The 57,671-nt window shown below is 42.6% G+C and carries 42 protein-coding genes and 1 tRNA gene (1 of these 43 running past the window's edge); 26 read left to right on the top strand and 17 right to left on the bottom strand.

Annotated features, from left to right (window positions below; genetic code table 11):
- The 7 genes in view from F9Y84_RS15705 to F9Y84_RS15675 are tightly spaced (at most 14 nt apart) and all read right to left on the bottom strand, a layout consistent with a single transcriptional unit that may run on beyond the window.
- A protein-coding gene (locus F9Y84_RS15705; protein ID WP_147389138.1) for a poly-gamma-glutamate synthase PgsB crosses the window boundary here: on the bottom strand, positions 1-2,288 show its 5' portion. It extends 1,777 nt beyond the left edge of the window; 2,288 of the gene's 4,065 nt are visible here — the first part of the coding sequence; it begins with the start codon at positions 2,286-2,288; the stop codon falls past the left edge of the window.
- Entirely contained in the window at positions 2,278-6,501 is a 4,224-nt protein-coding gene (locus F9Y84_RS15700; RefSeq protein WP_147389137.1) for a hypothetical protein, read from the bottom strand. The genes F9Y84_RS15705 and F9Y84_RS15700 overlap by 11 nt, the downstream gene beginning before the upstream one ends.
- A complete protein-coding gene (locus F9Y84_RS15695; protein ID WP_147389136.1) occupies positions 6,480-7,229 on the bottom strand; it encodes a hypothetical protein in 750 nt (249 codons plus the stop codon). Before F9Y84_RS15695 ends, F9Y84_RS15700 begins: the two co-directional genes overlap by 22 nt.
- Complete coding sequence (locus tag F9Y84_RS15690; protein WP_147389135.1) at positions 7,216-9,471, bottom strand: hypothetical protein; 2,256 nt, start codon at positions 9,469-9,471, stop codon at positions 7,216-7,218. Before F9Y84_RS15690 ends, F9Y84_RS15695 begins: the two co-directional genes overlap by 14 nt.
- On the bottom strand, positions 9,458-12,562 hold the full coding sequence (locus F9Y84_RS15685) for a poly-gamma-glutamate biosynthesis protein PgsC/CapC (RefSeq protein ID WP_147389134.1): 3,105 nt from the start codon (positions 12,560-12,562) through the stop codon (positions 9,458-9,460). The genes F9Y84_RS15690 and F9Y84_RS15685 overlap by 14 nt, the downstream gene beginning before the upstream one ends.
- Positions 12,562-14,541 carry a CHASE2 domain-containing protein gene (locus F9Y84_RS15680; protein ID WP_147389133.1) on the bottom strand — a complete coding sequence of 660 codons (1,980 nt, stop codon included), beginning with the start codon at positions 14,539-14,541 and terminating at the stop codon, positions 12,562-12,564. Before F9Y84_RS15680 ends, F9Y84_RS15685 begins: the two co-directional genes overlap by 1 nt.
- 14 nt (positions 14,542-14,555) lie before the next feature.
- Complete coding sequence (locus F9Y84_RS15675) at positions 14,556-16,760, bottom strand: CapA family protein (protein WP_147389132.1); 2,205 nt, start codon at positions 16,758-16,760, stop codon at positions 14,556-14,558.
- A 288-nt stretch (positions 16,761-17,048) separates the two neighbouring features.
- Between F9Y84_RS15675 and tyrR the strand changes: the two genes are divergently transcribed.
- A complete protein-coding gene (tyrR, locus tag F9Y84_RS15670; protein ID WP_125252202.1) occupies positions 17,049-18,605 on the top strand; it encodes a transcriptional regulator TyrR in 1,557 nt (518 codons plus the stop codon).
- Between the two features lie 51 nt (positions 18,606-18,656).
- On the opposite strand, the gene F9Y84_RS15665 is transcribed toward tyrR, so the two are convergent.
- On the bottom strand, positions 18,657-19,148 hold the full coding sequence (locus tag F9Y84_RS15665) for a hypothetical protein (RefSeq protein WP_147389131.1): 492 nt from the start codon (positions 19,146-19,148) through the stop codon (positions 18,657-18,659).
- Positions 19,149-19,394: 246 nt separating this feature from the next.
- Between F9Y84_RS15665 and F9Y84_RS15660 the strand changes: the two genes are divergently transcribed.
- Entirely contained in the window at positions 19,395-19,928 is a 534-nt protein-coding gene (locus F9Y84_RS15660; RefSeq protein ID WP_125252200.1) for an acyl-CoA thioesterase, read from the top strand.
- Positions 19,929-20,012: 84 nt separating this feature from the next.
- On the opposite strand, the gene F9Y84_RS15655 is transcribed toward F9Y84_RS15660, so the two are convergent.
- Complete coding sequence (locus F9Y84_RS15655; protein ID WP_125252199.1) at positions 20,013-20,663, bottom strand: OmpW/AlkL family protein; 651 nt, start codon at positions 20,661-20,663, stop codon at positions 20,013-20,015.
- A gap of 260 nt (positions 20,664-20,923) precedes the next feature.
- Here F9Y84_RS15655 and dapE point away from each other — a divergent pair, with 260 nt between their 5' ends.
- The 3 genes from dapE (at position 20,924) to F9Y84_RS15640 (ending at position 23,615) form a co-directional block, all read left to right on the top strand.
- Entirely contained in the window at positions 20,924-22,105 is a 1,182-nt protein-coding gene (dapE, locus tag F9Y84_RS15650; protein WP_147389130.1) for a succinyl-diaminopimelate desuccinylase, read from the top strand.
- Positions 22,106-22,257: 152 nt separating this feature from the next.
- Positions 22,258-22,704, top strand: coding sequence for an Hsp20 family protein (locus tag F9Y84_RS15645; protein WP_128732051.1), 447 nt, complete (start codon positions 22,258-22,260; stop codon positions 22,702-22,704).
- Positions 22,705-22,946: 242 nt separating this feature from the next.
- The gene (locus tag F9Y84_RS15640) at positions 22,947-23,615 is read left to right on the top strand and encodes a hypothetical protein (RefSeq protein ID WP_147389129.1); all 669 of its coding nucleotides are present in this window, start codon (positions 22,947-22,949) and stop codon (positions 23,613-23,615) included.
- A 52-nt stretch (positions 23,616-23,667) separates the two neighbouring features.
- Here F9Y84_RS15640 and F9Y84_RS15635 read toward each other — a convergent pair whose 3' ends face one another.
- From F9Y84_RS15635 to F9Y84_RS15625, 3 genes are read right to left on the bottom strand one after another with little or no spacing between them, the layout of a single operon-like run.
- The gene (locus tag F9Y84_RS15635) at positions 23,668-24,183 is read right to left on the bottom strand and encodes a hypothetical protein (RefSeq protein ID WP_147389128.1); all 516 of its coding nucleotides are present in this window, start codon (positions 24,181-24,183) and stop codon (positions 23,668-23,670) included.
- Positions 24,180-25,358 carry a peptidyl-prolyl cis-trans isomerase gene (locus F9Y84_RS15630; protein WP_147389127.1) on the bottom strand — a complete coding sequence of 393 codons (1,179 nt, stop codon included), beginning with the start codon at positions 25,356-25,358 and terminating at the stop codon, positions 24,180-24,182. The genes F9Y84_RS15635 and F9Y84_RS15630 overlap by 4 nt, the downstream gene beginning before the upstream one ends.
- On the bottom strand, positions 25,358-26,368 hold the full coding sequence (locus F9Y84_RS15625; protein WP_147389126.1) for a phospholipase C/P1 nuclease family protein: 1,011 nt from the start codon (positions 26,366-26,368) through the stop codon (positions 25,358-25,360). The genes F9Y84_RS15630 and F9Y84_RS15625 overlap by 1 nt, the downstream gene beginning before the upstream one ends.
- A gap of 206 nt (positions 26,369-26,574) precedes the next feature.
- Here F9Y84_RS15625 and F9Y84_RS15620 point away from each other — a divergent pair, with 206 nt between their 5' ends.
- On the top strand, positions 26,575-27,390 hold the full coding sequence (locus F9Y84_RS15620; RefSeq protein ID WP_125252192.1) for a MipA/OmpV family protein: 816 nt from the start codon (positions 26,575-26,577) through the stop codon (positions 27,388-27,390).
- Positions 27,380-27,778 (top strand): DUF3019 domain-containing protein, encoded by a 399-nt coding sequence (locus tag F9Y84_RS15615; protein ID WP_125252191.1) that lies wholly within the window; start codon positions 27,380-27,382, stop codon positions 27,776-27,778. The genes F9Y84_RS15620 and F9Y84_RS15615 overlap by 11 nt, the downstream gene beginning before the upstream one ends.
- 125 nt (positions 27,779-27,903) lie before the next feature.
- Here the strand turns inward: F9Y84_RS15615 and F9Y84_RS15610 are convergent, their stop codons facing one another.
- From F9Y84_RS15610 to F9Y84_RS15590, 5 genes are all read right to left on the bottom strand, one after another.
- On the bottom strand, positions 27,904-29,466 hold the full coding sequence (locus F9Y84_RS15610; protein WP_147389125.1) for a cryptochrome/photolyase family protein: 1,563 nt from the start codon (positions 29,464-29,466) through the stop codon (positions 27,904-27,906).
- Positions 29,467-29,468: 2 nt separating this feature from the next.
- Positions 29,469-30,770 carry a DASH family cryptochrome gene (locus tag F9Y84_RS15605; RefSeq protein ID WP_147389124.1) on the bottom strand — a complete coding sequence of 434 codons (1,302 nt, stop codon included), beginning with the start codon at positions 30,768-30,770 and terminating at the stop codon, positions 29,469-29,471.
- Positions 30,771-31,007: 237 nt separating this feature from the next.
- Complete coding sequence (locus F9Y84_RS15600; RefSeq protein WP_147389123.1) at positions 31,008-31,517, bottom strand: hypothetical protein; 510 nt, start codon at positions 31,515-31,517, stop codon at positions 31,008-31,010.
- 125 nt (positions 31,518-31,642) lie between these two features.
- Positions 31,643-32,113: a globin family protein gene (locus tag F9Y84_RS15595; RefSeq protein WP_125252187.1), complete on the bottom strand. Its 471-nt coding sequence runs from the start codon at positions 32,111-32,113 to the stop codon at positions 31,643-31,645.
- A 457-nt stretch (positions 32,114-32,570) separates the two neighbouring features.
- Complete coding sequence (locus F9Y84_RS15590; protein WP_147389122.1) at positions 32,571-33,350, bottom strand: delta-class carbonic anhydrase; 780 nt, start codon at positions 33,348-33,350, stop codon at positions 32,571-32,573.
- A gap of 358 nt (positions 33,351-33,708) precedes the next feature.
- Between F9Y84_RS15590 and F9Y84_RS15585 the strand changes: the two genes are divergently transcribed.
- From F9Y84_RS15585 to F9Y84_RS15495, 19 genes are all read left to right on the top strand, one after another.
- Positions 33,709-33,785: transfer RNA gene (locus F9Y84_RS15585), tRNA-Met, on the top strand.
- Between the two features lie 268 nt (positions 33,786-34,053).
- Positions 34,054-34,509 carry a ribosome maturation factor RimP gene (gene rimP / locus F9Y84_RS15580; RefSeq protein WP_099642059.1) on the top strand — a complete coding sequence of 152 codons (456 nt, stop codon included), beginning with the start codon at positions 34,054-34,056 and terminating at the stop codon, positions 34,507-34,509.
- A gap of 39 nt (positions 34,510-34,548) precedes the next feature.
- Positions 34,549-36,048, top strand: a complete 1,500-nt coding sequence (nusA, locus tag F9Y84_RS15575; protein WP_125252185.1) for a transcription termination factor NusA — start codon at positions 34,549-34,551, stop codon at positions 36,046-36,048.
- Between the two features lie 25 nt (positions 36,049-36,073).
- Positions 36,074-38,758: a translation initiation factor IF-2 gene (gene infB / locus F9Y84_RS15570; protein ID WP_125252184.1), complete on the top strand. Its 2,685-nt coding sequence runs from the start codon at positions 36,074-36,076 to the stop codon at positions 38,756-38,758.
- Between the two features lie 82 nt (positions 38,759-38,840).
- Positions 38,841-39,245, top strand: coding sequence for a 30S ribosome-binding factor RbfA (gene rbfA, locus F9Y84_RS15565; RefSeq protein ID WP_128732041.1), 405 nt, complete (start codon positions 38,841-38,843; stop codon positions 39,243-39,245).
- Entirely contained in the window at positions 39,245-40,189 is a 945-nt protein-coding gene (gene truB / locus F9Y84_RS15560) for a tRNA pseudouridine(55) synthase TruB (RefSeq protein WP_128732040.1), read from the top strand. The genes rbfA and truB overlap by 1 nt, the downstream gene beginning before the upstream one ends.
- Positions 40,190-40,297: 108 nt before the next feature.
- Positions 40,298-40,567, top strand: a complete 270-nt coding sequence (gene rpsO / locus F9Y84_RS15555; RefSeq protein WP_125252181.1) for a 30S ribosomal protein S15 — start codon at positions 40,298-40,300, stop codon at positions 40,565-40,567.
- A 224-nt stretch (positions 40,568-40,791) separates the two neighbouring features.
- Complete coding sequence (pnp, locus tag F9Y84_RS15550; RefSeq protein ID WP_147389121.1) at positions 40,792-42,918, top strand: polyribonucleotide nucleotidyltransferase; 2,127 nt, start codon at positions 40,792-40,794, stop codon at positions 42,916-42,918.
- A gap of 611 nt (positions 42,919-43,529) precedes the next feature.
- Positions 43,530-44,417: a lipoprotein NlpI gene (gene nlpI, locus F9Y84_RS15545; protein WP_147390931.1), complete on the top strand. Its 888-nt coding sequence runs from the start codon at positions 43,530-43,532 to the stop codon at positions 44,415-44,417.
- A complete protein-coding gene (locus F9Y84_RS15540) occupies positions 44,395-45,522 on the top strand; it encodes a hypothetical protein (RefSeq protein ID WP_128732070.1) in 1,128 nt (375 codons plus the stop codon). The genes nlpI and F9Y84_RS15540 overlap by 23 nt, the downstream gene beginning before the upstream one ends.
- A gap of 203 nt (positions 45,523-45,725) precedes the next feature.
- Positions 45,726-48,518 (top strand): monovalent cation/H+ antiporter subunit A, encoded by a 2,793-nt coding sequence (locus F9Y84_RS15535; RefSeq protein ID WP_125252177.1) that lies wholly within the window; start codon positions 45,726-45,728, stop codon positions 48,516-48,518.
- Positions 48,518-48,859: a Na+/H+ antiporter subunit C gene (locus F9Y84_RS15530; protein WP_125252176.1), complete on the top strand. Its 342-nt coding sequence runs from the start codon at positions 48,518-48,520 to the stop codon at positions 48,857-48,859. The genes F9Y84_RS15535 and F9Y84_RS15530 overlap by 1 nt, the downstream gene beginning before the upstream one ends.
- Complete coding sequence (locus F9Y84_RS15525) at positions 48,856-50,370, top strand: monovalent cation/H+ antiporter subunit D (RefSeq protein ID WP_147390930.1); 1,515 nt, start codon at positions 48,856-48,858, stop codon at positions 50,368-50,370. Before F9Y84_RS15530 ends, F9Y84_RS15525 begins: the two co-directional genes overlap by 4 nt.
- Positions 50,371-50,907 carry a Na+/H+ antiporter subunit E gene (locus F9Y84_RS15520; protein ID WP_125252174.1) on the top strand — a complete coding sequence of 179 codons (537 nt, stop codon included), beginning with the start codon at positions 50,371-50,373 and terminating at the stop codon, positions 50,905-50,907. It begins immediately after the preceding gene.
- A complete protein-coding gene (locus F9Y84_RS15515; RefSeq protein WP_010370838.1) occupies positions 50,901-51,170 on the top strand; it encodes a K+/H+ antiporter subunit F in 270 nt (89 codons plus the stop codon). Before F9Y84_RS15520 ends, F9Y84_RS15515 begins: the two co-directional genes overlap by 7 nt.
- A gap of 13 nt (positions 51,171-51,183) precedes the next feature.
- Positions 51,184-51,510 carry a Na+/H+ antiporter subunit G gene (locus F9Y84_RS15510; RefSeq protein ID WP_147390929.1) on the top strand — a complete coding sequence of 109 codons (327 nt, stop codon included), beginning with the start codon at positions 51,184-51,186 and terminating at the stop codon, positions 51,508-51,510.
- Positions 51,511-51,964: 454 nt separating this feature from the next.
- On the top strand, positions 51,965-54,079 hold the full coding sequence (locus F9Y84_RS15505; RefSeq protein ID WP_147390928.1) for a methyl-accepting chemotaxis protein: 2,115 nt from the start codon (positions 51,965-51,967) through the stop codon (positions 54,077-54,079).
- A gap of 101 nt (positions 54,080-54,180) precedes the next feature.
- Positions 54,181-56,103: a DNA topoisomerase III gene (locus F9Y84_RS15500; protein WP_147390927.1), complete on the top strand. Its 1,923-nt coding sequence runs from the start codon at positions 54,181-54,183 to the stop codon at positions 56,101-56,103.
- Positions 56,104-56,180: 77 nt separating this feature from the next.
- Positions 56,181-57,038 (top strand): tetratricopeptide repeat protein, encoded by an 858-nt coding sequence (locus tag F9Y84_RS15495; protein ID WP_125252170.1) that lies wholly within the window; start codon positions 56,181-56,183, stop codon positions 57,036-57,038.
- Positions 57,039-57,671: the final 633 nt, after the last annotated feature.

Below are 57,671 nucleotides of genomic sequence, written 5' to 3'. Positions count from 1 at the left end.
GTTTTACTGACAACTTTAAGCGCCATACTGCTAAAAAGTGCCGATTTAAGGCGTTCTGTACCTGATTTTCCTCGAGTACCCCAGCCACCGATTGATACCGGAATATGTCTTCTATTACGCTTGATTTTTTGGCTTGCGACAATGTGTCGCGTCCAAAAATAGCTGATAAATGCCAGCACAAAAAATACCAGTTGAGAGATGCTATTTTGGTAAATGGCATCCATGTATTCTTTGAAACTACTCCATATTGTCAGAAAAACAGAGGTGATATTGGTTCGATTGTAGAGACGGTGAATGTCTTTAGGAACTGGAAACTGTGTCTCAGCTATATCTCCATAGCCAGTAAATTGCATGGTAAATCCCAATTGCTCGAGTGTTTCGAGGTACTTCTGCTGTTCAAGCTCATTACCTTTACGCAGTTGATCAAATTCAGAAAACTGCCATGAAATGACCCAATAAGCTTTGAGACGTTGCCACAGTGTTGGCGGCGGTAAGACCGATAGAATGCCATCTGGCGTGTAAGTTTTAGCGGCCTGTTTGTGATGATCGTTAATCAGTACGCTGAGCATAAAGTCTAACAGTGGTAAGTGAGGGCGACTCGATTGCTCTGTGATATTAAATAAAAGCTCTCCAGGCACTTTGGTTTCACTGATTTCAGCAGTGGTACAACTAGGTACATGAACATAGACACTGGGGTTTTTGGCCTTGGTATGTGAGTGGCTTTGCCTTTTATCTGTGCTTGGGTGTCTGATCTCATGAAGAATACGCCACAATCGACGCACCTGCTTATAACCCTGTTGGATCCGCCATCCGGTTTTTGTGCGGTTGGCGTTGAGACTCTGGCCATGTTGAGCGAGATAAGAAAGCGCCCGACCTAATTCATCCTGGGAGCAGGTAATTAATGTATCGCTTTGCTCATTCGCTTCAAGAGAAGCGTTGAGCTGAGCAACTAGCGCCTGATGGTAAAAGCTACTCAATTGCTCCCTAGCTCTTGTGATATACCGACACACTGCGATATTTTCTTCAGAGGCTAAACAAGCGTTGAGCGTGTCTATAAAGCGCTTAAAGCAAGCTTGTGGTTCTGACTCACCAAGCTGCATATTCAGCATGATCCTCGCACTTTGCTCAAGAGCCAAACGCTTTAAGGGTAATGGTTGCTTACTCATTAACGTTCGCTGCCACCAGTCAAATGAAAAATCATCCTGACAGAACCTATCAGCAGACAGCTGCTTGATTAGTGTAAATCGCACTGCGTTTTCAGTTTCTTGCTCGAACCGCTCCGTCAATAGTGACTTTGCAAACGTGTGAGGGTAAAACTCCACATACTCAATAGTGACCTGACGCACTCGAGGTAATACGTGTTTGCTCAGTGCTGTGAGAATCTTTAGGTCTTGCTCAGTGAGGGTGCTCTGGCTCACAAGTATTTTTGCAAAGGTACTTACTATGTAGAGTAATTCAGCATCGATTTTTGACGGAGAGTCGACTTCGTTGGCTTCGGCTAACATTGACCACATATATGCACGGCTAAATGTTGGGCGCTGATGAATGAGTAGTTCAAGAATGTCAACGACGGCTTGATAGGGCATGTTGTCAGCTTCAAGAAACTCAATGAGCTTGGCTATCAGCTCACCATCTAATTCAGGGTCGCCCTCTAGCTTGTTGAGCGTCGCGACCATATTTACCAACGCTCGGATTAAGCCGTGGCGAATATGCTGATTTTGGCTGTTGGCTAATAAGGTTAAACAAAATGGTTGTAAATCTAATCGCTGCCAAGCGCTTTCTAGGTTTGTCTGGTGCGTTTGTAGATAACGGTTTGTCAGCGTTCCAAGCTTGGCGATTAGAAACTTAATTTGTTGCCCCATTGTCGCTACTTTATGCTCATAACGAGCCACGACAGCACCTTCATCAAACCAACGTGAAAATGCTTTTTTATCTTGTACTAGCATTGACTTAGTGGCACCCAGCTCTTTGGCATACGCTAAAATGTGGAGGGCTTTTTCCGCTGCAAATTCGGATTTAGCGATCCTTTGTACAAAGCTGGTATGGGAGACATCTAGCTGCAATATTTGCTCGTGTAGTGTCTCAATCTTATGCCTCAAAAAGGCAATGGATTGCAGGACGAGCCAATCGGTTTCATCTTCGCTTTCGGGACGATTATAGAGTAGCTCCCATGCACATAATTCATCAATTAAAGCATTATACTTATGTTGATACAAATTAAGCCAAAACTGTTCAGTTTCGGCAAAAAATAAGGACTCTAATTGATTTTTTAACACATTACTGGTCATGTAAATCTTGCTCTAATAAATGGCCTAGCTGCAACGACTCAAAGACGATTTCATCATGCGCGTATGGCGCGAATCCGGTTTGTTGTAGATTGCCTAAATGGACTTGAAAACCAATTTGGTGAGTGTTGTTAAACCAATCTTGTGTCCACGTAAGGCTGAGCCAGCCTGCGGTATGTGTGCTAAAGTCAAAACCCGTTTGCCAACCTACCTGGGTCAAGTACTGCCAAGTCGGGTTTGGACGGTGTTGATCCGCAAATACGTATCTTGATGTCAGACCTAAACGGAAAATATGACCTTCATGATATTGATTCCAATTAATTGAAAGTAACATATTATCAAAGGTTTGCCAGTCTTGATTAGATGTCAAAGTCGCACTGGAGTCAATATAACTATCGACCCAAGGTTGATAGCGTAGCCCTGCATGTGCTTGCCAACCGTGCCGGTGGTTGTTGCGGTAGAAGGTATACATATCAGGGCTAATTTGCGCATCGGCTATAAACTCATCTTTGTTGATACTGGTGTAAGTATAGAAAGGCTGCCACCACCAAATGCTTCTAAATCCCGAGTTATAGCGATGTATTTGTCCCAGTTTGCTAGATAAACGAGATGTGAGGTGATTGTCGCTTAACGCTGTGGAGTTTTGCCAGCGATTACGTAATTGAACCTCAGCAAACCAATTAGTGTACTGCGATAGCCAGTCATATTTGCCATTGATTGAAAATGTATCTTGATGATGATTATCTAAGGTATAAAACGTGTCCAGTCGATACCAACTATTTTCCTCTTTAAGTCTCAGCGAAAGGCCGAGATCTAAGGTGATGCGGTTGGGGGTTGGTTCTGTTGTTTGGACGATGTCGTCACTATCAAATACTAAAAATCCAGCGATACCCATTTGGCTTTCATCCATTTCGAGGTGAGGATTTTGGTATGGCGTAAGCATCGCGTTAAGATCAGGGCGCACTTGTGTATTGAGATGTACATCCGGTGTTGGAGTTAAGTTTACGCGTGATAGTGTGGGACTTAAAGACCAAACTGACATCCGCACGAGTGCAGCGGCACCTGTCGCGGTGAGGCTTACTTGCCCCGCAGGGTGGAAGTAATTGGCCTCCTTTCTCGTTCCATTTTCCATGCTTTCGATTCTTATTAAGCTATCTTGCGAAAGCGTTGCAGTGACAGGCGTATGTTTATCTGAGCGATAAAAAATTTGGCGAGTATCTAATTCAATATCATGCCAGCGGCCTCCACTGTAATACTGGGGAGTGATCCCGACCATCTGCCCAGAGATTGGGTTTAGCCAGCGTAATTGTATGTGACTCGCTCTGGCTTCATCCGGTTTAATACCATGAGTAAAAGTCTCACCGGCCTGTAACGTTAAAACAGTGCCAGAGCCATGGCCAATAAGTTCAACTTGGGCGGGTGGTGTACTGACTTGCATCGCATCGGAAAAGCGCAATGTGATGCGAGTTTGCAAGTGTTGATACTGTGTAAAGTCAATGGTCAGTAGCTCATTTGCACGAAGCTGTAACCCTGAAAGCGGGGTTTGTGTGAGATGGGCTGTGATTTGATCTGCATAACTTTTTGCTAAGTCGGCTTCAGTGCTAACTTTTTGAGTCCCAAGGTAACTTGTATATTGCTGGACTGGACGCCACTGCCCATAGCGCAGCAGGCGAGCATATAATGCTTGATGCGTAATATTGTCAGTTAAGCTTGTGTGTAAGCGCTGTAGCGCTGAGTGATATTGCTCATTGTTCAGCGTTTGTTGGCTTAAATGGTATAGGGCGTTTACCGCGACTTCTATTACTGAAAATTCAGTACTGACAATGGATTGAGCATCACTGATAAGTTTCACGGCTTGGTTATCGGCAGGGGTTGCTGCCGCTAGTGGTGGTGTTATCTGAATATCAAGGAAAAGTTCACTATTGCTAAATAAGTGGATACTTTCTCCCGCCGCTAAGTTTATCTGCTGTCGTGTGGCAATAGACAAGCGAGTATTGTCAGACTGTAACTGCATATTAGCAGGAATATCGGCATAGACAGGCAGTAGATTTATTGCTTTATCCTGCTGGTAATATAGCCATTGCGTATTTTTATATTGTTGCCCCTGAAATGCTGTGCGTGCGCTTACTTTCAAAGTAAGGGGAGTATTTGCTGTTAACTGTAACGCTTCACCTCGATCTACACGATATAATTGCGTTGGTTTGTCTATGGTATGGGCAAGGTGCTGACCATGATGACTTAAACTATATTGCGGTGAACTAATCTGATTAGATTGAAGTGTAGCTAGCAGCTGAACTTGATATTGTGCCAATAACATTGTCTGGCTCATCCACAGCGCTTCTTGATGCGCGCCAGATTGTATCAAGTAATCTAATTCAATGTTGTCACATTGATACTCAGTGATATAGGGGCTATACCCCGCACATAGCCCAGCTGCTTGTATATAATCTGTTGCTTCCACGTAGTGTGTCAGTAATGTATTAGCAGCATATTTCCTTAGCATGTCTGAATTGCTCAGTAGCAGTGACTTTAATAGTAACTCAGCATTTCCAGTGCGCGCCAATTGGTTCAACACATCAATATTAAGCTGCCATGCGAGCAGGGTAACTTGTTCGTTATAGCCATTAAGAAAGGGTTTAACTTTAGCCAATGTCTGTATCGGTAATGTGCTCGCCTGCATGCGCAGCTCAATAAGTGATTTGGTCGCATGAAACTGTGCAGCGCTAGTTAGCCCCAGATTTAGCTTTGGTGGTCTCAGAGTTGTCAAAGAGAGATTGTAACTGTTAGCTCTATTGTTCCTGTTATGCGTCAATAATCGACTGATAAACTCACTACTACGTAAGCCTTCTTGAGTCATCGCGTTAAACTTAGGAAATGGTTGTAGTCTATTTACCGCAAGTGCAACATCACGCTTTAGTATGCTTCCTTGAACGGTTATGAATGTTGAAGCCGGATGGATAGGGAGCGTTAAGCGTTGAAAATGCGCACTTGGTGAAAGGTGTAGTCTGTACTGGTCATGCTCTGTGTGTAATAGCAACTGTTGTTGCTGCGTTGCACGAACAAAGACGGTGACGGCATTGTCGATGATAGGGATGTCATCAAGATGATAAGTGAGCGTACTTGAGGATTGCGTATAGGCAATATGTTGACTTCCAGTGACCACTTTAACATCATCGGTTACGCTACGACTACCCAACGTGACGGCGACGTTCGCTGCTTGGGTGGTGAGTTTGTTTGGGCTACTTGGGGAGACAAAGCTGAGTGAAGAGGTAATACCCCGCAGGGCTTGCTTTCTCGCAATTGTTAGCACTGAGTCAGTAGCTGCTGTCTCAACATCGGTTCGGTCATTGCTAAAATACAAGCGCTGAAGTTGACTATCTAATTGTTGGCTCCAGTACGGATTAAAAAGAGTCTCTAGTTGTTTTTGCCCGGCATTGTCATCAAATATCCCACGGTGCATTTGCACTACATTGAGGTAGACAGGTACAGAGCTTGTTATAGTTAAGTAGCTGCCTTGTGGTACTGCGACATAGTCTTGGTTAACTAGTCCTGCTTTTGGTTGTAAGTACTCAGCTGCATGTAGATCTGAAACAGAAATACGACTAATCACTTTACCATTAACCTTCACAGTCACGATACCGTTTTGGATTACTTCATGGAGATCCTTTCGCACTGTTATTTTTAACTTTTTAGCTTGCGTAAAAAAGACCGTGGTTTTGTCGGTTGGTGCAAGGTGGTACCACCTCTGCGTACTCTGAGCGATTTGCAATACCTTAGTATCTAGACCTGGCAATGCTAAGGCGCGCCTAAAGGGATCGCGATGACGATGTACATTACCTTGCCAAAGAGCCAATAATTGTGCTTGCTGGCCATGATAAGTCACCTCAATTAAACGATGTTGCCGAGCACTGCCAAGTTGACATCGCTGTTCCACACACAACCACTGTGTTTTATCAATTTGACGCAGAAGCTTTGGTGTTTCGCCTATCCTAAATTGAAAGTTGTCAAGCGCCGCAGGCTTGATCACGAGCCAAGCGTGGGCGGGCAGGGCTAGCCATTGACTTTGCTGTGGCTCAAAATGACGCTGAGCACTTGCTTGAAGGTGTGCCATACGTTGCAAGTCTATCCACTGTACACCAGTTTGCACAGCAACTTCTCCTGCGAAGGTGAGCTTGGCAAAGAGCAGTAAAGTGATTAGATAAGTGATCGCACGCATGAATTAAATTGCTCTAGCTGTTGATTATTTTTAGTTAATTGCTTTCTTATTTGATAGCTTAGTTCAATATGGATAAAGCTATATTTGGGCAGATCTAGTTGATGTAAAATATTTTTTGTACCACCGAGCTCTTTAACCTCTTGCGGATATACCATCACGCGATAACCTTCTTTGGCTAAACAGGTCTTTAAGTTCCATAGCGCGGCATTATTCTGTTTTCCTTGGCTGAGTATAATGTCACTGCTTCGACCGGCATCAGTTTTACGTTTCTTTTTACTAAATCCATGAATTTGAAATATCTTTGCGTCTTTGGAGGCTAACATGAAAGCAACAATAGCGGCACTGTGTAAGTTATTGTGCTGTTTTGCATAATCCATTGATTGTTGAGTGTCATCACGGTCGTATCTATGTTTGGTATTCGCCAGTAGCAATTGGCACGTGCTTTCAAATAGAGACTGCCCGATGACTAGAGTATGTTTATCATGAAAACGGTGTGGTACAGATACAACACATGGCAGACGTTGTGGTGCGTAATAAAGTTCACCGTGCTGCTCACCGCTTTGCTTTGGCATTAAGTGAAACTGTTCACCTGACTGCACCAGCTGCCACCCATTGAGCGCTTTAGGCTGAATAAGCCACTGCTGCATCGTGGTACTATTTGGCACGGCCGCGCTTGCAGGCAAAATATATAAAAAACAGATCAAAAAATAAATATTAATGTGTTTCATGCTGCCACCAATTTAGTGTTGCGTTTGGATGGAGGTACGCCTCTATCACACTTATCCAAACATCATCAGAGAAGGAAAGTGCCAGTGTGTGCGGCGCCTTTACATCATTGAACAAAGGCAAAGTTATACTTGGGTACTCTACTAATTCACTGTATTCGGGATTAAAAAACAATCTGCTTGCATCATTACCTGAATGTAAAACATAGTGTTTATTGGTAATAGTGTATTCAGTGCTAGGCATAGAAAGTTTGGTGCTATCTAGTGTGGTTTTCACTCTAATTTCTTCTCTAAAACCCGTGCTAAATACTTTGATGATAACAGCCGAAGGCTGAGTATCAGCATCACCAATAGCAAGTCTTAGCGGGTCTGATTTATCGACCTTATACACTCTTACCTTGCGTAGTGTGCGAGGAGATCCTTTATTGATGTAGAGTGCTTGTATTGAGCTGTCTTGCCGTTCAAGCTTTAGCGTTTGTAAAGGCGCTTCAAATAGCTTAGGTTTACTTGTTTGTTTCACAATGACGCTGGTGGGGTAGCCGGTTGTATCCGCCAGAGTATAGAGCTCTGAGTGTGTTACTGCTCGATATTCAAATTCTTTATTAGGTACATCGGTGTCAAAGTACGTTTGTTGTATTGGCACCAAGACAATATCCGAAACCGGCAAAATATGGTCTAGATTTTTTGTCGCGTATTGTGGCAAGGGGCTTGGGATCTCGGGAGGTGCTTCAAATAAACGCACCGCGGTGATCTGCTCGTGAGAATGAAAGAGGTAATGATTGTCTGCTTTTTGACTAAACCACGCATCAACCCCTTGATAAGCCGTGTCGGTCGGATTGCAAATGGTTTCGCAGCGGTGTCTTACATAATTGAAGCTAGAGCTACGAGTTTGTAATTTCACCATGGCATTGTCTGCTTCTACCCTAATTTTATTCACTTTGTTAGGAAGAGTTAAATAGCGCTTCTCTTCTTGTGTGATAGGTAAGCGCTCTGTTGACTGCGTGATCAGTCGGTCGTATAAAGACAGTGTTACCGCTGCGTTAAATGTGTATTTTCCCACCTCTTTGTCATTATGTAACAGGTAAAGAGTGATCTGTGTCCCCGCTGGGGCACGCCAGTCAAGAGCAATCTCACTGTTTGGGGTGACATAATAGTACACTGGTAAATCAGCTCGCAGGTCATAATAATAGCTGTGTAGCAAAGGTATTGGGTCGACGTCATTACTAAATACACGTACATTCGTTGGCGCATTGGCGCTGATTGTTACCAGCCCCGTGGGCAAATTGCTGAGCTTTAATTTACCTGATGTGGTGAGTGTTGGGTGGAGCTGGCTGGGCGCGCTTATTTGGCTTAAGTCATGCCACTCTAATTCAAGTTTTGCGTCTTCAAAACTGTCTACTGTGTATGCTTCCCCTTCAAAAACCCGAAAGCTCAATTTCATCTTTTCGGATACGTGTAAGTTATCTAGATTCTGCTGCGCAGAGAAATCATGGTTGAGTACGTTGTAGGGGAGCGACTCATAGAGCAAGTCTGCACGAAAGTCGATATTCGGCACCCCTTGTGGAGCTAGCTTTTGCCAATCCAGCATAATGGAATTATACCTTTCTTCATTGGTTAGCGCATTTTCACCAATGGTATGGTAATTAGTCATGCGTTCTCGCCACTCTGTTGGCCTTTTCAACCATGCTTTTGCAGGATCAGTTATGCTATTGCTAGTTTGGGCATGGACGCGAACCACCACGCCCTTTAGTTGTGGATCCTCTGGAATTAATTTGAGCGTAACGCGACTGGCTTGCTGTAACTCTTCCTTATTGAGGTAAAAAGATTGCCCTGATGATACCGCCAAGGCTTCTCTATTTTCTATGAGCTGTTTAATTTGTTGCTCTGCATCATTTGCAGCGACCTTAGCTGCATGATGGTAAACCCCATGATAAACCAAGGAATTTCGGGCATCCAACAAGCGATATTCGATAGCATAATTTACCGGTGTATCATCACTTGGGGAGGACTCAAATATACCATTTGATAGCACTCTTACCGACATAGTACGAGAAGGTGAAAAGGAAAATGTCAGTTGTGCATCAGTATTTAGCCAGTGCACATTAGAGCGGATATTAAATAGCGTTGAGGTGTTTGTTGGCTCCGCGGATTTTAGCCACACATAAACATTAAACCCTTGCCACATGGCTGCCAACAGAAGCGCGATTAAAATCAAAAGACGTAAGGCAAGGTTAATCCAATACATAACGTCCCTCTTGTACTGCTGCGCTATAACGGGTGATATCTATGACTTTGTTTCGCCTTGGAAAGTAGAGCGCCAATATCAATCCATCTCGTATAAACATAATGCCGAGCTCAGTGTTTCGCTGCGCAATAAAGGCTTGTAGTTGGCAGGTATTTTTTCGAGCACATAATGCACTGAGAGCCGGTAAGTGCTGCGAATGCGTGTATTGTTTTTTAGCACTTTGTAAGGCGTCGATAAATAAGGCGTCTGGGTCATGCCAATCTGTCGGAGAAAGTGTCAGCAAATCAACCTTTTTGAGAGTTGGAGAATGTGATATTGCCAACAAGCGCTGTGCTAACGCATCGTCAGATACGGCAAAATTTGACTTAAAGTCTGATGCTAACCACAGTGCAGCAAGTTCGCTGTTGGGGGCAAACAGTTGATAGCCAGATTGAGGAGTGGTTCCCAGCTCTAGCCCTCTTGTGGCGCGTTGACCCATGACAGTTTGTGTGTTCACGCCCAGCTTTTTGAGTGCGCGTTTTAACTGGCTGAGTGTTTCATTGTGAATGGGATTAGGTGTTGTAAATTGAAAAGCCAATGCTGAGGGTCTAATGCTTGATGGTGCGCTATGACTACGGATCTGTAAATTTAACAATGGTTTTTCATAGAAGTAGCGTTGGGCACTTTGGTAAACTACGTTGAATAACGAACGGATATTATCAGCGGCCATCACATTTGCCTCTACACTGGTATATGGATGAGCGCCCGCGATAGCAAGTAGCTTTGCCTGCGTGGAAATAAATAGTTGAGTAGAAAAGCCAAGCGTATTGCTCTCGAATAAGGGTCTTGGCACTGCAATTGTCAGAGCGGGTTTTGCGAGCACAGAAATAAAGTAAATTCCTTGTCCTAATTCATAAGCTTGGCTATTTTCAAGTGGTGAAATAGCGACAAATTGCCCTTGTGCACTGTCAATCAGCGCCAGTTGGTATTGGAGTAAATTTGCAATGCGGTTAATTTGGCTAAGCCTAACTTTAAAAGTGTTAGGTGTGGCTACGATATCTGGATTTTGTGTGATGGCAAACAATGGCCTTAACACTTCGTATTCCCAAAGTGCAGCACTGGTATCACTAAGAGGACTGAACGCTCCACTGCCTTTGGCGCTAATATGAGTTGAGAATTCATCGATGAGTGTATGGATGGGAGTATCTATAGTCTTAATCTCATCTTCCGTTATACCAGCATTTTGCATTCCATAAGCGCTAAGCAATGTTGAATAGCTATCCGAGCTAAGATAGGCCTCAATCATTGCGCCTTGGAACTGTTTATGTGGCAGAACCGTAGTCGCAGCAGTACCAAAATAGCTTTGCTGGATCCCCAATAGCGAGGCCAATTCTGATTGTTGAACTGAGGCTGGTACGGTATTGAAAATCCACATTTGTTTACTATCTTTTAACTTGTGGCTGTGCATCATCTGACTAACCTGACGGTTAATTTCTCTCAGTTGAATGACTTCAGACGATGACATGGCGATAAAGAAGTCGTGGAAAAATTCACTTTGTTTGCTTTGGTTATCACTGTTTTGTATAGACTTGGCATTACCAAATGCCATGCCGCTACTTTGCCAATAAGAAAACAAAAGATGTGCAGCTTCGCTTGCTAAGCGTTCAGTTGTGGGGTAAGGAACGCTGATTATATGATTTTTCTTAGCTGCTAGGTTAATGATAAACAAACCTCTTTTATAATTCTCCTGGGTGTCTTTTATTACCAATAACGCTGCGGTTTGTTGTAGTGAAAAACCCGCCTGTTGTAACAAAGCCGCCGCTTTTACAAAAGATGACTCGCTATTTTCTTTGAGTAATATAATGGCCTGTTTAAATTGATTCCTCTGTTGCTCGGTGACGTACTGACTGACATTGATGTCGGTGGCACTTTGAGTATAAAGCTGACTCTTGTAGTCACTGACTACTTGATTCAAAGAAATATCTTCTATCTGTGAGACCACCGCGGAGCGTTCAATTTTTACAAATAAGCTTGGGATCACCATAATGGCAAAGCCGATACAAATCGCAATTAAACCGCCGACAATGGATGTTTGAAATGTTGCCCGTAACACCAAACCTAAGGCATTTTTTTGGTAGATTTTCAGCGCAAGCAAGGTCGATAACATATAACCAAAAGCAAAAGTATCTGTTACTTTGATGCTAGGAAAGTAAGCGACAACGGCATAATTTAAAAAAAGTTTGTAGAAAAAACCAAGGTTGAAAAAGAGTAGCATCAACCTTGCGCCCTCAATATTAGCATGCTTTAAACGCGTGAAATTTAAAATGAAATAACCAAGCGTCAGTATAATCGCTGTTTCGGCAAAAGAAGTGAGTAGTTTTGTTGGTTGCATGAGCTGTAGAGCCAATAAAGCTGGCAACATAATGCCATTAAATTCCCAGCCATACTTTAGGTTAGCACGCGAAGCGATAAAGGCTGTTATCACCAATATAATATAGGCTTTAGGCGCGGCGATAATAGAAGCAGCAACAGCTTCATACATTACTGCTAGGTTTGCGATACTAAAGTTAGTGAAGGTCATAAGACCAAAGCGGATGACTACATAAGTGACCACAAGCTGGATTGCGGTTACTTTGATGCCATATCTAAACCCGCCATTCCACATAACGTTTGCTGTCAATGCGATAATGATAAGGCCTAGGCTGTATAGCTGAGCTGCATAGTCAAAGGTAATATCCCACTGCAAAAAGTAGCTTGCGACTTGAGGCCAAAAAAGCACATCCATACTGACACGTACGAGAATGCTAAGGAGCACAATAGCAAAAAACCTATCTCTGCCAAACATTTCTGCGTAGCCAAAGCGCTCAACTAGGGTTTTGGCAAAAAACCGCATTAACCCATATACCACAATGGCTTCAATAATAATTACCCAAGCAGAAGTAGGGCTGACGATAAATAACGGCACCAAATAGCCCGGCACTACGAGTCCCGTTAATGGAAAGCCAAACCTAAGATTAAAAAAGGCAACCACTGCTATGCCTATCCACACACAGGTGATAACCGATTGACCGAGTCCACCAGCGCTTGGAAATAGAGCGAGTGACCAGTCCACTACTGTTCACCCCACTTAAGAAACTGTACTTGGTCGTCTGATGAAAATTGTCGGGATAGTTGGGTTACAAACTCAGTACGATCATCGACTTGCTGAAGCAACTCCCCTAAGTCAATAAATTCAAATAAAACCCCACTGGTTTCGAAGGGAGCGCTTGTATTAAGCCCTGTAGAGCCTTTAACAAGGGTACGGATACAGAGTAGGTATGTATGATTATCGAGATAAATGGGCAACACTACCTTGCCGCGCTGCAAAGTTAAATAGCGTAATTTCCCTTTTGCCACTTCGTTATCCATTGAGGTACAAAAGCACAATAGATCAAGTGCAGACATATCAAAAACTGATAGTCCATGACGCCTAGCAAATTGCTCTAAAGACTCGTTTACCTGCACTATCTGACCAAACAAATTATATAAAATGCTGGCGCTTTGTAGCTGGTTAAAGACATGCTCAAGCGAAGTCAATTTTTGATCCATCTCGCTCACTGCATCTTTGATTTTATGACTCAATGGTGCTTTAAGTGAAAACGTTAAGGCGCGAGCCAGCATACCTTTTTGATTTTTACGTTCGGTCGTAAATACTTTATAGTGAAAAAGCAGCTCACCAATTTGATGAGCAAACAGGTTCACATTTTTAATAAAGGCTTGTTCGTCAAAGTGTTTTTGAGGTATTACAGTTAACGCCCAAAACCCTCTAATATCTCCTGCATACATTAAAGGGGCGATATATTGTTGTTCATTTTCAGCCAGATCTTTAAAGAATACCCGGGTGATTTTAATCGTACCAGACGCCTTTATTGCATCGGAATAGGGAACTCGCTCGTAATCACGTCGCATCTCGACAATGTCACTCAGCTGACAATTAAGCGCACGTACCTCCGAAACACGGTGATCTCCTTCAAGGCGGGTAAGAAAGATACTTTTATCTAAATTTAGTTGCTGGTTTACAAGCTGAATGATGCTATCCCAAGGTTCTGGGTGTTCAAGAAAGTGACGCGGCAGGTAGCGCCCTAACATCCGCTGCTGGATCAACGTGATAATTGATTGCAGGTTTTCTTCTTCCGACCATTTCAATGAAATGAAAACCCACAATAGAGTTGACCATATTAGCGTGATTAGTTCGCCTATTGGTAATAAGACTGCATACCAATAGTGGGCAGCGAACCCCAAGATCAGTAGCAGCCCACTCATACAGGCTGCGATTAGCACATTGATTAGCGTTGTATTTCTTTGATACCAAACTAGAAGTAGTAATGTGGCTATGAATACAAAAGTGATAACAATGCTTTTGTCTAACGGTTTGATAAAACTATTAGCAGCGAAGTTGTTGGCGATGAAAGCTTGCAGGTAAACTGGAGGAAGTGCCTTATCAGTAAAAGTGCGAGGAGCGTTAAGTAAAGCAAAAGGAGAGTATTGCGCAATTAAGACAACTTTATCAGTAACTTGAGAAGCAAACACATCACCATTTAATACTCGTTCAGCGGTAAACTTTGGCAGGGAATAATAAGATAAAGAGTAATCTATGATTTTGTTTTGGTAGGTTCCATGCTCAGGAAAAAGCACGTCCCATAGTACATCACACGGCTGTGGTGGAGGGATAATACTGACCGCGCTGCCATACCAGTTTTGAGTCTCTGGTAAGCATAGGTTTGGGTTATTAAGAGGATAGTAAACAGCATCATGCTTACTGCCTGTGTCTTGTGCTAAAGCTACATCGGAGTACACCACAATACCTTTCGGGTCATATGCAGACAAAGTATTGATTAGTGACTCATGTTGCTGCTGTAAGTTTTTTGCCTCAATGACAACAATCTCTGTGGCTTGTGTTTTATTAAATTTGGAAAACCATTGTAATCCAAACAGATTGATCTGCTTGTAGACGCCAGTAAATGAAAGCAATGCTAAAAATGCAAATAAACCAAGAAATAGCCAAAACTCGCGCTGGCGTCTTACAAAGCTTATTTGGCTGAAAATAGACATGTATAATTACTCTTTTACTGCTGGCTAAAAGTAAGCACCAATTCGGTTGGAGACGGGGTCGTTATTTTAATAAACTCTAATCCATGAATCCCCCCGCTTTGCCATTGATTATTGGTAAGAGAAAGTGAGCGTTGCCAAGAGATCATCGCGACATCATCTAAAAAGAGTGCACTTTCGCCACTTGTAGGTGGCGTCATAGACAACCCAAATTGCACGCCTCTTGCCGGCAAGTTTTCATCGCCTAATGTAACTGAATCATCAGGAAGCGTTATGTCTTGTTGAAATACCTGCCAGTCGTAAGTGCCAGCAGGTAATAATTCAGGAGTGGACTCAGAAAATAGTAGGCTGTCCTCAGATGTCAAAATACGAATATCGGCATTAAATCTCCCTGCATTATTGCCCTTTGCATAGCCGTATAAAGTAAGTTCATGATAGGCCTGAGCTGTGCTTGGAGCAGGGGTAATGGGCATAGTACGAATAGTATGTTTGAAAGGAACTCGTGTTGCTGTCTCATCGAATTGTGTTCGCTGTAAACACAAGCCTTGAACACCACGATATTTTCCAACTAGACAAGGATAAGTATCGTCAGACTCGATAAGCCATCGTGATACTTCGCCTGTTTCAGCGTCGTTATCCCAATCTTCAAAGTCACCGAAAAAGAGTAAATCACGACCAAGAGTTAGCTGTGCCTGAGATTGATTTAGTGCGATGCGACTTACATACTCTGAGCTTTGCGCATATTGGCGCAAGTCAATAATGTGCTCACCTGCAGCTACAGAAATAACACGTTGCTGAGTAGTTTCTACTATTGATGGGGTATCAAAGTTCACTTCCGCAAAGCCTGAATGCAATGAGATACCAACGTCAGGAGAAGAAAACTCTGCAATACGCTTGAGTAGCGCATTTGCAAGATCGCCACTAACTAGCTTGGGAGTATAGTCTTCTAAATACACAGGATAGGCTTTTATTGCGTCTATTTTTGGTTCTCCTGCTGTTTCAAGTTCGACAATAGTGATTAGCCCTAAGAAGGTTTCAAGTCGGTTTTGCTCAAATACAAAGTTGCCTAACCCCAATATTGCTGGAACCCCGTTATATAAACCGAAGCCCTGAGCGACATGTGGATGGTGGGCTATCATTAAATTTGCACCACTGTTCGAGACGACATCGAAGCGATTTGCAATATAAGCGGTTGGGGCGTAGGAGTATTCATCTCCACCATGCAGCTGAGCAACAACAAAGCGACCGTCATTGCTTGCTTGGTTGACGCTTTCTCTTATGGCTGTGGTGTCGGTTAGATCAGCGGCTCCCCCTTTTTGATCTGAGGCTACGTAAGTGATGGTATGTTGATCGCCCGTGATAGAGGTGGCCGAGATAAAATCTATGGTCGTTTCCCCCAGCGTTAAGCTGTATGGCGCTAGGGCTGATTCGGTATCGTTTCCTGCGCCACTGTGGCTTAAGCCTGCTTGCTCAACATAGCGGATGGTATCGCTAAGTCCCTGTGCTTGATAGTCATACACGTGATTATTACCCAGTGCAACATAATCAATACCAAGATCGTTTAAAGCTACTAACGAGGCTGGTAAACTGAAAAATGCAAACTCTTTACTCGGGTGAACCGTTGTTGGATTTTGGAGAATGGGTGACTCAAGGTTTACCGAAGCAAAGTCGACACTGTTAAACAGCGCAGGCATATATTTTACTAGCGCTTGGGCATCAGCTCCGGCGCTTTGGGGTTGGATAAGTCCGTCGCTGGTGCTTGGCAACGAATTGCCCATCGTAATGAGTGAAGGGTTAAAGTAGCGACGGCCAAACATTGTGTCACCCGCGAATAAAAGCGTTTTTAAAGAATCTGAAGACGGCTTTAGCTGCAATTCTATGGTTTGTGGGTCACTATGTTGATTTGCAAAAGTAAATACCAAAGGTAAATAGTCTGGGTGCTGTATTGTCGCTACGTAGGCACCGAAAGGCAATGTGGCAAGATCAATTGTACCGTTTGCAGCAGAAGTAAATTGTAGGCTGTTAATGGTAAGCGTAGCGCCAGAGACAGCGTTACCGTCACGAGTTTGAATCTGAACACTTAGATTGGTCGCTTCATTGTCTCTGTCTTGTTGACTTTGGTCTTCGTTTTTATCTGTGTCAGAGGGACCCGTTTCATTGGGGTCTTCAACTGAACAAGCCGAAAGGGTGAGGAGTAACATCAGCGCAATTATCTTTTTCATTTTTATCGGCCTGCTTTCAAAAACGATACAATATCAAATTCTTTAGTATTGTATCTGTAACTGTTTAGCGGATGCAATCTTATGATGAAAATGTAAGCCACCAAATCAGGAGTTTAACAAATGTGGAAAAACACCTTATAAAACAAATTTTTCCTTACCGTATTAGTATAGGACAAGAATTTAATGCAGCCTCTAAAATTCTGTTCAATATTCTTTACGTTTTTCTAGTCGACTAGCTATTCTTAGAGTATGATCCCGTCAACCGTGTAAACCCGTTTTGAGGAACAAATGCGTCTAGAGATACATTGCGCTGACCGAATTGGTATTGCCCAAGAGATTCTCAACATCTTGGTAAGCTACCGTGTTGACTTAAAAGGTATAGAAGTCGATTCAGTAAATTGTCGGATGTACGTGAGTTTTCCACCGATAGAATTCGAACAGTTTCAAAAGATCATGCCAGAGATACGTTTGATTGATGGTGTAGAAGATGTTCGCACCACGGCATTTTTGCCTTCTGAGCGTGAACATAATGAATTAAATACACTGCTTAGTGCTTTGCCTGATGGTGTTATATCAATAGACGCAAAAGGTTGGGTTCGTCATTGTAATGATGCTGCTTGTCGCGACTTAAACATGGTTGAGACTGATGTTATCGGCGCAAATATTAACAACCTTTTGAAAGGTTTTAATTTTACCCGCTGGTTAGAAGGCAAAGAAGTGTTAGGACAAACGACCCGTGTAGAAGTAGGCGGCGAAGACTTTATTGCGGATATTTTGCCGATTTCTGTGCCTCAAGGGGGAGACGGTGACGTTTTAGCCGGAGCGGTGATCAATATTAAGTCACAGTCTAGACTTGGGCAGCAAGTGAGTGCATTTCGTCGTTATGGCCAAGAGAGTTTTGCCACTATCCACAATCACAGTACAGCAATGCGCAGAGTGGTGCGTGAAGCGAGAAAAATGGCTCAACTAGAGGCACCAATTCTCATTACTGGAGAAACAGGAACAGGTAAAGAGCTCTTGGCACGAGCATGCCACTATGCTTCAAATCGTTCATTAAAGCCTTTTATTGCACTATCTTGTGCTTCATTACCTGATGATGTAGCGGAGTCAGAGCTATTTGGTTACGCCGGTTATGAAGAAAATGCGGCACCAAAGCGTGGAGTACTAGAGCAAGCAGATGGTGGTACCGTATTTCTTGATGAAGTCGGTGAGATGTCTACACAATTGCAGACTAAGCTTTTGCGCTTTTTGCAAGACGGTACTTTCCGTAAGGTTGGCGACGAAAATGAAGTAAAAGTGAATGTGCGAATTATCGCTGCAACCCAAAAAGATTTACCAGCAATGGTGCAAGAAGGGGCATTCAGAGAAGATCTCTACTACCGAATCAATGTGCTAACGCTAGAGATTGCACCGCTTAGAGATCGCAAGGCTGATATTGCTCCGCTGGCTGAGCACTTTGTGCAAAAATACGCGCAGCAAAATGGTCATCCAGCGCCTACTTTTGCTAGAGAGTGTATCGAGTTTCTAGAGCAATACCCATGGCCTGGTAATGTTAGGCAATTAGAAAACGCAATTTATCGCGCGGTTTCACTATTAGATGATAAAGAGCTGCGTACAGAACACTTGAATTTACCTACCTTTACTCATGACTTGGGCTATTTAGAATCAGACTTTGAAGGGACGCTTGATCAGGCCGTTAAGCGCTTTGAAGCGACATTATTACGCAAGCTATATCCAGCTTATCCGAGCTCAAGGCAGTTGGCGAAACGATTGGGCTTGAGCCATACTGCTGTTGCGAATAAGCTGCGTGAATACGGGATCAATAGAAAAACGGTAAAAGTATAATATTAGTAGCTGCACGCACACAGCGAGTATAAGGGCTACAGGGAGTAGCCTTTATGATTTTGTGCCCATGTCTTTGTTAACGCCATCAACTTTAATATTTTCTATCCCATCTTCATCAAAAGTGAGCGTGATACTTACGTTATCTCTGGCAAAAAAGTAATCAATGCCATTTACTGTGAGTATATAGTTGCCTTTTACGGTACCACTAAATTCCTTTTTCGTTAATGCAATATGATGGTCAGCAATTTGCCACGTAAATTCAGAAATAAACCCCTGATTAAACTCTTGGATCCACACTTTTGCGTCGTCTTTACTCAGCGTGATTGCAACTGAGTAAGACTCAGGAAGCTCCGACATATCATATTGGTTTGCACCAATACGAAACTTTTCGGCTTGTTTATTCCAAGCAAAACCAAACGTAAATGCTTTATCTGCACCGGTAGGGTAAGTTAATGTACCTTCGCCTTTGAAGTCGAAGTCGGCGTAGCAAAAGCTGGAAAAAGTAAAGATTACAGCGCTGACAATGAGGGAAAATATGTTCATGGGCTTCACACCTATTTTTTTTTTTACCTGAGGGCTGAAAAATAAATGGGCTAACTCATCGTATTGAAAGCATGCCTTACTTTTACAAAGCTCAGGTTAGTCAATCTAGTTTACTTGGATGGTTATCGCAAGACGAAGACAGTTCACATCGAGGACATTAATGCAGCGTAGGGTAACAAAATAATCTCTTTAGAATATGAATTGCTATGCTAGAATCGAAAATTATTTACTGGTAAGACCATTGTTATGAATTTATATTTTCGTTTACTGTTACTGTTTTGGAAAATAAGAAAAAACCAACAACACGCTAACTCTATTCTTGACCCGATAGACATTACATACCGCGCGCTACCTAGTGATTGTGATATTAATATGCACCTCACGAATTCAAGATACTTAGCCTTTATGGATTTAGCTCGGACCTGGATGACTGAGCGAGTAGGTTTATTCGCCGCGGTGATGAAGCGTCGTTGGTTTCCAATCGTGAATGCTACCGCGATCACTTACATTCGTGATATTAAGCCGCTACAAAAGTTCACCATCACAACGAAAGTGGTTGGTTGGGATCATAAGTACTTTTATATCGAGCAAAGGTTCCATTCGTCCCGTGGTTTACATGCTATTGCTTATGTCCGTGGTGTATTCAAACGCAAAGGTGGAATAGTTACCATTGAAGAAATGCTAGAAATTGCAGGATTTAAAGGCGAAGCACCAATTTTATCGCCGGAGATTATGCACTGGAAAGCTATGCTAGAGGCGAAAAAGAGCAGTAATTTGTAACGGTGAACAAAAAGATAAAGGCCACAATAGTGGCCTTGGGGATTGAGAAAGTAACAGTAATTTATTGTTTATACCGCAAAGGTATTAGAATTTGTATTTGACACCAAACATTGCAACAACAGGGTCAATCTCTACATCTGAAGTCAGTGCTTTAGCACCATTTGCATATACAGTTGCGTCAGTATCAATGTCCATTTTAGATATCATACCGTGTAGACCCCACTTTTCATTCAAGTCGTAGTTAAAGCCAACTTGTAACGCAATACCGAACGAACTGTCTAGGTCTACTTCTACATCATTTGTACCCAAAGTTGCTTTTAATGCTGCACTTGGCTCTTCGTCAAAAAATACGGTGTAGTTTAAACCTGCGCCGATAAATGGACGGAACTTAGCCGTTGCATCAAAAAAGTGATACTGAGCGATTAATGTTGGTGGTAAATGCTTTATATCAGCTATCTCTGCACCTGCTAGGCCGCCTGCACCATCTACTGTATGAGAGAACGGTGTAGCTGCGATTAATTCAAAAACGATGTTATCGTTATAATGGTAATCAAGTGTGATACCTAGCTGTGTATTTGAATCAGCAACTAAGCCAAGCGCATTGTTTTCGTTGATTGCAGAAGCTGTGTTGTCAGGGTTTACATTAATTGCACCAACGTTAACACTGAAATTTGCCTGTGCAAATGGAGCAGCAACTAGCAATGTAGATAAAAGTGCAGCAGTTAAAGTTTTCATATTCTTCTCCTAACCCTATGTGAGGACATTTTTCAAACTGTGAAACAGTGTGTGTTTTCAATGAGGTCATCATAAAAGGCTTCAAAAAATGAAAAACTGTTCTAGATCAATTTTTAAATTGGATACGTTCAGAAATTTTTGAAAGTTTGATTTAGATTAAGTTTTGATGATGTCATGGCTCTGCATTAAAACTGCAATACTATGGTCAAAGTTAACGCTTTTAATACGAGTACGATTTTACAGTGTAGTCGCTTCTATATATGTCACTAGCACCTCAGTATCTCAATACTCGCACATCTTATGCCATAGAGATCTTAACCCGTTTGATCCAAGCGCCTTCGGTAACACCTTGTGATGCAGGCACCATCGCATTTATGTCAGAACAGCTTGCAGGGCTGGGTTTTACCACTGAGCAGTTTGAAGTACAGGGAGTGAAAAATTTAATTGCGAGCTATCACTTTTCTGACGGCCCTATTTTGGCCTTTTCTGGTCATGTGGATGTTGTGCCTGCGGACAATCGAGGTTGGATTGTACCGCCGTTTAGTGCGCAAATTGTCGATGGTGTAATGTATGGTCGTGGCGCTGCGGATATGAAAGCGGGTATTGCCTCAATGCTTTCTGCCACACGTGAATTACTTAATTTTCGCCATAAACTCCATGGCACCTTTTACTGGTTACTTACCTCTGATGAAGAAGGGGAGGCTGAGTTTGGCTCAAAACTTATCGCCAATCGTCTAGTAGAAAAAGGTATCGAATTAGATGCGTGTTTAGTTGGTGAACCAACAGCTCATATGGCCGTTGGTGATACGATTAAAAATGGTCGTCGTGGTGCAATATCTGGACGAGTTCAGATTAAGGGAAAGGCTGGACATGTGGCATATCCAGAACAAACTATCAACGCTGCACACATAGCTGGGCAGCTCGTAAGTCAGCTATCATTACTACCTTGGTGGAAGGATGAGGCAGGTTCACAAACGACACTTCAGGTCACAGGGATCACGGTACCAAACATCGTTGATAATTTAGTGCCCTCAGAGTGTGAAATTACATTTAATATTCGCTACAGTCACGCCTATAAAAGCCAAGAGGTTATGCGATATATACAAGAGTCACTAGCAAAGTCAGGAGCATCGTTGGCGTTGATATGGGAGCGTCCCTGTGAGTCCTTTTACACTGGAGCTAAGCAAACACAATGTTTTTTGACGTTGGTTGAACAAGCGATAAAAGACATGACAGGACAATACCCTGCATTGAGTACGGCGGGTGGCACCTCAGATGGTCGCTTTTTTGCAACAGCTAAAACACAAGTGATTGAATGTGGCGTGAAGAATGATTCCATTCATCAAGTTAATGAGCATGTATCACTCATGGATATTGATACCATTGAAAAAATATACCTTTCTGTTTTAAAAAGGTTTTTTATTAAAAATGAAATTTTTTGAAAAATTTTCTTGAAAATAAATTTGCTGACCATAAATACAGTTATGAAGACGCCGTAAGGGTCTGAAAAATTAAATAACTATTTGTTTTATTTGTACTTATTGGTTCATTTTGAAGAGTAAGTACGATGTATAGCTTTAAGAGGATACAAATTATGCGTACAGTAGATTTATCACCACTTTACCGTTCATTTATCGGTTTTGACCATTTAGCTTCTATGATGGATGCCGCTGCAAGAACAGATAAGCAACCAAGTTATCCGCCATACAATATTGAAGCTCTAGGCAAAGATAAGTATCAAATTACCATGGCTGTTGCTGGCTTTACCGAGCAAGAGCTAACTCTGGAATCAGAAAATAACACCTTGACCGTAAAAGGTAAAAAGCAAGACGCTGACGAGTCGAAAGAACGTAAGTTTATTCATCAAGGAATAGCGCAGCGCGGATTTGAACGTAAGTTTCAGCTGGGAGATCATGTTAACGTGTTAGGTGCAGACCTAAGTCATGGTTTGCTGGTTATAGACCTTGAGCGAGTGGTGCCTGAAGCGTTGAAACCAAGAAAAATAGAAATTGCTTCGGGCAAGTTGCTAGGAAATAAGTAACTTTTGTAAACCTTCAAGTTTTCCAACCCGCCGCCGTAAGGCGGCTTTTTCTTTATGCGCTATGCCTTACAATGGCCAACCTAGTGTTCTTGCTAAATACCGAGTATGGTGAGTTCAGTACGTCCTACTCCCTGCTTAATTTGAAGAAGTAAACCTGACGCAACCGGTGTTCGACAAGATTTTCTTGCCTCAAAGTAGGTCTGCAAATTAGTATCAAAGTAAACACGATAGCGAGTAGCGATATGGAATTAAAAGATAAGCTTATTTTATTGCTAAAATCTGGTGGCTTGTCGCTTGGTATAACAACAATTTTTTATACGCTATTATTTGGCATGTCTGCACAGTTCCATCACCAGATCCCATTTTCACCTTTCTCGGGAGAGTCGGGTATCGATATGATGTTGGTTTATAGTTTTTTGATTTTTTTGTCGAGTAGTATCTTTAGCTATTTTTTCTTGAAAATACATAATGCTCGCAACCATATGCACGTTGATGGATTGGTGATCACCATAAAATATATGCACCTAATGTTGTGGCTTGGTGTTATTGGCATCGCTACCTATACGTTGCTACACATGAAGCAGCATACTTCTGTGTTGCAGCAAGCACAAGACATAAGCACCACGCCGACACAATTGGAAAAACTAGTCTCTTATTTACCAGAACATGGTGATGTGATTGATATCGCGGTTGCAAGCAACTCGAATACCTCTGCCGCGACGTTAACCTATTTAAGTTTGAGACGAGACTTCAGTACCCATTTAGCATTGGCATCTAACCCGAGTACACCTAAAAAGGTGCTTGAAGAAATCATCGGATATTATCAAGATGGACAACAGAATGTGGTCATAAATGCAGTGCTGCGCAATCCAAATGTAGCGAATGGCAGCACTAAATTACGCGTGCATTGACAACGCGGTGAAGGGTAATCTATCAAAGGTCAGTAGGTTCTAGCGTCTAGCTTCAGTTATCACTTAGCTCTTTTCGTAGTGTATTTTGCATATGCTGAAGTGCGGAGATTTTGTCTCTTGCTTCTTGTAGTTGTGCTTCAGGTAACCCTGCTTGAACACCTCGAGTGAGTAATGCGTCGAGTTGTTCTACTTTGCTATCCACAGCAGCAATATATGCCTGTTTTAACTGTACCTCTTTATCATCCAAGTATGCTTGGTACGCTTCGGGGTCAGTTAAATCACCTTGGTATTGAAGCTCATTTTTGGTGGCATTGTTGATGGGCGGTAAATACTGTGGCGGATGAATGGGGGCTATGGTAAACGTATCATCTTTTTTACTCGATGTCGGCTGTGAGGTGTCTTTCTTTGCGCGTAGCTCTGTGGGAAATTCAGCAGGCAGCAGGTCTGCCTGTATTTCTCTTGATAGGCTGGGCTGGAGGGGCTGCCAACTGTTGTTGGCATACTTCAGCGTAAATAGCGCGATGATTAAACCAAGAAAAATAGCAACAGCTACCTGCCAATATTTCATAATATCGTTCCGTTATTTGTTCGCTTCCATTGTTGATAATCTTGTTCAAACTTACTTTTAGCAAAGCTTTGTGTAAGCGCGAGCAGGGCTTGATAGCGTACTGTCTCACTATTTATATCATAATATCCATAGACGGGAGAGGTGCTGAATAATACTAGCCACTGTCCGGTAGGGGTTCGGATACTGTGGGTCATTTGACCATGTTTATTGCTAAATGCTAATTGGGTTTCCCATTTAGGTTCACTTTGTCGTGTTAGCGGTTTGGGCGCCGACTTCCACACCAAAGAAGGGCTAAACTTGTCGATTGCTTTTTGCCACGAATTTGCCTTGGTATAAGCACTAAATTGCTCTGCATCTCGTTTGCTTTTGAACTTGGCAGCGATAGCATCGACCTGTTGTATATACCTAAAACGATCTTTATGCTTAGCGTAATAACTAGCGACTGCTTGCATCGGGATTTCAGCGCGTAATGCCTCAACATATTCACTTGTTGCCCCATGCATTTCTTCTTTGACGCCAAGGTAAGCTAACATGCTTGGTCTTAACAGCTCACCTGCCACAACTTGCCGTAATTGTGATAAGTTGAGATTGTGTTGTTTTAGATGAGCACGGGCTTGGCTGAATAGAGCTTGCTGATAGAGGCGTTGCTCCACAATGGCACGAAGCAACTTAATATCTCCTTGATGTAATTTAAACCGATTCTGCATAGATAGGCTGAGCATGACTTGCTCAAGGGAGAACGCAGATGAGTTAATCAGCTTAATCTGTTTCCATTTGAGTAATTGCTCGGTTGTATACTGGCCATCTGCTGGATAGGTTCCAAGCAGTGCTTTAATTTGTGAACTATCAATCGGCAATGGATTGGATTGCTTTTTTATTTTCTTTAACTCAGTGAACCAATCAAGTAACGCAGCTGCGAGAAATTTATCGATATGATACTCAGTGCTAAAGCCAACACTGGATTGACGGTCAAGTATGCTTGGGTTAAATCGCTTAGCCTGCCAGAGAAGGAATTGGTTTTCTAGCAATTGAGTTTCTGTTTGCTGCAAGGTGAATTCTCTACCTTGCTCCAAGTACAACTTATGGATCAAGGGCAGTAGTGTTGGCGGTAAAGTAGGTGATGCAAAGCTTGGTAAGCAAAAATTGCTTACCAAGAAAAGTAAGACAAACCGCATTATCTCACGTCCATGGCGTGATTTAACAGGTGAACAACCATAGCGATTGCATGAGGGATGACCTGTTTTGCTGTATTCACACGATCATAATGATCCTTAGAGTTGAGCACTATGCCACCTTGTGAGTATGAAAAAGCACCGCCTTGGGTTAGTAATGGACGGATATCAGTCGAATGCGTATCAACGGCACTAAAGCTTGTCATTGCTTGTTTTACCAAGCTAAAGTCATTTAGCGACTCTTGATCATAATAATCTTTCACCCAAGATTCCCAACCAGAGTGATTGAGATCTGAGGTTGTCCATGTGTGATGTGGTTGAAGTAAGTCGGTGGTATGAAAAACAAAACCTAATACTTGCGGATTACCGCTTTCTACATAGCTTTGATACCAATATTGACCTAAATTATCGATAGGTTGAAATGGCATTTCTTCAAAGTCATCATACATGCTATATGTTGAGTGACTGTCGATACGGTAGTTTTTTTCAGTAACTCCGTAACTGTTATATTCGCTGTCATCGGCATTAAACCAACCCGTTTCACCACCGTGTCCATCATCTAGATAATCACCTTTTAACCAAGTCGCAGCCATGTTATCTACGGTTCCCCATACGGTCAGTTTTTGGTAGTTGTAGCCACCAAAGTCATTGCCATGAGTATCTGCTCCCTGTGTGTGGTTTTGAAAGTGCCAATAACTTGTATACTTTACGATACTTTCTGCAGCTCCCCACAGTGGTGCTTGCACACAATCTCCCGTGATAGAACCGCAAAAAAATGTGTCTTCAAAATCATCTACATCGAATGCCGCTTGACCTAAAACATTGGCAAGTTCCGAGACCGACATCCCATTAGCTTGGGCATACGCTTGTAACTTTGCGTACCGAGTAGTTGTAGGGTTTTTTGCCATGTAGTTAACGGCATCAATCACAATACGTTTGTGTGTTTCTTGACTGAAAGCTGCGCTGTGGCCAGCTGTAAAGAGCAGTGCAGCAGATAGTAGATAGTGTTTCATAGTTCGCCTTTCATTTATTTTAATTAGTTCTTCATTTGCTCGAATAAGCAAAGTGGGCTATTTGACACAATCTATGTGAAATAAATATTAAAATAAAGTTAAATGTGGATTCTGTTAAAAAGTATATTAAGATGCTTGTTGGTCACAAATGGGTCAGGTATGATCTCGGGTAGAATTTAGGCACATGTGCACTAAACAAAGAAACTATGAAAAAACTACTAATAATAATTAGTTTACTCTTGCCACTTTATGGCGTTTGCGAGGAACCAAGCGATGATCTTGAGGATGAGTTCGCATGGCAGCTGAGTGTGGGCGCGTTTTACGTTGATATGACAATGCCTGAATTGATCGGAACAGATTCGACGTTCAAGCATGGTACCTTTCTCGTTGATGCCAAAATAGAGTATAAAAACTTTTATCTAAATACTCACTCTGGAGATTTTTTTGGTGGCTCTGATGTGGGCTATCAAATTATTAATACCGGTGAGTGGGGGATCGATGCCATTTACGGTAGTTATATGCTGCCGTTTTCCGAGCGAGGCTACCATGATAGCGATGACGTGGTGCCAGAGCTTAGAGGAATAAAAAAACGCGATCAAGATAACTCAATTGGTTTTTCCTATTATCGTCATGTTGGTGAGTTTTTAGCCGTTGCTGAAGTCGTTTACGATGTTTTTGGAGATACTGATGGTTGGGTATTTCACGTTGAGGCAACACGCAATTTTGAGTTAAGAAATTGGGATCTTTGGCTCAACTTTGGCGCTAACTATTACTCCAGCAATTTTCACAATTACTTCTATGGGGTCTCTGAGACTGAGATCAACCAATACCTTACGCCATACACTCCGGGCTCATCGACATCGGCGTTTATTCAGATGCAACTCAATTACCCTATTGCAGAAGACTGGGTGTTTAGCTCCGGTGCTTCATGGTTGATTGGTTCGCAAGATACGCTAAATAGTCCATTAGTTCGTTCTCGTCATGCCAGAGTCTTCTTTACTGGGGTGAAATATGTTTTCTAAATTGATCACATGGATTGTGCTGTCTCTGAGTATGCTCTTGAGTTATCAATTGCAAGCGCAAGAGATAGAAACTGTGGGAATACTGCATGCTGTACCGAGCAAATGTGTTGCCCTAAACCAGGGGAGGACGTGCTATGCTGATGTTAAAGTGACAGTTAATGCGCCTAGTGAAGGTGACTACTGCATTAGAGAAAGCTTATCTAAAAAAATACTGCAATGTTGGGCTAAAGCTGACACCTTCAAGTATGAACTTGATTTTAGCTCCGATGAGAGCTTGAGTTATGAGCTGATCTCAAAGAAAAGTCGAGATGTGCTAGCCGTGACCACTATTGAGGTAAATTGGGTGCATAAAGTGAAAACGAAAAAGCGTCGTTGGCGTCTGTTCTAATCTTGTTATACGAGACCAAACGCTTTATTTATCGATGCTCTTTCGTTGTTTCTGTGGGTAGTCGTCAACCGACACGCTGAAGCTTTACGTGTGTCACTCCATAGCTGATTGTCAGCAATAAACCATTATAATGACTCTATGTTGTTCAAGCACCAGTCAGCTCTGCGAAGAGTCGCTTGTTGCGTTTGTTCATCTTGTTTATACCAATTGCGGTATATCATACCTATGCGATGGTTTTTGCCAAACTTATCTTCGTGTCTAACCATAAAATGCCAGTAAAGGCTATTGAGTGGGCAGGCATTATCGGTTGACTTCTGTTTGACGTCATAATGACAGTCACGGCAATAATCGCTCATTTTGTGTATGTAGTTACCACTTGCGGCGTAGGGCTTAGTTGCAACAATACCATGGTCGGCAAATTGGGTCATACCGCGGGTATTTGGCATTTCTACCCATTCGATGGCATCGATATAAATCCCCAGGTACCAATCGTCTACTTGATTTGGGTCTATTCCAGTTAATAGACAAAAGTTACCTGTTACCATTAATCTTTGAATATGATGGGCATACGCATATTCAAGACTTTGGTTAATAGCTTCACTCAAGCAGCGCATTTTGGTTTTACCATGCCAAAAATACTCAGGGAGCTTGCGCTGTGCAAGTAAGTAGTTCTTATGGCTGTAGTCTGGCATGTTAAGCCAATATACTGCACGAATGTATTCTCTCCAGCCCAGGATCTGTCTTACAAACCCCTCAACTTGTGCAATATCAATGTTAGAGTTTTCTTGGTAGGCAGCAATTGCTGCGTCAATAACTTGTTTGGGACTAAGCATTTTAGCATTAATGGCAAATGAGAGCCGAGAGTGATAAAGCGTCCATTTGTGCTCACTATGACATGTCATGGCATCTTGGAACTGACCAAATAAAGGCAGCAAATGGTCGCAAAAAAAACTTAATAGTTCCTGGGCTTGTGTGCGAGTTGTTGGCCAAATTAATAGTGGCTGTGCTTTGCCTATGGTGTTGATTTGATGTCGTTCTAAGCGGTCGATAATGTCACTGACATTGTTTGCAAAGCATAGTGGCTCCGGGATTGAATCAAGGTCTGCTTTCTTTAATTTGTTACGGTTTTGGCTATCAAAATTCCATTGGCCACCGACAGGTTCATCTTCATCCATCAATACGTTAAAGCGCCGTCTTAGTTTCCGATAGAAAAACTCCATGGTCGTGTGTTTGGCTGGCTTTAGATAGGTATCCAACTCTTCAAACGGTACTAAAAAGTGTTCAGTGTCTACGGTGCGTAACTGCAAATTATCGAGAGAAAGCCCGCCGAGTTGCTTTAAGAGTCGATATTCATCAGGCCTTTGATACTCAAAGCTTTCTACCTGAAACTTTTTGCATAGATGAGTAACGAGCGCCGGCAAATCATCATATTGTTTAGTGTCGTCGAGGGTTAAATGGAGAACGTGATAACCTGCTTTAGTGAGTGCTTTGGCAAAATTTTCCATTGCTTTAAAAAAAGCACACACTTTTTGAATGTGGTGGTTAGTATAGTCTGTTTCCTGTTGCAGTTCTGCAATCACATAAAGGTATTCGTTCTTATTCTCTTGTGAAAACCAGCTATGTTTGGCGTTTAGCTGATCGCCAAGGATAAGTCTTAGTCCTTGGTATTTACTGTTCAGTCCAGACATTATTACTCCTCCAATGGCCAATCTACATAATCTCGGGTATTTAATAGCTTATGAGATGTACCGCGCCAGCGCATTATATATTCACCGTTGGGATCAAACATTGACTGCTGCTTTGCTAGATTAAAATGGCGACCGCCACGGGGGTCAGCGCCAACTCCCGCAATATATTGCCAATTCCCCCAGTTTGCGGCAACGTCATAGTCGATAAGATTTTGTTCAAAAAAGGCCGCACCGTAGCGCCAATCCAGTTGCAGCTCGTTGACAAAATAACTTGCTGTGATTTGGCGAGCACGATTTGAGATCCAGCCTGTCTCTCTGAGTTCTGTCATGATGGCGTTGATAAATGCACTGGGTGTTTTACTTTGACACCATTTTTGAAAACGCTCTGGATAAAAACTGGTTGTCGGTTTTTTATTTTTCACACCTGTAAATGCAAATAGCCGGTGTTGGTGTTTGAGTGCATACCACTGGAAGTATTCACGCCACAACAATTCAAACCAGATCCAATAGGTTGACTCATTCGCACCATATTGATGTTCAAACTGGTTAAGGGCGTGCTTAACCTGGCGAGGGCTCACTGCACCCGTTGCTAGGATGGGACTAAATTGTGTCGAAAACCCGTCGCCGCACAACGCATTTCTCGTTTCTTTGTATTGCTTGGCTGCGTCAGTTTGGAAATACTGTTTAAGCTTATCTTGCGCTTGCTTCTCTCCTGCATAAAAGTCCCCGCTGTAGTCTCCCGTTGCTGTGAACTTGACTAAAGTTGAAGTATTAGGTGGTTTTGGGGGTAACTGCGGGGCAGGTAACGGCTCGTTAGGCACTAACGCTTCAACGCGTTTTCTAAAAGGTGTAAAACTCGGTGGCAACTCATTGAGAGAAAATGGCAACATATCAGGCGTGAACAGAGTATGAGCGTACTCTGAAATGAATTTTACCTCAGGGCAGTGTGTTTGCAATCGTAGCCAGTATTTGTGTTCATCTGCTCCTGAGTGTACCGAGCGGCCAATATGTGTGACAGCACAGTTGCGGATAATTGCTACCAACCCCTGCAATTTATTTGCCTCAGGCACAATATAGAGCGCTTGATGACGAGCGTCTAATTCCTGTTGTAACGCAGCCACAGTCGCTTCTTCATAAGCACTAGCTGGAACGGATTTTGAACACTGTGCTTTGCTACTGCTCCAGATGTTGTTGTTGGGTAAATAAACACAAATAAGACGCTCAACCTGCGATGCTAGGGTAACAAGTGAGGGGTTATCTTTTAAACGACAATCATTATCAAAAACATAGAGTCCTATTTTCACACTTACTCTCGGTCGATAGTAGAACAATAAGACTCTATACGGAAAAGGGGATAAAGTTGGTCAGTTATGCCAATTAATTTTACTACTTACTCAATTTGAAGGGGAAATCTGACGCTAACTGCGTTAGAAATTCTCGTTTTAACTTGAGGTTTGTGTAAAGAATGTTCTAGCTCATTGCTGCTAAAGCATAACTTTTTTCTCACCTCATTATAGAAAGCTTAATCAAACAAATTGGTATTATTTCTGGCAAGACTCAATTAAATACCGTAAGTGAGCGCCTACATCCTGCGTTTTAGTCTGACCTTGCTCTAACAAAGCACTTGCTTGCTGCTTAAGCTCAGATAAGTCGTATTGTTCAAGCAAGGTTTTTAAATATCTGACTGTGTCAGCACCTTGCTGTAATAGCTCCGGAAACTGTTCAATCGAGATTTCTTGATCACTTAAACGCGCAATTGAATTAAGTAAATCGCTCAGATTGGCACTGTCTTGTAGCGCACCTTCGACTGAAATAAGAGCTCCCATTGGGTCAGCGTCGAGATTATTAGCCACACAAGCCGCAATACTGCCTGCTGCGGCTGATGTCTGTACTGATTCTAAGCCTTTGTCTCTTATTTGTTCAACCACTTCCTGTAATTCTTGGTGTTGAGATAAATAGTTCGCCTCAACTTTGGCTTTTGAGTCTTCAAACACATCGCATGCTGTCAGTGACAAGACCAAAGTAGATGCAAATATAGCCGCTCTTAGCATATCATTTTCCTATAAAAATATTTTAAGGAAGTCTAATAAGCTAACGTCAAGAAGTCACGCTTAGTTTGCGCAGTTCCACACTTGATTTTGAGCGCTTTATCATGCGCAACTCTGAATTAAGCGAGCTAATTTGCTTGCTGTTGAGCCTTTTTGAACTCTTGTAACTCTACTACATTGCTTCGTTTAAAAAGCTCAGATCGAAGCATATTTTCTACTAACAGCAGTGCCTTGTTCCAAGCATTTTTTGCTGCGCTGGTAAAATGCCGACCAAGATGACATTTCAGCGTGTTAATAAAGGTGAACAATAACGCTGAAATATCTCGCTCCGATGTTCCCATAAACAGCAACGTACTTTTTTGTTGCCTTAAGTAATGTAGTAAGTTTGATTGTTGTGGCAGTCGCATTACGCAACTTTGAACAAAATCAAATATTTGATGCTCCCAAATAATCAATTGACCGGCGTTGTTCGGGATCTGCATCCGCAGATCATAATGTTGGAGCTGATTATACCAAGACGTACAAAAGCCATGAAAGTTAGGCCGGATACTCGCAAGAGTCTGAGTTAACAGTTGATACTGGTATGGAGTAATGCTCATAGACGCCTCTTCAAATTGATGAAGAGCGGATCCTTTGCTCAAATTACATAACACCAATTGAGTATATTTTCTAACGAATTTAAAGTTTTAATGCGCTATTCGCTGCCTTGCGTATTCCTATTTAAAATAACGGGTAGCAACGCCTTGTTTGGCTGGTAACGCAATTTCCAACTTGAAAACAGGTTATTTATTTACTGCAATTGGTATTAAACCTTGAATTGAGTATAGTCGATTTTAGAAAATGCGAGACTTTTTGATATTTTTTTGTGAGATTTTTCTTACTTTTTCTATGTGAGATGAGAGAACGATAAATTTGAACCATAGATCATGTGAGCCAGTGGTGTACTAACTCACATAAACAACCAAGCGTGGCCTATAGGGTTACCTAAAAGCGGTTGGCTTTATTGGTTGCTCAGATTACTAGGCAAGCCACTGAGCAACCTAAGTATATTAGCTTCTATTGCTTGATGGGTGATAGCAGCTTAGGATCGGTGACTAATTTTCGTACCCCATGGGCATGATCTTCATCAAAAGCGTTGTCTTCACACCAACGTGCAAGGCTATTGATGTCAACTTTGGCACAATTAGGGCGTACGCTCCAGCTCACTTGTAATGGTGAACATTGCTGGTTGTTGTAGCTAGGGCCTGTTGTGGAACCCAAAAATTCAACTGGAGTGCCAGTATTGGTTGGCAATGCGCCCGCTTGATGGTAGCCATTAACTTGGCCTTGGTAATCTAATTTAGTAAAGTCCTGCGCATTCTTATCGTTAACGACTAAAAAGACTTGTGTCTCTACACGTAAGTCAGGGTTTGCACAACTATCATTAAGACAAGCCCCGAGGGTTGGCCCTGGTTTTACATCACATGAACTGTGCACCCAGTGTACTTCTATCGTATCCCCTGGTTTGACGTTGTTACATACTTTTCCTTCAACCGGCGCTAACTCTGCCGCACTAAGGCTGGTTGTTGCATTACATTGAAAGCCTCCGTATTTTGGGTCATTAGACGCTATCGAAAAATCTTTCGCTTTGTGTTCTGCATTTTTATGGAAATGGATATTGCAGAGGTTTAGCTCTTCTTTTGGCGGTGCTAAAGAGAAAACGCGTTTGTTATCACCTTTAACACTGTCTATATCTCTGGGGGTTTGCGGGCCTGCTGATTCACACTGAGCTGCAAATGCTTCTAGGCTCAAGATAGACAATGCAGCCAATGTGCTGGATTTTATGACCATTCTCATGGAGTTTTCCTTTATTTTATGATTTCACTGTCCCCAATTATGGATCAAATGTATCGTTTTTGTTATAAATAAATGTGTCAAAATAAAACTGGACGGATGAGTTGATAAGGTCGGAAAGGTCAATTGTGTAATGGATGTGGATAACAAGATGCGGCAGAGGCAGATAGTTCTAAATCAAGGTTGCTATCTAAGTGTACTGTCTCTATAATACGCAGCATATTTAAGCGATTGCACCGAGTTTTTCAATTTTCGGTATGATTGCCAGTGTTTTTGGGATACTTACAATTCCCAGAGCTAATATATAGGCGTTTTAAGTGCCACTTCTTTAAAATAGAAGTAAAAGAATTTTATGTGTTGGCGCGGGATGGAGCAGCCTGGTAGCTCGTCGGGCTCATAACCCGAAGGTCGTCGGTTCAAATCCGGCTCCCGCAACCAAGTTAAAGATTGAGTTCTTTGATTTCGCGCATTCTTTGTAATGCGCGTTTTGCGTTTAAACATCTGCATTTTTGTAAGTAGGTGGTTAATGTGGCTGAGATAGCTCGCAAACCAAGCACGGCCTTTGGCCACACAGTTTGTTATTCGTGTGACGCCCCGCTTGGTTCGGGGCGTTGTTGTATCTGGCGCAAGGTGTATGCTGAGCCCATGATCAAGCAGCTATGATTTGGGGCTTTAAGCCCTTTTTTTGTTTGTATGGAGGAGTTCTGTGTCAAAACTCGAGCAAGATTTGACTGAAATGTTGGAGCCAGCAGTTGCTGCATGTGGCTTTGAATTACTCGGTCTTGAGTTTGTGCAAGCTGGTCGTCATTCTACACTTCGTGTGTATATCGATCATGAAAACGGCATTAACGTTGACGATTGTGCTGAGGTTAGCCGTCAAGTTAGTGCAATTTTAGATGTCGAAGACCCGATTACGAACGAATACAGTTTGGAAGTATCTTCTCCTGGTGTTGACAGACCATTATTCAAACAAGCTCACTATGAGGCAGCAGTGGGAGAAGAAGTACGCTTGCGTACAAAGCTTCCGCAAGAAGGTCGCCGTAATTTTAAAGGCGACTTAGTAGCAGTTAATGGCGATATGATCACGTTGAAAGTTGATAACCAAGATTTTATCTTGATGTTAAGCAATATTGAACGTGCCAATATCATCGCAAAATTCTAACTTTGAGTGCGAAGGAAAAGGGCAAGCGAGGCATTACCTATGGCAAAAGAAATATTGTTGGTGGCAGAAGCTGTTTCCAATGAAAAAGCAGTCCCAAGAGAAAAGATTTTTGAAGCATTAGAGTTCGCACTAGCGACAGCAACAAAAAAGAAGCACGACGGTGAAATCGAAGTGCGTGTTTCAATCGACCGAAAAACAGGTGAATACGATACTTTCCGTCGTTGGAGAGTCGTTGAACCTCAAGAAGATGGGTCTCTAGAGAACCCATATGCGGAAATTACGTTTGAAGCGGCGCAGGTTGACGAGCCTGAAATTCAGCTAGGTGACTTTGTTGAAGAGCAAATAGAGTCAATCAAGTTTGACCGTATTACAACTCAGATGGCAAAGCAGGTTATCGTACAAAAGGTACGTGAAGCTGAACGTGCACTTGTTGTTGATGCTTATAAAGATCAAAAAGGTGAGCTTGTAACGGGTGTTGTGAAAAAAGCAACACGTGATGCAATTGTTATCGACCTAGGTAACAACGCAGAAGCGGTAATTTATCGCGAGGATATGTTACCACGCGAAAGTTTCCGCCCAGGCGACCGTGTACGAGGTCTATTATATGAAGTGAAGCCTGAAGCGCGTGGTGCGCAGTTATTTGTGACACGCTCTAAGCCAGAAATGTTGATGGAATTATTCCGCATTGAGGTTCCAGAAATTGGCGAGGAAATGATTGAACTCAGAGGTGCAGCTCGAGACCCTGGCTCTCGCGCTAAAATCGCTGTAAAATCAAACGACAAACGCATTGACCCAGTTGGAGCGTGTGTCGGTATGCGTGGTGCTCGTGTACAAGCCGTTTCTTCAGAGCTTGGTGGTGAACGTGTTGATATCGTGCTGTACGATGATAATCCTGCACAGTTTGTTATCAATGCAATGGCACCAGCTGAAGTTGCTTCAATCGTAATGGATGAAGATACACGCACCATGGAAATTGCTGTAGAAGCAGACAACTTAGCACAAGCAATTGGTCGTAATGGTCAAAACGTTCGTTTAGCAAGCCAGCTTACAGGCTGGGAACTAAACGTAATGACAGTGGAAGAGATGGAGCGCAAGAGCGCAGAAGAGTCAGATAAACTGGTTAATCTATTCACTGAAAATCTAGACATCGATGATGATTTTGCGGCGCTACTGATCAATGAAGGCTTCTCTTCACTAGAAGAAGTGGCTTATGTACCAGTCGCTGAGTTTTTAGAAATTGATGGTCTGGATGAAGATACCGTAGAAGAGCTACGTAGTCGTGCGAAAGATGCGCTGACCACAAAAGCGCTTCGCGATGAAGAAAGCTTAGAAAATGCAGAACCTGCAGAAGACCTACTTGCATTGGAAGGACTTGAGCGCCACACCGCTTTTGTTTTTGCTAGCAAAGGCATAGTTACACTTGAAGACCTTGCTGAGCAGGGTATTGATGACTTAGTTGAAATTTCTGAGTTATCTGAAGAGCAAGCTGGTGAGTTGATCATGGCTGCACGTAACATTTGCTGGTTCAGCGAAGAGTAATTTATTAACGGAGGTAACATCACGTATGGCAGAAGTGAGCATTAACAAACTAGCCGAGAGTATTGGTACAACTGTTGATAAATTACTACAACAGTTAAAAGATGCAGGGATCACCAAAGCCGAGGGCGACCAAGTTACTGAATCCGAAAAGGCGACGTTGCTTGATCACTTGAGCAAGCAACACGGTGGCACTGGTTCAACCGGTCCTGAGCGTATGACTCTACAGCGTAAGAGTAAAAGCACATTGAGTGTTAACTCGTCTGGTAAAGCAAAGTCTGTATCTGTAGAAGTCCGTAAGAAGCGCACTTACGTTAAAAAGAGCGCAATCGAGCAGCAAAAAGAGCAAGAACGCTTAGCTGCAGAGGAAGCTGCGCGCAAAGAAGCAGAGTTAATGGCTCAGCAACAAGCAGAGCAACAGGCCAAAGAAGAAGCGGAGCGCAACGCGCGCGAAGAAGCGGAACGCAAGGCCAACGAGGAAGCCGAGCGCAAAGCTAAAGAAGAGGCGAAGCGAAAAGCGGATGCTGAACGTCAAGCCAAAGATAAGCAGAGTAAAGAAGTGGATAGCGCGCAACAAATTAAAGAACGTCAAGAAGCTGAACGTCTACGTCAAGAAGCAGAAGCAGCAGCCCTAAAAAAGGCAGAAGAGGAAGCAAAACGTCAAGCAGAAGAAGCTCGTCGTTTAGCTGAGGAAAATGAAGCTCGTTGGAAAGCGGAAGAAGAGGAACGTCTTCGTCGCGAAGAAAGCGCAGATCACCACCTGACAACTTCAACTTACGCACGTGAAGCGGAAGATGAGTCTGATGCACGCGAAGAAAAGAGCGCACGTCGTAAGAAGAAGAAAAAGTCAGCAAAAGATGAAGCCGCTGAAGCAAATGCTAAGAAGCTCAAAGGCAAAAAAGGCCGTTTGAAAGCGCCTACATCATTGCAACACGGCTTCCAAAAGCCAGCTGCAGAAGTGAAGCAGGAAGTTCGTATCAGTGAAACAATCACGGTAGCAGAGCTTGCATCTCGCATGGCAGTTAAAGGCGCTGAAGTTGTTAAAACAATGATGAAGATGGGTGACATGGTTACGATTAACCAAGTGATCGATCAAGAAACGGCGCAGCTAGTTGCTGAAGAAATGGGTCACAAAGTTGTTCTAGTAAAAGAGAATGAGCTAGAGGAAAAAGTACTAAGTGACCGTAACGAAGAAGGTTCTCTTGAACCTCGTGCGCCAGTAGTAACGGTGATGGGTCACGTTGACCACGGTAAAACGTCAACACTTGACTATATCCGTAAAGCGAAAGTTGCAGACGGTGAGGCAGGCGGTATCACGCAGCACATCGGTGCATACCACGTTGAGACAGACAGTGGCATGGTTACTTTCCTTGATACTCCTGGACACGCGGCGTTTACGTCAATGCGTGCTCGTGGTGCGAAAGCGACAGATATCGTTGTACTTGTTGTTGCAGCGGACGATGGTGTAATGCCTCAGACGAAAGAAGCGGTACAACACGCAAAAGCTGCGGAAGTACCTCTAATCGTTGCTGTAAACAAGATGGATAAAGAAGGTATTGACCCTGACCGCGTTAAGAATGAGCTAGCTCAGCTAGATGTTATCCCAGAAGACTGGGGTGGCGAAACTCAGTTTGTTCATATCTCAGCGAAAACAGGTCTTGGTATTGATGACTTACTTGAAGCTATCTTGATGCAGTCTGAGCTACTAGAGCTACAAGCATCTAAAGAGGGTATGGCATCGGGTGTGGTAATTGAATCTCGTCTTGATAAAGGTCGCGGTCCAGTTGCTTCAGTACTGGTTCAATCTGGTACCTTAAATCAAGGTGATATCGTACTGTGTGGTCTAGAGTATGGCCGCGTTCGTGCAATGCGCGACGAAAATGGTAAAGAAATCAAGACTGCTGGTCCTTCCATCCCTGTAGAGATTCTAGGCTTATCAGGTGTTCCTGCGGCTGGTGATGAAGCAACGGTAGTTCGTGATGAGCGTAAAGCACGTGAAGTAGCGCTATATCGTCAAGGTAAATTCCGTGAAGTGAAGCTTGCTCGTCAGCAAAAAGCGAAGCTAGAGAACATGTTCTCTAACATGACTGAAGGCGATGTATCTGAAGTTAATATCGTTCTTAAGGCAGACGTTCAGGGTTCAATTGAAGCAATCGCGGATTCATTGACTAAACTGTCTACAGATGAAGTGAAAGTTAAGATTGTAGGTTCTGGTGTTGGTGGTATTACTGAAACTGACGCAACCCTTGCAGCGGCTTCAAATGCTATTATCGTCGGCTTTAACGTGCGTGCAGATGCCTCTGCTCGTAAGGTCATTGAAGCTGAGAGCCTAGATCTACGTTACTACAGCGTTATCTACAGCCTAATCGAAGAAGTGAAACAAGCAATGACAGGTATGCTTGCACCTGAATTTAAGCAGGAGATCATTGGTCTTGCTGAAGTTCGTGATGTGTTCAAGTCACCTAAGATCGGTGCTGTTGCAGGTTGTATGGTAACTGAAGGTGTAGTTAAACGTAGCGCACCAATCCGTGTACTTCGTGATAACGTAGTTATTTATGAAGGTGAACTTGAGTCACTACGTCGCTTTAAAGATGACGTTTCTGAGGTTCGTAGCGGTATGGAATGTGGTATCGGTGTTAAGAACTACAACGACGTTAAAGTCGGTGACCAAATCGAAGTATTTGAAACTGTACAGGTAGAGCGTACGCTTTAATTGTAAGTTATTAAAATACTTGAGATGGGGGCACTAGCCCCCATTTGTGATCTCATAGATTTTGAAATTTTAAGTGGTGAAAATGAGAGAATTTTCTCGTACAGATCGCGTCGCACAGCAGATTCAAAAAGAAATTGCGGTGATATTACAACGCGAAATTAAAGATCCAAGACTGGGCATGGTAACAGTATCAGCTGTTGAAGTATCCCGTGACCTGTCCTATGCAAAAGTATTTATTACTGTATTAAATACCAATGATGAAGACAAAACGAAACAAAGCGTTGCGATTTTGAATGAAGCAACTGGTTATATTCGTTCACTGTTAGGCAAGCGTATTCGTGCTCGTATCATGCCGGAGCTGAAATTCGTTATCGATAACTCGTTAATGGAAGGTATGCGTATTTCTAACTTGGTTGACTCTGTGATCAGAGAAGACAACGCAAAGCGTGGTCCGGAGTCTGGAGATAAAGACCAAGAGGAAGAATAATGGCGCGTCGCACCAAAGGCCGTGCGATTGACGGCATCCTGTTATTAAATAAACCGCAAGGCATTTCCTCCAATAAAGCGTTACAGCAAGCGAAGGGCATTTTCTTTGCACAAAAAGCGGGTCACACCGGCGCTTTGGATCCTTTGGCAACCGGTATGTTGCCAATTTGCTTTGGTGAAGCAACTAAGTTCACTCAGTTTTTACTAGATACCGATAAAACGTATGTAGTGAGAGCACAATTGGGTGAACGCACAACGACATCAGATTCTGATGGTGAGATTGTTGAAACGCGGCCAGTGGACATAACGCTTGAACAGCTAGAACGAGAGATTGCCAGTTTCTTGGGGGAATCTGATCAGTACCCTTCAATGTATTCGGCGCTCAAATATCAGGGCCAACCGCTATACAAATACGCCCGAGAAGGTATTGAAGTTCCGCGAAAATGCCGCAAGATTAATGTCTATCGCTTTACGTTAGATGAATACGACGAGCAAACTCAACAAATCCAAATGACAGTACATGTCTCTAAAGGCACTTATATTCGTACTATTGTCGATGATTTAGGAGAAAAGCTTGGGTGTGGTGCCCATGTTATTATGCTGCATCGCAGCGAGGTTGGTCATTATCCTAGTGATAAAATGATTACTTTAGTTGAGTTGGAAGCCTTACTTGAGAAAGCTAGAGCACAAGAGGTAGCACCTTCAACCTATTTGGATGAATTATTACTGCCAATGGATACGGCTTTGGTTGATCTGCCGGTTGTTGATATTACCGCTGAACAAGGTATTGCTTTTGGTCACGGACAAACGGTTACAGTCGCTAACTTACCTGATGGCATTGTAAAAGTAGTTGCCGATGGTAAATTTGTTGGCATTGGTGAACGCAATCCACAAGGGTTATTGAAAGCAAAACGGGCGCTGTCTTCGGCTCAAACAGAATCATAGTAACATTCCCCTATGCAATGGAAGTTTATACTGATATAATCCGCCAGCTTCCGCTTTGGCTGAATTAGTGATCGGCTAAAGCATTACTAAACTTATTTTGGAGTTATTATGTCACTAAGCAATCAAGAAAAAGCAGAAATCGTAGCAAAGTTCGCACGTGCAGAAGGTGATACAGGTTCACCAGAAGTACAAGTTGCACTTCTAACTGCTGACATCAACAAGCTACAAGGTCACTTCGCTAACCACAAACAAGATTTCCACTCACGTCGTGGTCTTCTACGTAAAGTTAGCCAGCGTCGTAACCTTCTTGATTACCTAAAAGGTAAGAACGTTGAGCGTTATGCTGCACTAATCAAAGAGCTTGGCCTACGTCGCTAATATTTTTGATTTCTTGTTGGAAATTTGTCCAACAGCAAAAAAGGGGCTAATTAGCCCCTTTTTTTGTGGCTGTTCTATCAGTATACTTACAGCCGTTTAAAAATACTTTTAAACGAGCGTCAATTGGTCTGCCAATTGTAGTGCTTAAGTAAATTATGATGAGTTTATTTAAGACTGTGATTGGTCCCTGTTGGCGTTGAAAACAATTTAGTAAGGAAAATATTGTGCAAGCAATTATTAAAGAATTTCAACTAGGTCAACACACGGTGACACTAGAGACAGGTGCTATCGCGCGTCAAGCTGACGGCGCAGTACTTGCAAGCATTGGCGATACTTCAGTACTCGTTACTGTAGTTGGTAAAAGAGAAGCAGCACCGGGTCAAGACTTTTTCCCACTGACTGTTAACTACCAAGAAAAAATGTATGCTGCGGGTCGTATCCCTGGCGGCTTTTTGAAGCGTGAAGGTCGTCCTTCAGACGGTGAGACACTAACTGCTCGTCTTATCGACCGTCCAATTCGTCCTCTATTCCCAGACGGCTTCGTAAACGAAGTTCAGGTTATCGCGACAGTGGTTTCTGTAAACCCTGAAATTCAACCAGATATCGTTGCGTTAATTGGTACGTCGGCAGCACTTGCTATCTCGGGTATTCCATTTAATGGTCCTCTAGGTGCAGCGCGCGTTGGTTTCATCGACGGTCAATATGTACTAAACCCAACTCTTAAAGAGCTAGAGACAAGTAAGCTTGACTTGGTTGTTGCTGGTACTGAAAACGCAGTATTAATGGTTGAATCAGAAGCTGAAGTACTGACTGAAGAAGAAATGCTTGGCGCTGTTGTATACGGTCACGAGCAATCACAAGCTATCATCAAAGCAATCGAAGAATTCCGCGCTGAAGCTGGTAAAGCTGCATGGGATTGGACTGCACCTGAAAAAGACCTAACACTTACCGAAAAAGTTGCGGCTATCGCTGAACAAAAAGTAGGTGATGCTTACCGTATTACTGACAAAGTTGCACGTAAAGAAGCACTTTCTGAAGCAAAAGCAGAAGTTATTGAAAAACTAGGCGCTGAAGTTGCTGAAGGCGAGTCACTAGATGAGCAAGTGGTAGGAAAAGAATTCAGCTCACTTGAGAAGAAAATTGTACGTAGCCGCATCATCGCTGGCGAAAAACGTATCGACGGTCGTGAACCAGACATGGTTCGTGCACTAGACGTAATGACAGGTGTACTGCCACGTACTCACGGTTCTGCAATCTTTACTCGTGGTGAAACTCAGGCACTTGTAACAGCAACTCTTGGTACTGAGCGTGACGCGCAGATGCTAGATGACCTAACAGGTACTCACAAGCATCACTTCATGCTGCACTATAATTTCCCTCCATTTTGTGTAGGTGAAACGGGTTTTGTAGGCTCTCCTAAGCGTCGCGAAATCGGCCACGGTAATCTAGCTAAGCGTGGTATTGCGGCAGTGATGCCAACTCTAGCTGAGTTCCCATACTCAGTACGTGTAGTATCTGAGATCACTGAATCAAACGGTTCATCTTCAATGGCATCAGTATGTGGTACTTCACTTGCGCTGATGAATGCGGGTGTTCCAGTTAAAGCGTCAGTTGCTGGTATCGCGATGGGTCTAGTAAAAGAAGGCGAAGATTTCGTTGTACTTTCTGACATCCTTGGTGACGAAGATCACTTAGGTGATATGGACTTTAAAGTAGCGGGTACAGCAAATGGTGTAACTGCACTACAAATGGATATCAAGATCGAAGGTATCACCAAAGAAATCATGCAAATCGCACTTCGCCAAGCGAAAGCGGCTCGACTACACATCCTAGGTGTGATGGATCAAGCGATTGCTGCGCCTTCAGAAGAGTTATCTGAATTTGCTCCACGTATCTACACGATGAAGATCCCAGCGAAGAAGATTGCTGAAGTTATCGGTAAAGGTGGTGCGACAATTCGTCAGCTTACTGAAGAAACAGACACAACGATTGAAATTGAAGACGACGGTACAATCAAGATCGCTGCAACGAATGGTAATAGCGCAAAAGCAGCTATCTCACGTATCGAAGCCCTTACAGCTGAACTTGAAGTAGGTACCCTTTACACTGGTAAAGTTATCCGTATCGTTGACTTTGGCGCATTCGTTAATGTACTCCCTGGCAAAGATGGCTTAGTACACATCTCACAGATCAGCACAGAGCGTGTAAATAACGTGTCTGATCACTTAACTGTAGGCCAAGAAGTAAAAGTTAAGGTACTAGAGGTAGATCGTCAAGGTCGTGTACGTTTAAGTATCAAAGAAGCACTAGAGTCTAATGCTGAGCAGCCAAAAGAAGAAGGCGCAGAGTAATTTAAACATTACTTTTTACGTAGATTAGAAGTGCAAAGGGGCTGAATGGCCCCTTTTTTTACGCGCAGATGACGTTAACAGCGTTAAAAATTTCTTATTTAGAACAACTAAATAGCAAAATTTTTGCCTACTGATTGACGAGATTTTCTCGCCTCAAGATAGACCTCTTAATTAAGATCATAGGTATAATAGTGAGTGCACCTTGCCGGTATAAGTGGTGGTAACGATGTTATCGACATGGATCTTGCACCTCAAAATAGCTCACTTAATTAAGCAAATTAATATAAAATAATGAAACAAAACAGACTTTACCTAGTCTATAGAGGTTACAGCTAAATCGTATAATAGGTAATATTGGTGATTTAGTAATGCTATTTTGCTTAATAGTCGCTCACTTTGAGAGAGCTTACGTCAGCAGAGTGAAAGGAGCTTTTAGTGAGTAATTAGGTTGCAACGCCATTGCTTTTTTATGTGGTCATAGATACTTTGGCGTTGGCTGAGTTGGGAAGCGGTTTTATTGGCAATATTTTATCGCTTTAAAATATAAAATTTAATTAAGCAAACCGATATAGCAACTCTAAACGGGCGAATGCCATTGAATGAGGAAGGAAATGAAGTTAGCGAATATAGTTGTGCCATTGATGCTATTAGGGCTGGTTGGATGTAAAAGCACACCGCCAGAGGCCACTAAAAACATTGTAAATGTTCCGCTTGCAGTACCACTTCAGGCAAATTTTCGAAATGAAATTGCCATTGCTCGATTCAACGAGCTACTGTTACAGCCTGATATGGCGGTAGAACAGCGTGCTCAGCTACTTTATAACAGGGGCATGCTATACGATAGCATAGGGTTACAGACACTTGCGCGTATCGATTTTAACCGTGCAGTGCAACTTAAACCCGACTTGGCTGAGGTGTATAACTTTTTGGGTATTCACCAGACGTTAGAGCAAAACTATGGTCGTGCCTACGAAATGTTTGATGCGGTGTTGGAGCTTGATGAACAGCATGAGTACGCCTACCTGAATCGAGGTATTGCACTATATTATGGCGAAAGACCAGCATTAGCAGTACAAGACTTTAAGGCATTTTTAGCACGGGCGCCCAAAGACGCATATCGGATAATGTGGTTGTACTTAGCTCAGTCTCAAGTGGATCCCGAGCTTGCAAAACAAACATTGTCGGCGAATAGCGAGTCACTGGATCCAAATGAATGGTCTTCTCAACTCGTGGAGCTTTATCTAGGCACCTTGTCTGAGCCACAGTTTTTGGCGCAAATTGCTGAAGGTGTAAGTACACAAGAAGAATATGCACAACGTTTGTGTGAGGCCTATTTTTATTTGGCAAAGCAAGCTCAGGCGACAGGAGATATCGCTTCAGCCATTAATTATTTCAAACTTGCGCTTGCGACTAATGTTTTTGAGTTTGTTGAGCATAAATATGCTCGTTTAGAGCTTGACTTGCTTGCTCGCTTAGATGAAGAACCAGACGCTAGTTAACTTTCTTCTATCAACAATTTTATTAGGGCTGCTTGTTTCTAGCAGCCCTAACTTTGCACACCTGTCGCCTGAGCAGCAATCTGGCCTCATAGTGGCGAATCCCACCAGCTACTTTCAGATTGCCTCAAGGTTCAAGCTCGCACCAGAACATGCAACGGATAAATTACTCAACACAATCGCGAGATTGCAGCAGCCTAATTGGGAATTTGAGCGTCTTAAAAGAATACTTGATGCTAGTCAAATGATTAAAGCGGAGCTTTTTCTGTTAGATGCTTGGGGGCGTTTTAGTCAAACACAACGACAGGCACTGCTGCACGACATCGTGAAGCAGGGGGCTTTTGACACATTACAAGCGCTGTCGACTCGTTACACATTGAGCGAGGAATATACTACTTTGCTGCAAGTTTGGCGCGGTAAGCCAGTTAGCTCATTTTCACAAAGTGCACTTTTAGCGCCATTTCAACTAAGTTCTCAAATGCAATGGGGATCACAATCTTGCCAGTTTACGTTAGCACTTATTGCCAGTGATCTTAAGGGGCTGCATCATCTGCAGGTGCTAAAGCGTGCTTTCGAGCTAAGGCCAGAGCCAAAGAGGGGAGTATATTGCCTATCAAGACCGATTTATGTTGCTGAAAAGTTAAACTGCGAGAAATACCGCGGCTTTGCGACATGTAAATTGCAAAATAGCGATACTTTTGCACATTATGACCATCTGGTATTAATGGCTCGTGATGGTTTAGCTAATGTACGTCATCACACGATGACTTTAACGCCTGATAGTACCTATAACACGTTTATTCATGAGCTGATGCACTTTAGCGGTTTTGAGGATGAATACCCTGTCGCCACTGAAAAGGCAAAATGGTTATGCGCCAATTCAGGCCATAAGGCACCAAATCTTTACGTTGGTGAACAAGCACCAAACAATTGGGTGCCCAGTCGCACGTGCGAGCATGGTAAATTGCCGTCATACAAGCCATCTAAAGTACATTCTTTACTTGAATATCAATCAATCAAATTAAATGAAACCTACCGTAAGAAATGGCTCTTAGTGCTGAATTCACAGCGTTCCAAAGATAACTTAGCGGTTAATTCTGCCGAATAATTTTGAATTTATTCTGAATAGTTTGTTAAGGTTGTCTAAAATAGCATCAGCTAGAAAGTGAAACCCTAGACAACTCAAACACTAATCAAGTATAACAGGGTTCATGTACGTGTGGTGAACGTGTACCGATTGCTCCAACTTGGAGGGCGCATCAGCATGTTAACCGAAACGAGCCATAACGACGCAAATAAAAGGTTTCATCTATGACTTTATTTTGGATACCCTTGCTATCCTTAATTGGCAGTTTTATCTCTGCATTCACGGGAAAGCTCTCTCGTAATCAGTCAACTGCTATAACCTTAGTAGCGCCAGCATTGGCACTTTTACTCGCTATTGACCATGCGCCTGCTGTTTTTGCAGGAGAAACTATTCGATCGACATTCGAATGGGTTCCGCTTCTCGATATCAACATTGCCTTCAGACTCGATGGCTTGGCACTGTTGTTTGTCTTTATGATCTTAGGTATTGGTATGCTGGTTATCTTTTATGCCAGATATTACCTAAGCGCCAACGACTCAATGCCCAAGCTGTATGCTTATCTGATGCTCTTTATGACAGCTATGCTTGGTATTGTAATGTCCAATAATGTGTTGCAGTTGTGGCTCTTTTGGGAGCTTACCAGTATTAGCTCATTTTTACTTATTAGCTATTGGTGGCATAAATCTGAAGCGCGTAAGGGTGCGAAGATGGCACTGGCGATTACTGGCGGCGGCGGATTAGCACTGCTTGCGGGCCTTATGCTCATCGGTGATATTGTTGGAAGCTATAACCTTGATGTTATCTTGTCCAGCAGAGAGCTTATTCAATCACATGCTTTGTATGAAGTTGCTTTGATCCTTGTGTTACTCGGTGCGTTCACAAAATCAGCGCAGTTCCCATTTCACTTTTGGTTGCCACACGCGATGGCTGCGCCAACACCTGTCAGTGCCTATTTACATTCTGCAACTATGGTAAAAGCAGGTATATTCTTACTAGCACGTTTTTATCCTGCGCTAGCGGGTACAGAGCTGTGGTTTATTCTCGTAGGCTTAACTGGCTTAGCAACGCTGCTCGTTGGTGCCTATATTGCGTTATTTAAACATGATCTAAAAGGCCTTCTGGCGTTTTCAACGATTAGCCACCTGGGCTTAATCACTTTGTTGCTCGGCTTAGACACTGAGCTTGCAACAGTTGCAGCGGTATTCCACATCATTAATCACGCGACATTTAAAGCATCGCTATTTATGGCTACCGGAATCATCGATCACGAGACTGGTACTCGTGATATGCGTAAGCTCAATGGTATGTGGCGATTTATGCCATATACTGCGACGTTGGCGATGGTTGCGGCATCGGCTATGGCGGGAGTTCCTTTATTGAATGGCTTCCTATCCAAAGAGATGTTCTTTGCTGAAACGCTACATCAGCAATTGCTTGGTTCAATGTCTTGGTTGATACCTATCTTGGCGACAGTTGCGGGTGCGTTTTCGGTGGCATATTCAGCACGGTTTATTCACGATGTTTTCTTTAACGGTGAACCTATTGACTTACCAAAAGAGCCACATGAAGCGCCAAGGTATATGCGTTTTCCAATCGAAATACTTGTGGCATTGTGCTTGATTGTTGGTATGTTCCCAAATTTTGTTGTGGACGGAATGTTGAAAACGGCATCAAGTGCTGTACTTGGCGAAGCCGCGCCCGTGTTTGAGATTGCAATCTGGCATGGTTTTAATCTGCCTTTATTAATGAGTGGCTTAGCTGTTTGCGGTGGCTTATTCATTTACACACAACGTAAATATCTATTTCAATTCCAAGCTTCACTGCCACCGATGAATGCCAAAAAAGTCTTTGAGCGTACCATGTACAACATCGTTTCATGGAGCCGTGCACGCATCAACGCAATTGAAAATGGCTCACTTCAACGTTACTTAATGCTGATGTTCATTGTAGTGCTAGTAAGTGCTGGTTGGCCATTATTTGAAATGTCGCAGCTGGTTGGAAATATGGAGCCAACGCCCATTGATGTTCACAATGCGATTGGTGCAGGGTTATTAATGATTGGTGCGATAGGAACCGTGATTTGGCACCGTACTCGTATGGTCGCACTATTAATGATTTCTGTCGTTGGTTTAATGGTATCGGTTGCCTTTACGCGTTTCTCAGCTCCTGATCTAGCCTTAACTCAGTTAACAGTAGAGGTCGTAACTATAATTCTACTAATGCTGGCGTTATTCTTCTTACCACAAAGGACGCCAAAAGAGTCTAGCTCTATTCGAGTGTTACGTGATTTAGGGATAGCTTCAGCCATTGGTGTGATCATCGGGAGCATTAGTTATGCGTTGATCACAAGGCCTCTGGATAGTATTTCAGAGTTCTTTATCGCAAACGCGAAAGTAGGCGGTGGCGGTACGAATGTTGTTAACGTCATCTTAGTGGACTTCCGTGGTTTTGATACGCTGGGCGAAATTACAGTACTAGGTATCGCGGCACTTGGCATTTATAAATTGCTTATTAATCTTCCACTATTTATGCCTGGTAGCGATAGTGAGGGTAGGCCTTGGGCTAAAGAGAAGTATCCTTTATTGCTAGCAAGTATCTCACAAAGCCTATTGCCGCTTGCGTTACTTGTGTCGGTTTATATTTTCTTGCGTGGCCACAACCTGCCTGGTGGTGGATTTATCGCAGGGCTTGTTACCGCAATAGCCTTTATTTTGCAGTACATTGCACATGGCTCAAATTGGATAGCTGAGCGCTTTGATGTGAATTATCGAAAGATTATCGCAACGGGTATCGCTATTTCACTCGCAACTGGTGTGGGGAGTTGGTTCTTTGACCGCCCATTCTTAACATCTTGGTTTGATTATTTTGATATACCTCTGGTTGGTAAAACTGAACTTGCCAGCGCGATTGCGTTTGACCTCGGTGTTTACATAACAGTGGTTGGTGCAACATTAATGATTTTGGCAAGCCTAGGAAAAGTAACGGCAAATGCGCCTAAAGAAGAGGTGAATATATAATGGAATTGCTATACGCATCGTGCGTAGGCCTGTTAGTTGCCTGCGGCGTATTTTTAATTTTAAGAGCAAGAACATTCCCTGTGGTACTGGGCTTAACGATGTTGTCCTATGCCGTTAATTTATTCTTGTTTGCATCAGGCCGGTTAACATTAAATAAGGCAGCTGTGCTTGGTTACAGTAGTGATTATGCAGATCCATTGCCACAAGCTTTAGTGCTTACGGCTATCGTTATCGGTTTTGCGATGACTGCGTTTGTAGTGATTTTAGCTATCCGTGGGCGTTCTGATTTGGGGAATGACCACGTCAATGGCATTGTTCCTGAGAAAAAGGGTAAAGCATGATCCAACATTTGACCTCTTTACCGGTATTATTGCCAATGCTAGCAGGGGTGATCCTGCTTATGCCTCCTTGTGGAAAAAATGTAGACATTAGACGTAAAGTTTCCGTAATTATGTCATTGGTTACATTTGCAGTATGCGTGTCGCTTTTACTGCATGTGGATCAGACAGGAATTCAAGTTTATGCAATAGGCAACTGGCAAGCCCCATTTGGCATCGTGTTAGTTGCAGATCAGCTCTCGGCTTTGTTGGTAAGTTTAACAGCGCTGCTTTGTTTCGTTTGCTCACTATATAGCTGTGCTGGAGATGATGAAAAAGGCAGCTTCTTCCATCCATTGCTGCATTTTTTAGTGATGGGCGTAAATGGTGCGTTTTTAACTGGTGACGCATTCAATTTATTCGTATTTTTTGAAATTTTGTTGATTGCTTCCTATGCCTTGCTGATGCATGGAGGCGACAAGCACAATACGCGCGCCTCGTTACAATATGTTATTCTAAATTTAGTTGGCTCTTCGGTGTTTTTGATTGCCTTAGGCATTTTGTATGGTGTGCTGGGCACGCTTAACATGGCTGATATGGCATATAAGATCACTTTCTTGCAGGGCGATGATGTATATCTTGCAAAAATTGGCGGCCTTCTGCTTCTTGTCGTATTTGCTCTCAAAGGTGCATTGTTACCGCTACATCTCTGGTTACCTAATACTTATGCCACGGCATTGCCGGTTGTTGCAGCACTGTTCGCCATAATGACAAAAGTGGGCGTATATTCGATGATGCGCGTTTATACCTTAGTATTTGGAGACCAGGCAGGTGAGTTAAGCCACATGGCGCAAGAGTGGCTGTGGTGGCTTGCATTAGCAACGATAATCATGGGTGGAATAGGTGTACTTGCAAGTCAAGATTTACGTAAATTGTCAGCGAATTTGGTAGTAGTGTCTGTCGGCACTTTGGTGGCATTAGTGGCGGTACAATCAGTAAATAGTAGCGCCGCCGCAATTTACTATCTGGTGCACTCAACCTTAGTGTCAGCAGCACTCTTTTTGATCGCCGATTTAATTGGCAAACAAAGAGGGAAAGTCGGAGATAGAATAACCGCTGGTCGTCCTGTATCTCAACCCATGTTGCTCGGTATCTTCTTTGCTATCGCAGCAATTACTGTTATCGGTATGCCACCATTATCAGGCTTCATCGGCAAAGTATGGATCTTAAAATCAACGCTTGAATCGAGTCACACTTACTGGTTCTGGGGAGTGTACTTGTTGGTCAGTTTGGCCGCCTTGGTCAGTGTCTCTAAAGCTGGTAGTACAGTGTTTTGGCATCATACAGGTAAAGCGGATACACATTCTGCTGAAAACGTGCATCCAGCGCAAATAGTCGCAGTGCTTGTACTTATCACTTGTGCTCCATTAATGGTCATTTTTGCTGGGTCGTTGACTGACTATGCACTCTCAGCAGCAAATTCTTTGCATGACTTTTCTAGCATGACAAATGCAGTGTTAAAAGGAGCGAAATAAATGCGATTAGAAGCTCGATTTAAATGGCTACCTACGCCGTTTCGCAGTTTGCTACTCTTTTTGGTGTGGCTATTGCTGAATAACAGTGTTTCAGCTGGACACATTATTTTGGGCACCATACTGGCGATAGTTATCCCGCTAATCACCTATCGCTTCAGAACAAAACAACCGTTAATAATAAGACCTTGGCGTGCAGTTACTCATTTGCTGCTGGTTTTATACGACATTATCACTGCAAATGTAGAAGTAGCGATAAAAATCTTAGGACCAACAAAAAAGTTACAGCCAGGCTTTGTATTAGTACCGCTTGACATTGACCAAGCGATGCCCATCACTATTTTAGCCAGCACGGTATCGTTAACGCCGGGTACCGTAAGCGCAGAAGTATATCCATGGCCTGAGTCGCTGGGAGATAAACAGCATTCAGAACGTAAGTACCTGTTGATACATGTACTTGATCTTAAAGATGAGCAGTTACTGATTGACACCATAAAATCGCGCTATGAAAAGCCTCTAAAGGAGATCTTTGAATGTTAGAAACGGTAATTCTCATTGTCTTCGCTATGATAGGTGTGTCTCTATTACTGAACCTTTGGCGGTTAGTTGTCGGGCCATCTATTCCCGATAGGATCTTGGCGCTTGATACAATGTATATCAATACAATTGCATTGATTATTTTGTACGGCATGAGTATGGGGACCGCACTTTACTTTGAAGCGGCCTTGCTGATTGCAATGTTGGGTTTTGTGAGCACAGTAGCTGTATGTAAATACTTGTTACGTGGCGACATTATTGAATAGGAGCGGCAACAGAATGTCAGAGTGGATTATTTCTATATTATTGTTACTTGGAGGTTCCTTTGTACTGGTCGGTTCAATTGGACTGGTGAAGATGCCTGACTTTTTTATGCGCCTTCATGGCCCGACAAAAGCAACAACGTTAGGGATGGCATGCTTACTAACCTCTGCAATTGTATATTTTAGTACAACATCGGATGGTATTAGTGTGAAAGAAATTCTAATTTCTATATTCTTGCTACTTACTGCCCCTATTTCAGGCTATATGTTGATAAAGTCGGCCATTCATCACAGATTACCTAGTAATGAAAAAACAACGGGTAAGGATAAAATAAAAAAGTAGTGCTTAGGCACTACTTTTAGCATCCACCAGCTTCTATCAATGGCATTTACTCCAAGAGATTGCTTGAAAAGGAGCCTCTTGGTCTAAATGCCATGGCGAGCATACTAAAATAAATTATCTTCTCTCCTTTGGCGTTGCGCTAAACTTTAGCAGTTTCAAATGTATCTTCTATTTACTAGTCAATACGTTACTTTCAAATAAGTAGTATTTTTAGCTGCATAATTCTCGGTGCGTTATTAATTTTTTGCTACAGTTAAACAAGACTTCATACTTGCCGATAAGAATACATATGGGTAACTTGTGGTTCAGGTAAAAATGTTCAATTCATTGCTTTTACAAAACTGGCGACTAGAAAGCTTTGATTGTGCGGCGCTCAGGTTAACTATTTTTATCAAGTTAAGAAGAATGTATGGTGCAATTTGTTTGCATGTAAACGCTGAAAATTGGGAATGTTATGAAACAAGCTTCAATTAAAAACAAACTCTTATTTTTTGTAACAGTATTAGTAACGAGTTTAGTTGTTATATTAGTGGCAACGATGTGGTTTCATCTAGCGGAGGAAAATGCAAAGCAGAGCAAAGGAGTTCAACAAGCAATATACGATGAAATTTCTCAAGGGTTGGTAGCAAAAGCCAACCAATATGGTCAAAGGGTATCAGGGTTTGTTAATGAAGCCTATAGAGTCCCCTATACTTTGGCTGGGATATTGTCCCATACTTCCAAGGAAAACCCACTGAGTCGAGAGCAAGTTCAAGAAGTGGTATTTGGTGCACTAGAGCAAAATAGGTTCGTCTCTTCCATGTACGCACAATTTGAGCCGAACGGTTATGACGGTGATGATACTCGCTTTACGGAAGGCGCTTCACATTCAGTCGTTAAATCCGGAACATTGGAGCTTTATTTTACACAAGAATCTACAGGACCTGTGCAACAAAAAGTTGAGTCAGCTGAAGCAAAGTACCTTGATAACATCAACGAATTTGGTTTGCGTGAAGCTGAGTGGTATCTCTGTGCAAAAGATAAAGTGGCGCCATGTATCATGGAGCCATATTTATATGAAATATCAGCGGGCAATGAGATGCTAATGACCTCGCTTACAGTCCCTGTTGTTGTTAATCGTCAATTTAAAGGCTTGGTCGGCGTGGATGTTAATTTGCCTATTTTCCAGACGCTGGTTGACGAGCTATCTGACTCGCTTTATTCGGGAGCAGCTAAAGTAACCTTGCTGAGTGATTTAGGTCTTGTGGTCGGATCCAGTCATTATGACAAGCTTGCACGTCCACTGGCCGAGTCAACAACTACCGAGCACGCTGACGTTTTACAGTCGCTACACAAAGGATCTGGTATTGAAGATTTAGAGAATGACTTGGTTGTATCCGTGCCAATCAATATCAAGTTACCTAATACAACCTGGTCTTTGGTCATTGAATTACCAAAAGCGATAGCACTCGAGTCTGCTACTACTTTGCAAAGTCAATTAGAGGAGTCAGCTAACTCTGTAGGACGCTGGATGCTGACAATTGGAGTGGTGATCGCAGCAATAGGGATCGCGATTGCATTTGTATTGGTTAACACGATTATTGGTCCTTTGACTCATATTCAAAAACGGGTAGAGAACTTAGCATCTAGCGAGGGAGATCTAACGCACGAATTAGAAGTGAGCCATCATGCAGAGCTTATCGCATTAGCTCAAGGCTTTAATCGCTTTACCGAAAAGCTCAGAAATATGATTGATGATCTTAAAGGGCTTGCGGAGTCTTCTTATGAACAGTCTCATCGCACTACAGAAGCTGCTATTAATATCAAAAATAAAGTCGCGAATCAGCATTTAGAAATCGACAGCGTTGTAACCGCGATTAACGAATTAAGTGCGACAGCCTCAGAGGTCGCAAGGGCGTCCGAGAAGGCGGCAGCCAGTACTAACCAAGCGGCAGACCAAGTTCAACAAAGCGAGCAAAGCATTATTAAAACGACTGAAACCGTACAATCAATGGCGGATCAAGTTATTGATGCAAAACAAGCTGTGGTTAAAGTATCGGAACGTAGCGATGATATTTCAAAAATACTCGAAGTGATCAGAGCAATCGCTGAACAAACTAACTTGCTTGCTTTGAATGCGGCAATTGAAGCCGCGAGAGCAGGAGAGCAGGGGCGTGGCTTTGCGGTTGTTGCTGATGAAGTTAGAGCTTTGGCATCGAAAACTCAAGCGTCAACAGATGATATAAGTAAGCTTATAGATAACTTGCAAAGCGAAGTTGCAAATTCCGGTCGAATAATTGAAAGCTCTGTAAAATTAGGCGAAGACGCAGTGAGTTACTGCCAAGAGTCAGCGCGGTTAATGAGCACACTAGTAGGAGAGCTTACCAGCATTTCTAACGAAGTAACTCAGATAGCGACAGCAGCAGAGGAGCAAAGTATGGTTACGGAGGAAATTAACACAAATACCACAGGGATCTCAGATGCGGCGGCAGAGCTATCTCAATTTGCGGATGAAGTAGAGCTAGCTGCAAGTTCTATGACACAAATAGTTGAGCAAAAGCATAAGCAGTTGAACTTGTTGAGAACTTAAGTAAAGCTAATCGTGGAAGGTTATAGCAGTCACTTGATAGTTATGGCCTTTCTCGAAAAAATTGATTATATTAACTGTATCTATATACAGTTAATATAATCATGAAACTATATATCGCTGAAAAACCTTCCTTAGGCAGAGCAATTGCAGATGTTTTGCCAAAACCTCACAAAAAACAAGATGGATACATAGAGCTTGCCAACGGTGATGTGGTTTCTTGGTGTATTGGCCACTTACTTGAGCAAGCTGAGCCTGAAGATTATGACGCTAAGTATAAAAAGTGGCAGTTTCATGATCTACCAATCATGCCAGCGCAATGGCAGTTTAAAGCAAAAGCTAAAACAAAAAAGCAGCTTACTACATTAAAACGATTACTCACAAAAGCTGACGAAATATATCATGCAGGAGATCCCGATAGAGAAGGGCAGTTGCTTGTAGACGAAGTATTTCAATACGTATCGCTGCCAGAGCAAAAAAGAGCAACGATTCAACGCTTGTTGATCAGTGACTTGAATCCACAAGCCGTGAAAAAGGCACTGGCCTCAACACGTTCCAACCAAGAATTTATCCCTTTAAGTGTGTCTGCGCTTGCAAGAGCTCGAGCCGATTGGCTCTTTGGTATGAATCTAACCAGAGCATTTACGTTGGCTGGGCAAAAAGCGGGTGTGAATACTGTTTTGTCGGTTGGCAGAGTGCAAACTCCGGTACTCGGCTTGGTTGTTAGAAGGGATCTCGAAATTGAGAGTTTTGTATCTAAACCCTTTTATGAAGTGATTGCACACATCAATAAACCGGATTGGGGAATTTTTGAAGCTAAGTGGGTGCCAAGTGAAGCATGTAAGCCTTATATGGATGAAGATGGACGTGTCTTGGTAAAAGCTTTGGCCGAAAATGTCGCTGCTCGGATCAATAAAAAGCAAGCAACGGTAAAGCAAGTTGAAACAAAACCCAAAAAGATAAATCCACCATTACCCTACAACCTTTCTTCTTTACAGATTGATGCAAATAAACGCTATGGTTTATCTGCTCAGCAAGTGCTGGATATTTGTCAAACACTCTATGAGAAACATAAACTGATCACATACCCCAGATCAGATAACCGTTATCTACCAAAAGAGCACTTTGCTGAAAGAGAGCAAGTGGTTTGCGCGGCAGAACATAATCAGGGGTTGGAAAGCAAATACGTTAAGTTAGCAGACATGAGCAAAAAAGGAGCGTGCTGGAATGATAAAAAAGTCGAAGCGCATCACGCGATCATTCCAACTACTAAAAAGCTTCGCAGTGCGCAGCTTGGTTATCAAGAACTGCAAGTTTATCAACTTATCTCGATACAATACTTAGCGCAATTCTTTCACCCATATCGCTACAATGAAACTCAGGTTGAATTAGAGATCGGTGGAGGCCAATTCAAAGCACAAGCCAAGCAAGTAATAGATAAAGGTTTTAAAGTTCTATATAAAAAACCAGAAACAGAGAAGGAAAGTCTTTTACCAGAGTTGCAAATAGGGGAGCAGCTACTATGTGACAAAGGAGAGGTGAAAGAGAAGCAAACTCAGCCGCCAAAACATTACACTGAAGCAAGTCTACTTGGTGCAATGACAGGCATTGCACGGTTTGTATCTGATCAATCAATTAAAAAGGTATTGAAAGATACAGATGGACTTGGAACAGAAGCAACTCGAGCTGGGATCATTGAGTTATTATTTAAAAGGCAGTTTCTGCGACGAGACGGTAAAACGATATACTCTACGGCGCTTGGCAAAGCATTTATTCAAACTTTACCAGAGTCGCTCTCATTACCAGATAGGACTGCGCTTTGGGAATCATTGCTTGGAAAGATTGCCAACAAAGAAACCTCCTATAACCAATTTATGCAGCCACTTCGTGACGAGCTGAGTGTTTTTATTAATAGTGCTCAGTCTATAAATATAACTGCGCTAAAAGAAGTACCGACAATGGCATTGAAAAAGCGCGGAGGAAAAAAGAGGAAATTTACTCGAAAGAGAAAGCCAAGCTCTACATAATTGTTTATGCTCGTAGTTGTAAATTCAGATATTGCCACTATATCAACCATATTAACTATTTATACAGATAACAGAGCATGAGCAATAAAATCCAACTTACCCCTGAAAATATTCAGCAAGTAATAACAGACCCAAACCCTGAGAAAGTGCTACTGTTGACATTTTATAGTGGCCAAAATCCCGAATGTGTTCAGCAGGACCAGATATTAGAGGGAATTGCTGCGACATATAGTGAGCATATCACGATTGGTGTTATTGATTGTGATGTTCAGCAAGCTCTAGCCTCTCAGCTTGCTCAACAAATTGGCTTACAAGCTTTACCTACCATCGTGGTTTTAAAAGGTGGAGCACCGGTCGATATGTTACCAGGTGTAAAAACTGAAGAAGAAATAAAAGAAGCGTTGTCGGCTCACTTACCATCGCCTGAACTAATATTACTAGACCAAGCTAAGCAATTTTTAGCAGAAGATGATCTAAACAATGCCTTTGTGTATGCGAAAAAAGCGTATGACATCGATAGTAGAAATACTCGAGTCAAATTGGTGTTTTCCGATATCTGCATACAAATTAAAAAATTTGATGAAGCGCAGGCTCTGTTAGATTCCATTAATGACGAAGAACGAGACCCTTATTACCACAATTTAGTTGCCAAACTAGCGCAAGCTACGGCAGCACAGGATTCACCAGAGGTAAGACGCCTAGAGCAAGCATTGGTGGCTGAACCAGAATCTTTGGACTTACGTTGCCAGTTAGCTCAAGCTCAGCTAGATGTAGGTAAAACAGAAGAGGCATTGGCAAGTTTACTGGTGGTACTTAAGAAAGACATGAACTTTGGTGAAGCAAAAAAGGGGTTTTTAGATATTATCGCTTCACTTCCAGATGGCGATAGTGTTGCTTCACAGTACCGTCGAAAGCTATATAGCCTCCTGTACTAAAAAGCGAAGCTAATCGAGTCTTGAGATACAGCTGAAAAATTATTCAGTTGTATCTTGCATCCTAGCAAATTTGATCAATACTTATGTTCCCTCTAAAGAAATTGGTGACAGTTTTATGAAGGAAACATTTCATTAGTATGGATTTTAATAGGTTTTGTGTGTTTTTTGTTCGAACGACGGGTTTTTTGCAATTTTCTTTAAAAAAGGGTTGCACTTAAATCGGATCTCCCTATAATGCGCATCCACCGACACGGGGAGCAGCGCTGAAAAGCAACGAGCCAACGAGTTGGGAGTCGAATAAAACTTGAGTTTGAATACTTCGAAAGAAAATCAAAATTAAGTGTTGACAACAAATGGGAAATGCTTAGAATGCACAACCCTCAGCGCTAACGGCGCAGCGATGATAAGTCATCGTGCCGGGTAACCGGAATGTTCTTTAACAATATGAAGCAATCATCTGTGTGGGCACTCGTACAGGTTGAGTTCTAACAGCAGAATCTAGTTCACTAGATGACGCAAACAAATTTAGAGTCTCAATTGAACTGAGTGACCAACAGAATAAACATAGTTTATTCAGCACAGTCAATTCGATACCGAAAGGTATCAAAATCAGAATTCAATGAGCATGAAACT

The sequence above is a fragment of the Pseudoalteromonas peptidolytica genome (assembly GCF_012641745.1).
GTDB lineage: Bacteria > Pseudomonadota > Gammaproteobacteria > Enterobacterales > Alteromonadaceae > Pseudoalteromonas > Pseudoalteromonas peptidolytica.
This window is presented reverse-complemented; position numbering and strand designations above follow the sequence as displayed.

Excerpts from the sequence above, each read along its gene's own strand:
- F9Y84_RS15615 (WP_125252191.1), top strand. The coding sequence starts at position 27,380 with ATGTTTTCTAAATTGATCACATGGATTGTGCTGTCTCTGAGTATGCTC.
- F9Y84_RS15600 (WP_147389123.1), bottom strand. The coding sequence starts at position 31,517 with ATGCTAAGAGCGGCTATATTTGCATCTACTTTGGTCTTGTCACTGACA.
- F9Y84_RS15660 (WP_125252200.1), top strand. The coding sequence starts at position 19,395 with ATGAATTTATATTTTCGTTTACTGTTACTGTTTTGGAAAATAAGAAAA.
- F9Y84_RS15540 (WP_128732070.1), top strand. The coding sequence starts at position 44,395 with ATGAAGAACCAGACGCTAGTTAACTTTCTTCTATCAACAATTTTATTA.
- F9Y84_RS15610 (WP_147389125.1), bottom strand. The coding sequence starts at position 29,466 with ATGTCTGGACTGAACAGTAAATACCAAGGACTAAGACTTATCCTTGGC.
- F9Y84_RS15520 (WP_125252174.1), top strand. The coding sequence starts at position 50,371 with ATGCGATTAGAAGCTCGATTTAAATGGCTACCTACGCCGTTTCGCAGT.
- F9Y84_RS15640 (WP_147389129.1), top strand. The coding sequence starts at position 22,947 with ATGGAATTAAAAGATAAGCTTATTTTATTGCTAAAATCTGGTGGCTTG.
- nusA (WP_125252185.1), top strand. The coding sequence starts at position 34,549 with ATGGCAAAAGAAATATTGTTGGTGGCAGAAGCTGTTTCCAATGAAAAA.
- F9Y84_RS15515 (WP_010370838.1), top strand. The coding sequence starts at position 50,901 with ATGTTAGAAACGGTAATTCTCATTGTCTTCGCTATGATAGGTGTGTCT.
- F9Y84_RS15625 (WP_147389126.1), bottom strand. The coding sequence starts at position 26,368 with ATGAAACACTATCTACTATCTGCTGCACTGCTCTTTACAGCTGGCCAC.
- F9Y84_RS15535 (WP_125252177.1), top strand. The coding sequence starts at position 45,726 with ATGACTTTATTTTGGATACCCTTGCTATCCTTAATTGGCAGTTTTATC.
- F9Y84_RS15510 (WP_147390929.1), top strand. The coding sequence starts at position 51,184 with ATGTCAGAGTGGATTATTTCTATATTATTGTTACTTGGAGGTTCCTTT.
- F9Y84_RS15645 (WP_128732051.1), top strand. The coding sequence starts at position 22,258 with ATGCGTACAGTAGATTTATCACCACTTTACCGTTCATTTATCGGTTTT.
- F9Y84_RS15505 (WP_147390928.1), top strand. The coding sequence starts at position 51,965 with ATGAAACAAGCTTCAATTAAAAACAAACTCTTATTTTTTGTAACAGTA.
- F9Y84_RS15500 (WP_147390927.1), top strand. The coding sequence starts at position 54,181 with ATGAAACTATATATCGCTGAAAAACCTTCCTTAGGCAGAGCAATTGCA.
- F9Y84_RS15595 (WP_125252187.1), bottom strand. The coding sequence starts at position 32,113 with ATGAGCATTACTCCATACCAGTATCAACTGTTAACTCAGACTCTTGCG.
- F9Y84_RS15695 (WP_147389136.1), bottom strand. The coding sequence starts at position 7,229 with ATGAAACACATTAATATTTATTTTTTGATCTGTTTTTTATATATTTTG.
- tyrR (WP_125252202.1), top strand. The coding sequence starts at position 17,049 with ATGCGTCTAGAGATACATTGCGCTGACCGAATTGGTATTGCCCAAGAG.
- dapE (WP_147389130.1), top strand. The coding sequence starts at position 20,924 with ATGTCACTAGCACCTCAGTATCTCAATACTCGCACATCTTATGCCATA.
- F9Y84_RS15630 (WP_147389127.1), bottom strand. The coding sequence starts at position 25,358 with ATGCGGTTTGTCTTACTTTTCTTGGTAAGCAATTTTTGCTTACCAAGC.
- F9Y84_RS15495 (WP_125252170.1), top strand. The coding sequence starts at position 56,181 with ATGAGCAATAAAATCCAACTTACCCCTGAAAATATTCAGCAAGTAATA.
- F9Y84_RS15590 (WP_147389122.1), bottom strand. The coding sequence starts at position 33,350 with ATGAGAATGGTCATAAAATCCAGCACATTGGCTGCATTGTCTATCTTG.
- F9Y84_RS15700 (WP_147389137.1), bottom strand. The coding sequence starts at position 6,501 with ATGCGTGCGATCACTTATCTAATCACTTTACTGCTCTTTGCCAAGCTC.
- F9Y84_RS15690 (WP_147389135.1), bottom strand. The coding sequence starts at position 9,471 with ATGTATTGGATTAACCTTGCCTTACGTCTTTTGATTTTAATCGCGCTT.
- F9Y84_RS15620 (WP_125252192.1), top strand. The coding sequence starts at position 26,575 with ATGAAAAAACTACTAATAATAATTAGTTTACTCTTGCCACTTTATGGC.
- rpsO (WP_125252181.1), top strand. The coding sequence starts at position 40,298 with ATGTCACTAAGCAATCAAGAAAAAGCAGAAATCGTAGCAAAGTTCGCA.
- F9Y84_RS15530 (WP_125252176.1), top strand. The coding sequence starts at position 48,518 with ATGGAATTGCTATACGCATCGTGCGTAGGCCTGTTAGTTGCCTGCGGC.
- F9Y84_RS15675 (WP_147389132.1), bottom strand. The coding sequence starts at position 16,760 with ATGAAAAAGATAATTGCGCTGATGTTACTCCTCACCCTTTCGGCTTGT.
- rbfA (WP_128732041.1), top strand. The coding sequence starts at position 38,841 with ATGAGAGAATTTTCTCGTACAGATCGCGTCGCACAGCAGATTCAAAAA.
- F9Y84_RS15655 (WP_125252199.1), bottom strand. The coding sequence starts at position 20,663 with ATGAAAACTTTAACTGCTGCACTTTTATCTACATTGCTAGTTGCTGCT.
- infB (WP_125252184.1), top strand. The coding sequence starts at position 36,074 with ATGGCAGAAGTGAGCATTAACAAACTAGCCGAGAGTATTGGTACAACT.
- F9Y84_RS15525 (WP_147390930.1), top strand. The coding sequence starts at position 48,856 with ATGATCCAACATTTGACCTCTTTACCGGTATTATTGCCAATGCTAGCA.
- truB (WP_128732040.1), top strand. The coding sequence starts at position 39,245 with ATGGCGCGTCGCACCAAAGGCCGTGCGATTGACGGCATCCTGTTATTA.
- F9Y84_RS15665 (WP_147389131.1), bottom strand. The coding sequence starts at position 19,148 with ATGAACATATTTTCCCTCATTGTCAGCGCTGTAATCTTTACTTTTTCC.
- nlpI (WP_147390931.1), top strand. The coding sequence starts at position 43,530 with ATGAAGTTAGCGAATATAGTTGTGCCATTGATGCTATTAGGGCTGGTT.
- F9Y84_RS15680 (WP_147389133.1), bottom strand. The coding sequence starts at position 14,541 with ATGTCTATTTTCAGCCAAATAAGCTTTGTAAGACGCCAGCGCGAGTTT.
- F9Y84_RS15635 (WP_147389128.1), bottom strand. The coding sequence starts at position 24,183 with ATGAAATATTGGCAGGTAGCTGTTGCTATTTTTCTTGGTTTAATCATC.